The sequence below is a fragment of the Nocardioides caeni genome, assembly GCF_004912195.1.
GTDB lineage: Bacteria > Actinomycetota > Actinomycetes > Propionibacteriales > Nocardioidaceae > Nocardioides > Nocardioides caeni.
In genome coordinates this window covers 283,698-338,293 of sequence record NZ_STGW01000003.1, presented here as the reverse complement: position 1 = coordinate 338,293, position 54,596 = coordinate 283,698, and the positions used below count along the sequence as shown (strand labels likewise).

Below are 54,596 nucleotides of genomic sequence, written 5' to 3'. Positions count from 1 at the left end.
CAGCCGCCCCTCCAGGAAGGCCCGGGCGTAGATGCCGGGGGAGGCATGGCCCTGGATGAAGATCTGGTCGCCGCCGCCCGGATGCTCCTTGCCGCGGAAGAAGTGGTTGAAGCCCACCTCGTAGAGGCTTGCGCTGGACTGGTAGGTCGCGATGTGACCGCCGACCTCGAGTCCCTTGCGGTTGGCGCTCGACACCATCACGGCGGCGTTCCACCGGATGAACGCACGGATCCGGCGCTCGAGGTCCTCGTCGCCGGGGAACCACGGCTCGCGCTCCGGCGGGATCGTGTTGATGTAGTCGGTGCTGCGCAGCGCAGGGACCCCGACCTGCTGGCGGCGGGCCTGCTCGAGCAGCCGCAGCATCACGTAGCGGGCGCGCTCGCGTCCCCGCTCGTCGACCAGCGCAGTGAAGGAGTCGATCCAGTCCTGCGTCTCGTCGGGATCGATGTCGGGGAGCTGGGTCGGCAGGCCCTCATGGATGACCGAGGGGACCGACCCGCCGCGCGTGGCCGGGGTGGGGCCCTGTGCGCCGTTGTCTGCTGGGGTGTCAGAGGTCACGCTCGTCATCCTCGCACTCAAATCCAGGCCGGAAAATCTACCGAGGAGTACGGCTCGGCGCCCCGTCCGGGTCGCCAAGGGTTGCGCCGTGCCCGTCCCCTCCGGTGGACTACACCCCATACCCGCGCTGGCGGCGACCCCGTCGTACCCGCGCACAGCATCCTGACCCTTGCCTGACCCTTGGAGGATTTCACCGTGACTTCGACCGCCCCTGGCGGCACCACCCCCACCGGACCCGCCGAGCGGATGGGTCTCCGGACCGGGTTGGTGGTCCAGGAACTCGGCTGGGACAACGACACCGACGACGAGCTCCGGGTGGCGATCGAGGATGCCATCGACGGCGACATGGTCGATGGCGACTACGGCAATGTCGTGGACGCGGTCGTGCTCTGGTGGCGCGACGCGGACGGTGACCTCGTCGACGGGCTCGTCGACTCGCTGACCGATCTCGTCGGCGGCGGGGTGATCTGGCTGCTGACCCCCAAGATCGGACGCCCCGGTGCCGTCGACGCGGCCGACATCGCCGAGGCAGCGCCGATCGCCGGCCTGGCACAGACCTCCGCGGCCGCGGTGAGCAAGGACTGGGCGGCGACCCGCCTGGTCGCACCCAAGAGCGTCTCCTGACCGCCTCACCCGGCCGGTCGGGGCCCCGGGGCCGGGGCCCGCTCGCCACCATCACGCAGAACGGCGGACAATAGCCTCATGGGAACCATTCCGGCGCGCCTCAAGGACGCGGGTGCCAGTCTGAAGATCCTCACCGAGTCGGGGATCGTCCAGCCGTATTCGCCGGTCGTGCTCGGCGGGATGGTGAAGGCGCTGAAGCAGTGGAGCACCACGGCCAGGGGCGGCTTCAAGACCATCGCGCTCCGCGCTCCGCACCGCACCGCCATCATCGACGAGCGCGGTGCGGTGACCTTCGCCGAGCTGCAGGCGCGCACCAACGCGCTCGCCAACGGCCTGCGGGCCCGCGGCGTCAAGGCCGGTGACGGCGTCGCCGTCATGTGCCGCAACCACCGGGGCTTCATCGAGGCGTCCATCGCGATCAGCAAGCTCGGTGCCGACGTGCTCTACATGAACACGGCCTTCGCCGGACCTCAGCTCGCCGACGTCATCGCCCGTGAGCAGCCCCGCGTCGTGATCCACGACGAGGAGTTCACCGGCCTGCTCGCCGACGCCGACATCGCCGAGCGCGTGCTCGGCTGGACCGACGAGGAGACCCCCGACAGTCTCGAGGGCATCATCGCCTCCGCGACCGCAGGCGGGCAGACGGCCGACCTCGCGCCTCCCTCCCGCAAGGGCCGCACGATCATCCTGACCTCCGGCACGACCGGTACGCCGAAGGGCGCCCCGCGTCCCCAGGGCGGCCTGCCGGCGGCGATCTCGCTGCTCTCGCGCATGCCTCTCAAGAGCGGCTGGACCTGCCACGTCGCCGCGCCCCTCTTCCACACGTGGGGCTTCGCGCACTACCAGCTCTCGATGATGCTCGGCACCACCCTCGTGCTCACCCGGAAGTTCGACCCCGAGGACGCCCTGCGCCTCCTGCACGAGCAGAAGTGCGACTCCTTCGCGGTCATCCCCGTGATGCTCCAGCGCATCCTCGCCCTGCCCGAGGAGACCCGCGCCCGCTATCCGTTGCCGCACCTCAAGGCGGTGGCCTCCTCCGGCTCCGCGCTTCCCGGCGACCTGCCGACCCAGTGGATGGACGCCTACGGCGACAACCTCTACTCGATCTACGGCTCCACCGAGGTCGCCTGGGCCTCCATCGCGGACCCGGCCGACCTGCGGGCCGCGCCCGGCTGCGCCGGCCGCCTGCCCCACCAGACCGTCGTGCGGATCCTCGATGCCGACGGCCGGGACGTCCCTGCGGGCGAGTCGGGACGGATCTTCGTCGGCAACAGCCTCCAGATCGAGGGCTACACCGGTGGGGGTGGCAAGGAGATGGTCGACGGACTGATGTCCTCCGGCGACCTCGGCCGCTTCGACGCCGCCGGTCGCCTCTATGTCGAGGGACGCGACGACGAGATGATCGTCTCCGGCGGCGAGAACGTCTTCCCCAAGGAGGTCGAGGACTGCATCGCCGCGCTCGACAGCGTCCTCGAGGTCGCTGCCATCGGCGTCGACGACCCCGACTTCGGTCAGCGCCTGCGGGCCTTCGTCGTCTGCGTGCCCGGGACCGAGCTGTCGGCGGACGACGTCAAGGACGCCGTGAAGCGCAACCTCGCCCGCTACAAGGTGCCCCGCGAGATCGTCTTCCTCGGCGAGCTGCCCCGCAACGCGACCGGCAAGGTGCTGAAGCGCGAGCTCGCCACCCACGACTCTGCAGCCGACTCCGCAGCCGACTCTGCAGCCGACTCCGACTCCGAGTCGACCGAGTGAGACCCGACGCGAGCGATCCCCGGCCCGCCCGCGGCGCCACCGGCATCCCGATCGGCAGCACCGCCCCCGACTTCACCCTCCGTGACCAGTTCGGCCAGGACATCTCGCTGGCGTCGTACCGCGGGAAGAAGGCGGTCGCGCTGGTCTTCTATCCCTATGCCTTCAGCGGCGTCTGCACCGGCGAGATGGGCGCCATCCGCGCCCGGCTCGACGAGCTGTTGACCTTCGACACCGAGGTCCTCGCGCTCTCGTGCGACCCCGTCTATGCGTTGCGTGCCTTCAGTGACGCCGACGGCCTCAACTTCGAGCTGCTCAGCGACTTCTGGCCGCACGGCGAGGTCGCTCGGGCCTACGGCGTCCTCGACGAGCGCTCCGGCTGCCCCGAGCGCTCGTCCTACGTCATCGACAAGGAGGGGCGCATCAGCTGGGCGGTCCACCACCCCAAGGCCGACGCCCGCGACGTCGACGAGCTGGTCGTCGCCCTCCACGCCGCCGCTGACTGAACCGGGCACGCAGGGCACGGGACGAAAAAAGGCTGAACCGCTGGCGTCTCGGGTCACCAGCGGTTCAACGAGTAGAACCATAGCCGCCGAGCGACAGCGGTCCAAGCCATCTCGGGAAATAGTTGAAAAATGATCCATTCTGACCAGACCGCTTGGGAAGAACGGGCCATCCGCCGCGCGGGCGTCGCCGCGGGGTGGGCGCGCGGGGCCGAGGTGGGTGGGCGCAGAGGGGATCGAACCCCCGACCACCTCGTTGTAAGCGAGGGGCTCTACCGCTGAGCTATACGCCCTCAGAAGCCGGGTCAGCCTAGCGAAGCCCGGCGCGGGACGCCGAACCAGCACCGTCGTCCTCTTCCACACTGGGGCTGCCCTCGAGGAGCACCTGCGCGACCAGCGCCGGGTCGTCGGCCATCGGGACGTGCCCGCAGCCCGGGAGCCGGACGTGGCGGGCGTGCGGCATCCGACGCTCGGCGATCCGGGCCTGGTAGGGCAGCAGGATCAGGTCGCGCGCGGCCCAGGCGATGGTCACGGGGACCGAGGCGGCGATCGGGCGGTCGAAGACCTCGGCCGCGGGGAAGATCTGCCGCATGGCCGGGATCGCGCGACGCATCCCGTGGACGTCGGCGAGGAACTCCTCGGGCGGGATCCGCTCGGGGTGTGCCGAGACCATCGCGCCCATCACGCGTCGGGCGGCGCTGTGGCGGGCCAGGACCGGCGTCACCGGCTCCAGCAGGCGCGCGCTGGCCGTCAGCCACGTGAACAGCCCGCGGATGTAGGCGAAGTCGAGCCCGTTGTGCCAGAACGCGGCGGGGGACAGCGTGGTGGCGCTGGCGACCAGGCCGTCGGCCGCCGCCTCCAGCGCGATCCGCCCCCCGAGGGAGTTCCCGGCGATGTGCGGTCGGTCCAGGCCCAGGACGTCCATCGCCTCGACGAGCTCGGCGCGCAAGGTGGCCTGGACGTCGCCGTCGCGCACCACGAGGTCGTGCGACTCGCCGTGGCCGGGCAGGTCGAAGAGGACCACCGTGCGATGGTCGGTGAGGTGCTCCAGCACCGGGTACCACCCCTGGCGCCGGTGGGTCAGCCCGTGCACCAGCACGAGCGGCTCGCCGCTCCCGTGGACCTCGTGACTCAGCACGGGTGGGCTCCGCTCACTGCGCGTCCCGCGGGAGGCCGAGCATCCGCTCGCCGATCACGTTGAGCTGCACCTCGGTCGTGCCGCCGTAGATGGTGGTGGCGCGGCCGGCGATCAGCTGCTCGATGGCGTGGTCACTGCGCTCGCCGGGCACGGCCACGGATCCGGCGATGCCGAGCTCGGCGACGACGTACTCCGCGATCTTCTGGCTGATGCCCATCGCGAGCAGCTTGCCCGCGCTGGACGTGGTCGAGGTGTCGGCGCCCATCAACTGCTTGAGGACGACGCGAGCGCCGAGGACGTCGATCGCCTGGCTCTCCGCGATCAGCTCGCCGAGGTGGTGGCGCGCGACCGTCGACAGCTCGCGACCCCGGGCGAAGCGGAGCAGGTCGCCGTCGTTGGCGTAGGCCTCCATCTTCGCGCTGAGCGCGACCCGCTCGCTGGCCAGCGCGGTGCGGGTGACCTGCCAGCCGTGGTCGATCTCGCCGACGACGTATCTGTCGGGGATGAAGACGTCGTCGAAGAAGACCTCGTTGAACAGGGCCGAGCCGGTCATCTCCCGCAGCGGGCGGACGTCGATGCCCTCGCTGCTCATGTCGAGCAGGAAGTAGGTGATGCCCTCGTGCTTGGGCGCGGTGGGGTTGGTGCGGGCGATCAGGATGCCCCAGTCGGAGAACTGGGCCATGGTGGTCCAAATCTTCTGGCCGTTGATCCGCCAGCCTCCCTCGACCTTCGTCGCCCTGGTCTGCAGCGAGGCGAGGTCCGAGCCGGCGCCCGGCTCGGAGAACAGCTGGCACCACATGATGTCGCCGCGCAGCGTCGGCAGGGCGAGCTCGTCGGCCAGCTCGGCCGAACCGTGGCCCACGATCGAGGCCAGCGCCCAGACGCCCATCAGCAGGCTCGGCACCTGGATCCCCGCGGCCTTGAGCTCCTGGGCGATCACGATCTGCTCCAGCGGTCCGGCGGCGCGGCCGTAGGGCTTCGGGAAGTACGGCAGCACCCAGCCGCCGTCGCCGAGGGCGATCAGTCGCTCGTCCTCGTCCTCGATGACCTTGATGGCGTCGAGCTCGGCGCGGACCTCCGCCCGGATGGCGTCGGCCTCCGGCGGCAGCTCCAGCTCCATGGCCCGCCCCGCCCCGGAGAGAGCCGCGTCGGCGACCCGCAGGACACGCTCCTCACGCGATCCGACCAAGCCGCGGATCGCGAGCGCGCGTCGGTAGTAGAGGTGGGCGTCGTGCTCCCAGGTGAAGCCGATGCCGCCATGGGTCTGGATGCAGTCCTGGGTGACCTGGACCGCGAGGTCGGGGACCAGCGCGCCGGCGACGCTGCCCGCGAAGTCGGCGTTGTCGTCGCCCTTGTCGATTGCGGCAGCGGCGTCCCAGACGGCCGCGCGCGCCAGCTCGAGGTCGACACCCATCCGGGCGCACTTGTGCTTGATGGCCTGGAACTGCCCGATCGGGCGGCCGAACTGCACCCGGATCCTGGCGTACTCCGACGCGGCCGCCACCGCCCAGGCGATCACGCCGGTCGCCTCGGCGCCGAGCACGACGGCGGCGATCGAACGGGCCCTGTCGGCGTCCAGCGAGGACAGTAGGTGGTCGCCGTCGATGACGAGGCCGTCGGCGGTGACCCGCGCCGAGCGCCGGACGACGTCGATGCTGTCCTGGGCCTCGACCCTGACCGCGTCGGACGTCGTCACGATCCAGCGGATGGTGCCCCCACGCTCGACGGGCAGCACCAGGACGTCGGCCTGCTCGGCGCTCGTGACGCCCTCCCAGGTGCCGCTCACCGTCAGCGCGCCGCCGGACTCCTCGGCCGCCGGCACACCGGAGGCCTCCAGCGCGACGGCCGCGGTCGTCGTACCGTCGACGAGGCGGGGGAGAAGGTCGACCGCCGGCTTGCCGCCGTCGGCCTGGACCAGCGCGGAGGCGAGGACCGTGGGCACGAACGGGCCCGGAGCGGCGTGACGCCCCAGCGCCTCGAGCGCGACGGCCAGGGTGAGCAGGCCACCGCCGGCACCCCCGTGCTCCTCGTCGACGTGCAGCCCGAGCAGGTCGTAGTCGACCAGCGACGACCAGAACGCCGGCAGCCGATCGCCGACCACTGCGTCGACGTCCTTGCGGACGACGTCGGGCGTGATCATGCGCTGGGCGAGATCGGCGACCGCATTGGCGAGGTCGACGTGCTCCTCGGTGAGGCCGAGGCCGAGCTCGTAGGACTGGCGTGCCATCTCAGGCTCCCTTCCCGGCCAGGAGGCCCTTGGCGACGTGGGTCACCTGGATCTCGTTGCTGCCGGCGTAGATCATCAGCGACTTGGCGTCTCGTGCGAGCTGCTCGACGCGGTACTCGGCCATGTAGCCGTTGCCGCCGAAGAGCTGGACCGCCTCCATGGCGACGTCGGTGGCCGCCTCGGTCGAGTAGAGCTTCATCGCCGAGGCCTCGGCGAGCGTGGGCAGCCTGCCGGCCCTGATCGCGTCGAGCGCGACGAAGACCATGTTCTGCACGTTGAGGCGCGCGACCTCCATCTTCGCCAGCTTGAGCTGGATCAGCTGGAAGTCACCGATCGGCTGCCCCCACAGCTCGCGCTTGCGCGCGTAGTCGATCGAGCGACGCCGGCACTCCTCGATGATGCCGAGTGAGCCGATGGCACACGCGACGCGCTCCATCACGAAGCCGGAGCGGGCGCTCTCCCGGCCGTCGTTGGCCCGGTCGCTGCGGTCGAGCGCCTTCTCCCCGCCGAGGAGGCGGTCCATGCCGAGGCGTACGTCGTCGAAGAACAGCTCGCCGGTCCGCGAGGACATCAGGCCCATCTTCTTGAACGGCTTGCCCTGGGTGAAGCCCGGGTCGCCCTTCTCGAGGATGAAGGCGAGCACCTGCCGATCACGGATCGGCGTGCCGTCACCCTCGTCGAGCTTGGCGTAGACCACGGCCACGTCGGCGTCCGGACCGTTGGTCGCGAAGGTCTTGGAGCCGGTCAGGACGAATCCGTCACCGTCGCGGCGCACGGTCGTCTTCATGCCGCCGAAGGCGTCGGAGCCGGAGTCGGGCTCGGTGATCGACCACGCCGCGATGTGCTCGAGCGTGACGATCCGCTCGACGTACTTCTCCTTCTGCTCCAGCGTGCCCAACTGCTGGATGGTCGCCGCGCCCAGGCCGATCGACACCCCGAGCGACACCATCGTGCCGAGCGAGACACCGGCCAGCTCGGAGCCGACGACCGCGCCCATGCTCAGCATGTCGAGCATGGGGTCGGGCTCGTCGGAGCGCTCCTTCCTCGCCGGACGTGGCTCACCGGCCGCGCGCGCCTCGGCCTTGCGACGCTCGGAGGCGAGCAGCTTGCGGACCGCGTCGCGCGCCATGTCGGTGGCGCCGAAGTCGGCGAAGAACCGACGGGCCAGGTCGTAGGGCGCGACCTCGCCCGACTCGATCTCGTCCCGGACCGGCTCGAAGTGCTTCTCGATCCAGTCGCGGACGCCCTCGCGGATCGCCTCGTCCATGTCGGACCATGCGTGCATCGGACTCTCCCGGTCGGTGGGGCTCAGCCGAGCCGGTTGGCGAGGTCGGCGATCTCCCACGGACCCTCGGACTCGATGGCGGAGACGTCGTGCCAGCCGGCGAGCTCCTGGATGACACCGCCCTGGACCGCGAAGACCTTGCCAGTGAGCTTGCAGTCGCCAGCAGCGAGCCGGGCGATCAGCGGGGAGATGTTGGCCGGGCTGAAGGCGTCGAACTCTCCCTCGGGCACCTCGGCGGCGAAGATCGCGCCCATGCCGGGCGTGGCGAGGGTGAGCCGGGTGCGGGCGATCGGGGCGATCGCGTTGACCCGCACGCCGTAGCGCTCGAGCTCGTCGGCGGCGACCAGCGTCAGGGCGGCGATGCCGGCCTTCGCGGCGCCGTAGTTGGCCTGGCCGGCGTTGGGCATGAACGTGCCGGAGGCGGACGCGGTGTTGATCACGGAGGCGTTGACCTCCTCGCCGGCCTTCGTCTGCGCCTTCCAGTACGCCGAGGCGTGGTGCAGCGGAGCCGCGTGACCCTTGAGGTGGACGGTGATGACCGCGTCCCACTGGTCCTCGGTCATGTTCGGGAGGAAGACGTCGCGCAGGATGCCGGCGTTGTTCACGAGGATGTCGAGGCCCCCGAGCTGCTCGACGGCCTGCTGCACCATCCGCTCGGCACCCTCCCAGGAGGCCACGTCGTCGGTGTTCCAGACGGCCGTGCCGCCGGCAGCGACGATCTCCTCCACGACCTCCTGCGCCGGCCCGGCGTCGGAGCCGGAGCCGTCGTTGGCGCCGCCGAGGTCGTTGACGAGCACCTTCGCGCCCTCACGGGCGAGCAGCAGCGCGTGCTCGCGGCCGATGCCGCGGCCCGCTCCGGTGACGATGGCGACGCGTCCGTCGAGAGTTCCCATGATGCGTGTTTCCTTTCGGTGGTTGAGGTGCGAGCGCAGCGAGCCTCGAAACCCTCAGCTGCTGAAGACGGCGAGCCCGTCGCGGATGACGAGGTCGTCGCCGACCGAGGTCTCGAATCCGACAGCACGGCCCTCGGTGGTGGCATCGGCCAGGTCCCAGAAGCGGGTGGTGATGTCCTGGCCGGGCAGCACCGGCTTGGCGAAGCGGACGGCGAGCCGCTTCAGGCGCGTGACGTCGCCTTCGGCGTACTGCTCGAGGGCGGCCCACGAGGTGAACGCCATCGTGCACAGACCGTGGTTGATGATCCCGGGCAGTCCGGACATCCGCGCGATCTCCTCGTCGAGGTGGATCGGCATCGGGTCCCCGGAGGCGGGGGAGTAGCGGAAGGTCTGGTCCTCGTCGACGTGCTGGGTCACCTCGGCGACCGGGGCCGCCGCCGTGACGGCTGCGTCGAGGGCGTGCCCGGGGGCGAGATCGCCGACGCTCCTGCCGGCGTCGACCCCACGGAAGAACGCGGTGATCCACTGCTCGTTGACCAGCTCGCCGTGCTGGTCCCTGGTCTCGGCGTGGACCACCACGGTCGAGCCGGTGCTGAGCGCGGCGTAGCCGGTGGCGCGGGCGCGGCAGGTGAGCATGTCGCCCGGACGGATCGCCCGGTGGAAGTGGAAGTCCTGCTCGCCGTGGACGAGCTTCATCAGCAGGTCGACCGGCGCCACCTCGAGGGCCGCGGGGGCCATCGAGAAGAAGGTGGGAACGACCGCGAACACCGGCGGGGCGATCTCACCCTTGCGGTGCGCCTCGATCGGGTCGTTGGTCGCCTCGGCGTACGCCGCGATGCCCTCGGCGGTGACCTCGAAGACCTGATCCTCCGTCCACTGCCCGAGGCCCGCGTCCTCGAAGGTCACCGCCGTGCCCATCAGGCGGAGACCAGCTCGGACAGCTTGGCCAGCGAGGCCTTGAGGTCGGACTGGGTGTTCTTGGCGACGGCCTTGCCGATCGGGCCGACGATCATGGTGCCGTTGAACTCGGCGTCGATGGTCGCCACCGACGCGGTGTCGCTGCCGGTCACGCCCATCGAGAACTTCACCTTGACCCCGGCCATGCCGGTGCCCTCGATGGTCATCGAGGTGGGGGCGTTGGACTCGGTGACGGTCCACTCGATCTTGTTGGCCATCCCCATCACGGACACGACCTCCGTGATCTGGGTGCCGACCTTGATCTCCTCCGGCGTGGGGAGCTCGGACTTCCAGCTCTGGTGGATGGTCAGCCACTTCTCGTAGCCGGCCAGGTCCGCCAGCGCGGCGTAGGCGGCATCGGTGCCGACGGGGAGGGGCTGGGAGACGGAGACGCTTGCCATGGTGTGTGTTCTCTCTGTGATTGCGGTGGGTGGAGGTGAGTCAGGGCTTCTTGTACGCCGTCACGACGACGGCCCCGCCGAGACCGATGTTGTGCTGCAGGGCCACGCCGTTGCTGCCGGCGGCGGACTCGACCTGGCGGGCGTCGGCGGTGCCGCGCAGCTGCCAGGTGAGCTCACTGCACTGCGCGAGACCGGTGGCGCCGAGGGGGTGACCCTTGGAGATCAGGCCGCCGGAGGGGTTGACGACCCAGCGGCCGCCGTAGGTCGTGTCGTCGTTGTCGATGAGCTTGCCGGCCTCGCCCTCGCCGCACAGGCCGAGCGCCTCGTAGGTCAGCAGCTCGTTGGCGGAGAAGCAGTCGTGCAGCTCGATGACGTCGATGTCGTCGGGACCGATGCCGGCCTGCTCGTAGACGTCGCGAGCCGCCTTGCGCGTCATCTCCTTGCCGACCAGCGACTGCGCCGACTTGTCGTCGAAGGTGCTCTGCATGTCGGTGACCATCGACTGTCCGACGATCTCGACCGCCTGGTCGCCGAGGCCGTGCTGGTCGACGAACGCCTCGCTGGCGAGGATGACCGCGCCGGAGCCGTCTGAGGTGGGGGAGCACTGGAGCTTGGTCAGCGGTCCGTAGACCTGCCGCGACGCCAGCACCTCCTCCAGCGTGTAGACGTCCTGGAACTGCGCATAAGGGTTGTTGACCGAGTGCCGGTGGTTCTTCACGCCGACCTTGGCGAACTGCTCATTGGTCGTGCCGTAGCGCTCCTGGTGCTCCTTGCCCGCCGCGCCGAACATGTAGGGCGCCGGCGGCATCGCGAACTCCTGGAGCTCGGCCAGGGCCAGCAGGTGCTTCATCATCGGCTGCTCGCGGTCGTCGTACGTCGAGCCGAGCGAGCCGGGCTGCATCTTCTCGAAGCCGAGCGCGAGCGTGCACTCGGCGAGGCCGCCACGGATCGCCTGGGTGGCGAGGTAGAGGGCGGTGGAGCCGGTCGAGCAGTTGTTGTTGACGTTGACGACCGGCAGGCCGGTCATGCCCAGCTCGTAGACGGCACGCTGGCCGGCGGTCGACTCGCCGTAGACGTAGCCGACGTAGGCCTGCTGGATCTCGCGGTAGTCCAGGCCCGCGTCCTCCAGCGCCTTCGTGCCCGCCTCGCGAGCCATGTCGGGGTAGTCCCAATCGCGGGCGCCCGGCTTCTCGAACTTCGTCATGCCGACGCCGACGACGTACACCTTGTTGCTGCTCATTGAGCCAGCCCTTTCCTTGGACAGCGTGTCCGGAAAAAGTAGGCTGGACAGGCTGTCCAGTCAAGACCTTCTCCTCTAGAGTCGTCGTCCATGGGACAGGCAGCCATCGACGAATCGAAGGTCGACGGTCGCGACGCCCGCTGGGACGACCACCGGCAGGGACGGCACGAACGGATCCTGACGACGGCGATCGCGATGATCGATGCCGGCAACGGTGATGCCGGCGTGGCCGCGATCGCGGCAGAGGCCCAGGTGCCCCGCTCGGTCGTCTATCGCCTCTTCAAGGACCGGGAGGACCTCGACGAGCAGATCCGCCAGCGGATCGTCGCGGGGATGGTCGCCGAGCTGGCGCCGACACTGGAGCTGCGCGGCACGGTCCGCACGGGCGTGCGGCGGGTGGTCGCGACGTACGTCGCCTGGGTCCAGGCCCACGCCGAGCTGCACCGCTTCCTCGGCGCCGGCTCGTCCAGCCATCCCGAGCGCGGATCTGCCGCGATGATCGGCGGCAAGGCCGGGTTCGCGCGGCGGGCGATGGAGCTCATCGACGCCTACCTCGCTCCGCAGATGGCTCCCCGGAAGGTGCCGCGCGGCCTGGTCGCCGACCTCGCCAACGGTCTGGTTGGCATGATCGACAGCGCCGTCAACGGCTGGCTGGTCGCGGACCCGGCCGTCCGCAGCAGCCCGACGGCGCTCAGCCGATTCCTGGCCGAGGCAGCGTGCGGGCAGATCCTGGGCGCCGCCTCCGTCGCGGGCATCGAGATCGACCTGGATCGTCGGCTGTCGGCCTGACCGCCTCGACTCAACCGAGCCCGGTGACCCTGAGGCCGGCGATGCCGTGGCGGCGGCAGGCGAGGACGAAGACGACCAGCCAACCGACGACCGTCCACCCAAGCACCAGGTTGGCCAGTCCGAGGACATCGGCCCCGGCCTTGCCTCGTGTGGTGGCCACCGCCCACGGCAGCAGGTAGCCGCACGTGCCCGCAGCGGCCAGCCAGGTCAGCAGGATGCGGCGCCGACGACGCTGTCGGCGGTCGCTCACCAGCTCCAGGTACATGGCCGCACCCTATGCCCGGCCTCTTTCCCGGTCGCTCAGGTCGGACCGGGGCGCACGGCATGAGAGGGCTCTCATCGCCGCCTCATGGCAGCCTCACCGCGGTCCACGAACGTTCTCCGTGTCGGCGCACCAGCCGGCGATCGCAACGGAAGAAGGAGAACGACATGTCGAAGAAGCCGATCGTGGCGGCCGGCACCGGGGTGGTGGGCCTGCTCGGCGCCGGACTGGCCGTCAGCCTGCTCGCGTGGCCGACCAGCAGCACCGCCGCCAGCGACCTGGTCGTCAAGCGCGACGAGGACACCCCTGACATCGTGCTCGTCAGCGACGACGACGATGACGACGTCACCGACCGTGACGTCCGCGCGCGCGACACCGCGAGCCGCAACACCGACACCCGCAGCCGGGCGTCGCGGAACACCCGCGGTGACCGGTCCCGCACCGGCGCCCGGAGCGGTCGCGACAACAGCCGCTCGGGCCGCGCCGTCCGCGACTGGACCGACGACGGTCCGGGGCGTCACAACCGGGACTGGTCCGTCAACCGGACCAACGACCGCAGCCGGAACAACACCCGCCGCTGATGACCGCCGTGGATCCTCGCTCCGACGGCGCTGACGTGGTCCTGTCCACGTGGGGCTTCGCCGAGGGCGACGCGATCACCCCCGAGCTGACCGCGATGCGGCAGCTCGGGGGTGGGTCGGCGTACGAGGCGTGGCTGGCATTCGACGAGATCACCTACGGACCTGTCGTGGTCAAGGTGGTCCGCCCCGACGACGTCGACGACGAGCACACCGTGCGGAGCATGGAGCGCGAGGCGCGGGCGCTCGACGTCGCCCACCACCCGGTCACCATCCGTGGGCTGCGGCACGACGCCGCCGGACCGCGGCCGCACCTGGTGCTCGAGCACGTCGAGGGCCCCAGCCTGTCGCGACTCATTCGGCGCCACCGGCGCCTGGCGCCCGAGCAGTATCTGCCGCTCGCGATCGACGTCGCCTCGGCGCTCCACTTCTTCAGGCGGGTCGACGTCTGCCACCTCGACATCAAGCCGAGCAACGTCATCATGGGCTCGCCGGCCCGCCTGATCGACCTCTCGGTCGCGCGCCCCGAGGCCAAGGCCGCCGCGCTCACCGGGACGATCGGCACTGACGCCTACATGGCGCCCGAGCAGGCCTGTCCGGGTCCCTACGGCGTCCCGGGGTACGCCGCCGACGTCTGGGGCCTCGGCACGACTCTCTTCCACGCGATCGCCGGCCACCGGCCCTTCCGTGACGGCGACCCCTCTGCCGCCGAGCCGGCGCAGCGTTTCCCGCAGCTGCTGGAAGCGCCCGCGGAGCTGCCGGGCGACGTCCCACCCACGGTGCAGAAGCTCGTCCACGCGATGCTCGAGCCCGACCCGGCCGATCGGCCGCTGCCGCACGAGGTCGCCGACGCGCTGGAGCCGGAGGTCGCGGCACTGCCCGCGCCGAAGCTGACCTGGAAGTCCTGAGGGTCTCGTGACGCCCCGCTCGTTCCTCGCGGGGCTCCTCGACCACCAGGGCCCGCCGTTCCTCGCCGGAGCTCCTCGGCCACCGGGTCGGTCAGCGCTCGAGGCGGTAGCCCATCCCGCGGACGGTGGCGATCCGCTCCGCCCCGAGCTTGCGGCGCAGGTAGCCGACGTAGACGTCGACGACATTGGATCCCGGGTCGAAGTCCAGGCCCCAGACGTGGTCGAGCAGCTGCTCGCGCGAGAGCACCTGGCCGGCGTTGCGCAGGAAGATCTCGGTCAGCGCGAACTCGCGGGCCGACAGCTCGACCTCGCGGCCGGCCACCGTCGCGCGTCGCGTCCGCAGATCGAGGACGACGCCGCCGGCGTCGAGGCGGTCCAGCCGGTCCTGGCTCGCGTCGGCGCCGCTCGTCAGTTGGCGCAGGCGCAGCTTGACGCGGGCGTTGAGCTCGGCGAAGCGGAAGGGCTTGGCCATGTAGTCGTCGGCGCCGCCCTCGAGCGCAGCCACCGTGTCGGTGACCGAGTCACGTGCCGTCAGTACGATGACCGGCATCCGTGAGCCCTGCGCCCGCATCTGGTCGAGCACCTCGAAACCGTCCAGGCCGGGCAGGCCGATGTCGAGGACCAGCAGGTCGAACTCGCCCGACAGCGCGTGGTCGAGTCCAGACGGACCGTCCGACGCGACCGTGGTCTGGTGACCCTCGGCGCGCAGGCCCTTGGCGACGAAGGCGGCGATGCGGTCCTCGTCCTCGACGATCAGGATGCGGGCCATCGGTGGTCCTGTCGAGTCGGTGTCGGTGTCGGTGTCGGCGTGGGCTGGGGCTGCACGACGGGGATCTCGATCACGAAGCGGGCGCCCCCCTCGACCGGCCCGTCGACGTACGCCCGGCCGCCGTGGGCCTGGCTGATCGCGTCGACGATCGACAGCCCGAGGCCGAAGCCCTCGTCGTGCGCGCTGAGGTCGGCGCGCTCGAAGCGGCGGAAGATGCGGTCCCGGTCGGCCGGTGCCACTCCCGGCCCACTGTCGTGGACCCAGCAGCGCAGCGTGGTGCCGAGCACGCGGGCACCGACGGCGATCCGCTGGCCGTCGCGGGTGTGCTTCACCGCGTTGTCGGCGAGAGCGAGCAGCGCCTGCGTCAGCCGCTGCGCGTCGAGGACCAGCTCGTCGGGCAGGGTGTCGGCCGAGAGGTCGAGCACCCAGTCGCGGGCGCCGAGCGCCCGGGCCTTGGTCACGACCGACGCCAGTAGTGCGGACGGGTCCGCCTCGGTCGGGGCGAGGAAGTCGGGGCGGTCGCTCTTGGCGAGGAGGATCAGGTCGCCGACCAGGCGGGCCATCCGGTCGACCTCGTCGATCAGCAGCGTCCGGGTCTCGGCGACCTCGTCCGGCGCGGCGGTGTCGAGCAGCTCGAGGTGGCCGCGCAGGACGGTCAAGGGGGTCCGGAGCTCGTGGCCGGCGTCGTCGAGGAACTGGCGCTGGCCGGCGAAGGCGGCGTCGAGGCGGTCCAGCATCCCGTTGACGGTGCGGGTCAGCGCGGTGATGTCGTCGTTGCCGCGCTCGGGGAGCCGGCGGGACAGGTCGGTCGCGCTGATGTTCTCCGTCGTCAACCGCAGGGTGCGCAGCGGTCGCAGCAGGCGCCCGGACACCCAGGCCGAGACCGCCGTGACGAGCACGGCAGCCAGGACCGCGACCACGGTGTAGGTCCGCATCGTGCTGTGCAGCTCGCCGCGGTCCTCGTCCAGATAGCTGATGACGAGCAACGCGCCGGAGGTCGGTCCCTGCCTGACGGGTTGGCTCGTGATCCGGACCTCGCCACCCGCGGTGTGCAGGTACGTCGAGCCGCCGTCGCGGGCCAACGGCGCGGCCGCGGCCAGGAAGTCCGCGTCGTCCACGAGGGGATCCTCGGGGAACTGGGCGATCGGCTTGCCGTCGACCCAGCCGACGAGGAGCTCGTCGTCGTCGGGGACGTTGCGGAGCAGGAACCCTTCGAGGAGCGCGGGGATGGAGGTGAAGTCGCCCGACTCCTCGAGCCGGACGAACTCGTCGAGCTCCTGCTCCACCTCGCGCTGGACGGAGTCCAGGATCTTCTGTGACTCGACCAGGTGGACGATGGCGCCGGCGCCTGCGAGCGCGGCGGTCACGAGCAGCGCGACCGCGGCGGCGATGCGGGTCCGAACGGAGAAGCCCGAGCGGGGCGGGTGCCGCTGGGCCGACTCAGTCGTCATCGTCATCGTCGTCGTCGTCATCGTCGTCGTCATCGTCGTCGTCGTCGTCCACACGGGGCCGTGGTGGCACGACCGAGACGCTCCCGGAGGGCCGGGCGGGCGTCGTCCGCGGCGTCGCGGGCCCGGTCGGGGAGGCGGGTGGTGTCGTCGCGTCGGACGGTGACGTCGAGGCGGGCGAGAGCTCGATCGGGCGGCGCGAGGGCGGCTCGTCGGCGCCCGCGGTCACCAGGGCGATGGCGAGGACCGCGGCCAGGAGGACGAGCGCGGCCACCGGCGCGACCACCTTCCACAACGGTGTCACCAGCCCTCCTCTCGTCGTACGCGTCCGGTCATCGACCGCGATCATCCTGCCCCACGGTGGGCAGCGGATGAGAGGTCGATGAGAGAGCTCTCATCGACCGTCCGCCGCACCGATCGCCCCGTTCGCCGCCGGTGATCGCGTCGGGCAACCCTGCGGCAACGTCACGCGCCTACAGTGGCAGCCGTCACACCCCGAAGCGTCAGTGGAGGCTGCCCATGTTCGTGCCGTTCAGCGTCAACGACTTCCTCGACCGTGCCGTCGCGGTCTATGGCGACCGGGTCGGTGTGGTGGACGAGCCCGACCAGCCGGCGAGCGACCTGGGCGAGCTGAGCTATGCGCGGATGGGCGAGCTGGCCCGGCGCCAGGCGGCCCGGCTGGACGAGCTGGGGATCGGGGTCGGTGAGCGGGTGGCGGTCGTCAGCCACAACAGTGCCCGGCTGCTGACCTCGTTCTACGGGGTGAGCGGCTGGGGGCGGGTGCTCGTGCCGGTCAATTTCCGACTCAGCCCCGACGAGGTGCAATACATCGTCGACCACTCCGGCGCGCGCGTGCTCTACGTCGACCCGGAGCTCGAGGAGTCGCTCGCCGGGGTGACCTGCGAGCTGAAGTTCGTGCTCGGCGACGACGACGCGCTCTACGCCGCGCCGGGGACCGAGCCGCAGCCGTGGGAGCACGACGAGTCCGCGACCGCGACGATCAACTACACGTCGGGCACCACGGCCCGGCCCAAGGGCGTCCAGATCACGCACCGCAACATCTGGACCAACGCCGTCACGTTCGGCCTGCACGCCCAGATCGGCGACCGTGACGTCTACCTCCACACCCTGCCGCAGTTCCACGCCAACGGCTGGGGGATGCCCTTCGCGATGACCGGGGTCGGCGCCCGGCACGTGATCCTGCGCAAGGTCGACGGCGCCGAGATCCTGCGCCGCGTGCGCGACCACGGCGTGACCGTCATGTGTGCGGCGCCGGCGGTCGCGGCCGCGGTGCTCGAGGCCGCACAGACCTGGGAGGGCGAGATCCCCGGACGGGACCGGGTGCGGATCATCATGGCCGGCGCCCCGCCGCCGACGAAGACCGTCATCCGGGTGCAGGAGGAGCTCGGCTGGGAGTTCATCCAGATCTACGGCCTCACCGAGACCTCGCCCCTGCTGACCTTCAACCGCAGCCGCGCCGAGTGGGACGACCTGCCGGCCGAGGAGCGCGCCGCGAAGCTGACCCGCGCCGGCGCTCCCGCCCTCGGCGTCAGCCTGCGCATCGACGAGTCCGATGCTCAGGGCGAGGGCGCTGGTGAGGTGCTGGCCCGCTCCAACGTCGTCCTCGAGGGCTACTGGGAGCAGCCGGAGGAGTCGGCCGCGGCGCTCGCCGGCGACTGGTTCCACACCGGTGACGGCGGCTTCCTCGGCGATGACGGCTATCTGACGATCGCGGACCGCAAGAAGGACGTCATCATCACCGGCGGCGAGAACGTCACCTCGATCGAGGTCGAGGACACCCTGTTCTCCCACCCCGCGGTCGCGGAGGTCGCCGTGATCGGCGTCCCCAGTGAGAAGTGGGGCGAGACCATCAAGGCACTCGTGGTGCTGGCCGGGGACGCTCAGGCGGGCCCGGAGATGGAGGCGGAGCTGATCCGCTGGTGCAAGGACCGCCTCGCCGGCTACAAGTCGCCGACGTCCGTCGAGTTCCGCGACGAGCTGGCCCGCACGGCGACCGGCAAGCTGCAGAAGTTCAAGCTGCGCGCGCCCTACTGGGAGGGGAGATCGCGCCAGGTGAACTGAGCCGGGGGCTCCGGGGGATGCTCGGCGAGGTCGCGTAGCCGCGCGACCCGGACGTCGCTGTCGCCGACGATCGCAGAGACCCAGTGCGCGGCGTTCTCCAGGTCGAGACTGGGCGGGCCGTAGGACACCATCTCGCCGATGTCGACCCAGTCCTTGGGGCGGTCGAACAGTGCCTTGAACACGGTCAGGTCGGTGGCCGACAGGATCGGCACCTCGGCGTCCAGCATCGGCACCCACAGGGCGCGGTCGGTCGCGACCCGGTGGAACTGGTGCTCGGCGAAGAACAGGTCGAGGGGCATCCGCTGTTGCCCGGGGACTGGCCACCAGAGCCGGACCTGACCGTCTCGCTCGATCGCGGCCAGGTCCTCCTCGTCCCACTGTGGGCCCTCGGGAAGCGTCCGAAGAGCGGGGAGAGCCGCCGACTTGTCCAAGGCGACGTTGAGGTCGATGTCGCGGGTGGCTCGTGGCTCATGGACGTGATAACCCAAGGCCAGGGCTCCGCCGACGGTGGCGCGGATGCCCACGTCCTCCCAACCCAGCACCAGTGCGACACAGCGGCGGGGAACGACGAGTGGGTCTTCGGGGATCATCCGGTGCTCGCCGCCTCGGTGAGCGTCCGGAACGGCGGGAACAGCAGCGGTCCGCGATCGCGCTGGGGAAGCGCCTGGGCGGTGGCGCACACCAGCAGGAGGACCTGGGCCTTCTCCTGAGCGTTCGGCACCGTCCACAGCCGCGGCCGGTGCTGTGTCTTCGCGACGTAGTCGACGTGGAAGCCCGCGACCTCGACGGCCTTGAAGAAGATGTCGACCCGCGGCTCACGGCGGCCCTTCTCGTAGGCGCTGAGCACGCTCGCTGCGATCCCCAGACGGCCGGCCATCTCGGCCTGGGTCAGGCCCGCACGCTGGCGCAGCCCGCGCAGGTCGGTGCCGCGCGGCGGGCGGTCGTCCATCGTGGGCATGGGCGCAGGTTAGCGTTTTCGCTAAGAATGCGCGCGATCCTCACATCGACCCGGGCGTGCGATCAGGTGGTGTCGAGCCGCCAGGTGAACTGATCGGCCGGGATGAGGGACGCCGTCCACCCGGCCGTCGACCACGCCTCGACGGTTGCCGACGCCCACGCCGGATCGGCGGCCTCGACGACGTCGACCTCGGTCGGGACAGGGGTCGGGGTCGGGTCGTTCAGCGGCTGCCCGCTGATCGGGTCGGCGAGATCGGCCCCGCCGTCGACGCAGGTCACCCGGGTCAGGCCGATGCCGAGGCGACGCTGGTTGAGCGCGAGGCTGAGCGCGGCGATGCCGGCCTCGCCGTAGCCGACGACCGAGAGGGCGTCCGGCGGATGCACCGAGGACTCACGGGCGAAGCGCACCGAGCGCAGGAGGTCGCGGCCGTCGCTCCACCGGGGGAGGACGACGCGCAGGTTGCTGCGCCCGGCGATGCGACTGGCCAGCCGGGCGACGCCCTCCGGGTCGGTCCGGGCGTCGGGGTGCCACAGCAGCAGGGTGTCGGCGTTGGGGTGGCCGTGGACCGAGAACTCCAGACCCTCGGGCCCGTTGCTCGTGGCCGCCTGCTGCGCATCCATGACTCCACCGTAGAGTGGCGGCCACAAGGTCCGCGGATCAGGAACCCGGTGTGAGACCGGGGCGGTTCCGCCACTGTGATCTGCATCAGCCAGCTGATGCGGGAAGCCAGACACTGGCCGCGGACGACACCTGCCGTCGAGGGGCGAGAACCCCGAGGAGGAACCGTGCGCCTTGCACTGCTGTCCACGTCTGACACCGATCTGCTCTCGGCACGTGCCAGTGGCGCCGACTACCGATGGGCGAATCCCGCCCGCAGCGACACGGCGGCACTCGCGACGCTGGTGGAGACCTGTGACCTCGTCGTGGTCCGGCTCCTCGGCTCGCCGCAGCAGTACGACGCCGAGCTGGCCACGCTGCGCGGCGCCGGCCGCCCGCTCGTCGTGCTCGGCGGGGAGCTGACGCCGAGCGCGGAGCTGATGGAGGCCTCGACGGTCCCCGTCGGCATCGCCGCCGAGGCGCACCGCTACCTCGCCGAGGGTGGGCCGCGGAACCTCGCCCAGCTGCACGCCTTCCTCTCCGACACCGTCCTGCTGACCGGTGAGGGCTTCGAGGCGCCGGAGGTCATCCCGGCGTGGGGGATCCTCGAGCGCGACCCGTTGGTCGAGGTGGCCGCCCGCGGCCGTCACGAGACCTCTGGCCGGGGTGCTGGGACGCCGGCCGCACAGTCCCGGCAGCAGGTCGCCGCGTCTCGTGACGGTCGCGGGGCGACCTCCTCGACGACCGGACGGGCGCGTGTGGGGGTGCTCTTCTACCGCGCCCACCAGGCCAGCGGCAACACCGACTTCGTCCACGCGCTGTGCGACGCCATCGACGCGACGGGCGAGGCAGTCGGGGTGCCGGTCTTCGCGGGCTCGTTGCGCACGGCGCCCGACGAGCTGTTCGCCGCGCTCGCCGAGCTGGATGCGCTGGTGGTCACCGTGCTGGCTGCCGGGGGATCGACCCCGGCCGCCGTCAGCGCGGGCGGTGCCGACGAGACCTGGGACGTGGAGCGGATCGCGGCGCTCGACATCCCCGTCCTGCAGGGGCTCTGCCTCACCAGCACGCGCGCGGAGTGGGAGGAGTCCGACGACGGCGTCACGCCGCTGGACTACGCCAACCAGGTCGCGATCCCCGAGTTCGACGGGCGGATCAGCACCGCGCCCTTCTCCTTCAAGGAGATCGACCCGAGCGACCCGGCCGCGCTGCCGTCGTACGTCGCGGACGCGGAGCGCTGCGCCCGGGTCGCCGGTCTCGCGGTCAACTACGCCCGGCTGCGGCGGGTGCCGAACGCGGAGAAGAAGCTCGCGCTGATGCTGTCGGCCTATCCGACCAAGCACTCGCGGGTCGGCAACGCGGTCGGCCTCGACACCCCGGTCTCGACGATCCGGCTGCTGCGTCGGCTGCGGGACGCTGGCTACGACCTCGGGCAGGACAACGTGGTGACGCGGATCCTCGACGGCTCGGAGGTTTCGAGGCTCGCTGGCGCTCGCACCTCAACCAGCGAGGGCGACACCGAGGCTGGTGATGCGCTGATCCACGCGCTGATCGCGGCCGGCGGGCAGGACGAGGAGTGGCTGACCTCCGCTCAGCTCACCGACGCGCACGTTCGGATCACCAGGGCCGACTACGACGCGTGGACCGCCGACCTTCCCGCCGAGCTGCGCGAGGAGATGGTCGAGGCGTGGGGGGAGTCGCCGGGATCGCTGTTCGTCAACGACGCGGGCGAGATCGTGCTCGCCACGATCCAGGCGGGCAACGTGGTTCTGCTGATCCAGCCGCCGCGGGGCTTCGGGGAGAACCCGGTCGCGATCTACCACGACCCCGATCTCGCGCCGTCGCACCACTACCTGGCGGCCTATCGGTGGGTGGAGCACGCCTTTCGGGCCGACGCGGTGGTGCACCTCGGCAAGCACGGCTCGATGGAGTGGCTGCCGGGCAAGAACGCCGCCTTGTCGGCGTCCTGCGCCACCGACGCGGCGATCGGCAGCATGCCGCTGATCTATCCGTTCCTCGTCAACGATCCCGGCGAGGGCGCTCAGGCCAAGCGGCGCGCACACGCGACGATCATCGACCACCTCATCCCTCCGATGGCGCGGGCCGAGGCCTACGGGGACATCGCGCGGCTCGAGGGCCTGCTGGAGGACTACGACAAGATCTCCGCGATGGACCCGGCCAAGCTGGCCGCCATCCGCGGCGAGATCTGGCAGCTCATGCACGCCGCCGAGATGCACCGCGACCTCGGACTCGACGCGCGGCCGGAGGACGACGACTTCGACGACTTCCTGCTGCACGTCGACGGCTGGCTGTGCGAGATCAAGGACGCCCAGATCCGCGACGGGCTGCACGTGCTCGGTCAGGCCCCGGAGGGCGAGGCCCGGGTCAACCTGGTCCTCGCGATCCTGCGCGCCGCGCAGGTGTGGGGCGGTACGGCGCAGGCGGTGCCCGGCCTCCGCGCCGCGCTCGGCCTGGTCTCGACGAGCTCGACCGACGGTGGCCCGTCGACGACCGAGGTCGACCGGGTGGAGGCCGAGGCCCGCGGGCTGGTCGAGGCGATGGAGAAGTCCGGCTGGGACCTCGCCCGCATCGACGAGCTGCACGCCGACCCACAGGTTCGACAGGTGCTGGCCTTCGCCGCCACCGAGGTGGTCCCGCGGCTGGCCCGCACGACCGACGAGCTCGACCACACCCTGCACGCGCTGGCGGGCGGCTACGTGCCGGCCGGCCCGTCGGGCTCGCCGCTGCGCGGCCTGGTCAACGTGCTGCCGACCGGCCGCAACTTCTACACCGTCGACCCGCGTGCGGTCCCGTCGCGGCTGGCGTGGGAGACCGGACAGGCCATGGCGGACTCCCTGATCCAGCGCTACCTCGACGAGGAGGGCGCCTATCCCGAGTCGGTGGGCCTCTCCGTCTGGGGGACGTCGGCCATGCGGACCTCCGGCGACGACATCGCCGAGGTGCTGGCGCTGCTCGGGGTCCGACCCGAGTGGGACGAGGCCTCCAAGCGGGTGCATGCCCTGACCGTCGTGCCGCTGGAGGAGCTGGGACGCCCACGCATCGACGTCACGGTCCGGATCTCAGGCTTCTTCCGCGACGCCTTCCCGCACGTCGTCGCGATGCTCGACGACGCGGTGCGGATGGTCGTCGACCTCGACGAGCCGGCCGAGTCGAACTTCGTCCGCGCCCACGCACAGGCCGACCTCGCCGAGCACGGCGACGAGCGTCGCGCCCGGACCCGGGTGTTCGGCTCCAAGCCCGGCTCCTACGGCGCCGGCATCCTGCAGGCGGTCGAGTCGGGCAGCTGGCGCGATGACGCCGACCTGGCCGAGGTCTACACCGCGTGGGGCGGGTTCGCCTACGGCCGCGACCTCGACGGCGTCCCCGCCTCCGACGACATGCGCGCCAACTACCGGCGGATCAAGGTCGCGGCGAAGAACATCGACACCCGCGAGCACGACATCGCCGACAGCGACGACTACTTCCAGTACCACGGCGGCATGGTCGCCACGATCCGTGCGCTCACCGGCTCCGACCCGAAGGCCTACGTCGGCGACTCGACCACGCCCGACGCGGTCCGCACCCGGACCCTGCAGGAGGAGACCAACCGGGTCTTCCGGGCGCGCGTCGTGAACCCGCGCTGGATCGGCGCGATGCAGCGGCACGGCTACAAGGGCGCCTTCGAGCTCGCCGCGACCGTTGACTATCTCTTCGGCTTCGACGCGACTGCGGGGGTCGTGCACGACTGGATGTACGAGTCGCTCGCGAAGTCCTACGTGCTGGACGAGGAGAACCAGGAGTTCCTGCGGAGGTCGAACCCGTGGGCGCTGCGCAGCATCGTCGAGCGGCTCCACGAGGCGAAGGACCGCGGGCTGTGGGAGTCGCCCGACCCCGAGGTCCTCGCCGCGCTGCAGGCGGCCTACCTCGAGGTCGAGGGAGACCTCGAGGACTCCGCCGGTGGTTGAGGTGCGAGGCTCCCGCCCGGTGGTTGAGGTGCGAGGCGCGCCAGCGCCGAGCCTCGAAACCTCGAAGGTCCGCATCCTCGGCTTCGGGATGGGTCCGCAGCACGTCACGCCGGAGGTGGCCGCGGCGCTGGCCGGGTGCGACTACGCGATCGCCGTGGCCAAGAGCGAGCACGACCCCCTGCTGGCCGTCCGGCAGGCGGTGTGCGACGCGCACGGGGTGGAGTTGGTCGTCGTCCGCGATCCGGAGCGGGACCGCTCGGCGGGCCTCGACCGCGCGGGCTACGAGGGCGCTGTCGCCGACTGGTACGCCGCCCGCCTCGCCGCTTACCGGTCCGTGCTGTCGGCGCGGGGCGGGACGTGCGCCTTCCTGGTGTGGGGCGACCCGTCGCTCTACGACGGCACGATCCGGATCGTCCGAGAGCTCGGCGTGGACTTCGACGTGCTGCCGGGGATCAGCGCTCCGCAGGTGCTGGCCGCGCGGCACGGCATCGTGCTCCACGAGGTCGGACAACCGGTGCACGTGACCACCGCGCGCCGCCTGCGTGCCGACGTGGCCGCCGGTCAGCGGAACGTCGTGGTGATGCTGACCGCCGGGGTGGACCTCGACGGCTTCGAGGACTGGACGACCTGGTGGGGCGCGAACCTCGGCGGCACGGGGGAGCGGCTGGTCGGCGGACGGGTCGGCGACGTCGCGGGCGACATCGCCGCGGCCCGCGAGGCGGCGAAGGCCGAGGCCGGCTGGGTGATGGACCTCTTCCTCCTGCGGGGGCCGGACGATGGCGCTGCCTGAACGCGACGTGCTGCTCTGCCGCGACTGCTGCTGCGGCACGGCGAAGAAGCACCCCGACGCCGATCACCGGGGACAGCGTGACGAGATCGAGGCGCTCGACGATCCCGCGGGGAGACGTGGCCCGCGCGTCCGGGTGCGCGTGGTCGACTGCCTCGACGAGTGCGACCGCTCGAACGTCGTACTCGTGCGGGACTTCACCTGGTTTCCCGGAGGCAGGCGGCCGAAGGACTTCTGGCTCGGCGGGGTGCTCTCGACGGGTGTCACGGAGGCGGTCGTCGACTGGGTGCGCGAGGGTGGCCCCGTGCCCGAGACCCTGCAGCGCCATGTCTTCCGCGGGAAGCGCGGCTGATCAGGATGGGTGCGGCACTCCTCGTCGCGGGGATGACCTCCGACGCCGGCAAGAGCGTGGTGACGACCGGACTGTGCCGGGCGTTCGCGCGGCGCGGGATCCGGGTGGCGCCCTTCAAGGCGCAGAACATGTCCAACAACTCGATGGTCGTGCGCGGTCCCGACGGCGCGCCGGGGGAGATCGGGCGCGCGCAGTGGGTGCAGGCCGTCGCCGCCGGCGCGGAGCCGGAGGTCGCGATGAACCCGGTGCTGCTCAAGCCGGGCAGCGACCGGCGCAGCCATGTGGTGCTGATGGGGCAGCCGGACGGCGAGGTGTCCGCGCGCAATTGGCAGGACGGCCGCGCCCGCCTGGCCGAGACCGCGTTCACGGCGTTCGACGACCTGCGCTCGCGCTTCGACCTCGTCGTTGCCGAGGGTGCCGGGAGCCCGGCGGAGATCAACCTGCGCGCGACCGATTACGTGAACATGGGGCTGGCCCGGCACGGCGACATCCCGACGATCGTGGTCGGCGACATCGACCGCGGCGGCTGGTTCGCCTCCGCCTACGGCACGCTGATGCTGCTCGACGCGGCCGACCAGGCGCTGGTCAAGGGCTACGTCGTCAACAAGTTCCGTGGCGACGTCGGGCTCCTGCGGCCGGGGCTCGCCGACCTGGAGCAGCGCACCGGCCGCCCGACGTACGGCGTGCTGCCGTGGCACCCCGACCTCTGGCTGGACTCCGAGGATGCGCTCGACCTCGCCGGCCGGCGGGCTGCCCCGGGGGCGACCACCCGCAGGGTAGCCGTCGTCCGGCTGCCGCGGATCAGCAACTTCACCGACGTGGACGCCCTCGGGCTGGAGCCGGACCTCGACGTCGAGTTCGTCTCCGACCCGACGCGGCTGGCGGACGCCGACCTGGTCGTGCTGCCGGGAACCCGGGCCACCCTCGCCGACCTGGCCTGGCTGCGCTCCCGCGGCCTCGACCTCGCGATCCAGCGGCACGCACGGGCAGGGAGGCCGGTGCTCGGGATCTGCGGCGGCTGCCAGATGCTCGGCGCACGGATCGAGGACCCCGAGGGGATCGAGGGTGAGGCCGGCGCGGCGGCCGACGGGCTGGGCCTGCTCGACCTGACGACGCGCTTCGGCGCGGAGAAGCGGCTGGCGCTGCACGAGCCGGCCGGCTACGAGATCCATCACGGCCGGATCACTGGTCCCACGACCAACGGGACGGTGACGGGAACGATGGTGCACGGCAGCCTGGAGGACGACGCCGCCCGCGCGGCCTACCTGGCCGACGCGCTCGGCGTCGTGTCCGCTGCCTCCTTCCCGGCCGCCCGCGCGGCTCGGCTCGACCTGCTCGGCGACCTGGTCGAGGAGCACCTCGACCTCGATGCGCTGCTGGAGCTGACCCGATGAGGGTCCTGCTGCTCGGCGGCACCGGCGAGGCCCGCGCCCTCGCCGCCCGACTGGTGGCCGACGGCGTCCCTGTCGTCTCGTCGCTCGCCGGCCGGGTCGCGCGCCCGCGACTGCCGGTGGGGGAGGTCCGGATCGGAGGCTTCGGGGGAGTCCTCGGCCTGCGGGCTGTACTTGCCGATTTCGACGTCGTCGTCGACGCGACGCATCCGTTCGCCGCCGGGATCAGCCGCAACGCCGCCTCGGCGTGCTCGGAGGAGGGTGTGCCGCTGCTCCGCCTCCAGCGCCCGGGGTGGATCGACCGCACCACCCCGTCCTGGATCTGGGTCGACACCCATGAGCAGGCGGCGACCGTCGCCGGCGAGCTCGGCAGCCGCCCTTTCGTCACCGTCGGTCGCCAGGAGCTGGCGCGCTTCGTCCCGGCGCTGGAGGAGCGAGAGGTGCTGGCCCGCGTGGTCGACGTACCGGACATCGCGATCCCCGCCAGCTGGGAGATCCTCACCTCCCGAGGTCCCTACACGCTCGACGGCGAGCGCGCGCTACTCGCCGACCGCGACGTGCTGGTCACCAAGGACTCGGGCGGCGAGCTGACCTGGCCGAAGATGGAGGCCGCCGCCGAGCGCGGCCTGCCGGTCGTGGTCGTACGACGCCCGCCCGCCCCGCCGGGGATGGAGACCGTCGCCGACGTGGGAGCCGTCATGGAGTGGTTGGCAGGGCGGGCTGCGGGGGTCTCGAGACGGCCGTGACCGGCCTCCTCGACCAGCGGAGGGCCCCGTGACCGGCCTCCTCGACCAGCGGTGTCAGGGCGTGGGTTCGTGGCCGGACCGCCCGTGGGTGCGCCGGTCCTCCTTCATCTCCGCCTCGTAGAGGTGACGTTTGCCCTGCACCAGCTCCTCGCGAGCGGCCCGCTCGAGCTCGCGGAAGCAGGCGTAGTAGCCGTCGTCGTACTCCTCGACGACCTGGAAGGTCCACCGTCCGTTGAGCACGTTGCGCCCGACCAGATCCCGCTCGATGCGGTCGGCGAGCTCGGTGTGGCCGGCCTCGCGGAGCTGGTCGACGCCTTCGCCGAGGGTCAGGTCGGCCGTGCCGCTGAGCCGGTGGAACGTGTAGAGCGCGCCGCGGGCGACCTCGACCGCCTCGAGGGCCTCGGAGATCTTGCCGAGCGCCTCGACCGTCAGGTCGTCGACGCCGTCGGGTCGGGTGTGGTCCTCGTCGATCGTCATGGGTCACCGGTTCCCGGAAACGACGAGGACCACACGGGTCAGCGCATCGTCACACGGTGGAGCGCAGCGCGTCGGCGAGCGACGTGGCCGGACGGCCGAGCAGGGTCGCGAGATCGTCGGGCGCGACCTCGAGGTCGCCGCGGCCCAGGCCGAGGTCGGCGTCGGCGAGGATGGCGGCGAATTGCTCCGGCACCCCGGCGCCGGCGAGGACAGTGGTCAGCTGCTCCGCCGGGACGTCGGTGTAGCCCACCGTGGTGCCGGTCGCCTCGGTGACGGCGGCGGCGAGCTCGCTGAGGGTGAAGCCCTGGCCGCCCAGCTCGTAGACCTCCTGCGGCGCATCGAGCAGCAGAGCGGCGGCAGCAGCCTCGGCGAAGTCGGTCCGGACCGCGGCGCTGACCCGTCCGTCGCCCGCGGCGCCCAGCACGGTGCCGTGCTCGACGTAGGTCGGGACCTGGTCGAGGTAGAGGTCGAGGTACCAGCTGTTGCGCAGGAAGGTGTGGGCGAGCCCCGAGGCGATGATGGCCTGCTCGGTCGCGAGGTGCTCGCCGGCCAGGGTCAGGCCGCTGGTGTCGGCGTTGGCGATGCTCGTGTAGGCGAGCAACTGCACGCCCGCGGCCTTCGCGGCGTCGATGACGGCCTGGTGCTGGGGGAGGCGCTGGCCGACCTCGCTGCCGGAGATCAGCAGGACGCGCTCCGCGCCCTCGAGCGCGGTCGCGACCGAGGCGGGATCGTTGTAGTCGGCGCTGCGGGTCTGCACGCCGAGGCCCGCGAGATCGGCGAGGCGCTCCTCGTCACGGCCGACGGCCACGATCTTGCCGGCGGCCACGCCGCGGTCGAGCAGGGAGGAGACGACGTGTCGGCCGAGCTGGCCGGTGGCGCCGGTGACGACGAGGGACATGGTGGGACCTTTCGAGATGGGACTGGCTGGTTGTCCGGTGCAACGAGCGGTCCCGCGTCATACTTCCCATTGGTTAGTACGCACTTTGAAGTAAGGTACTTCCGTGACGGAGAGTACGACGACCCCGGACCTGCTGCCCGGGATGCTCGCGGGCGGGGTCTTCCCCGCGGCCTGCCCGAGCCGGGTGCTGCTGGACCACGTCACCAGCAAGTGGGGCGTGCTCGTCCTGGTCTCCCTCGTCGACGGGCCGCAGCGCTGGAGCGACCTGCGTCGCCGCGCCCAGGGCGTCAGCGAGAAGATGCTGGCGCAGACCCTGAAGACCCTCGAGGCCGACGGTCTCGTGCTGCGCGACCAGAAGCCGGTCATGCCGCCGCACGTCGACTACCGTCTGACCCCGCTGGGCGAGGAGCTGGCGGCCGTGCTGGTGCCGTTGCTGCGCTGGGTCGGTCAGAACGCCGACGCCGTCATCACCCCGACCGCGCCTACCGGGTCGCGCTGACCTTCTCGCCCCGCGCCGCGGCGGAGTCCGGGTTGCGCACGTGGGCGACGGCCATCGCGAAGTCGGCGAGCCGCGGCGCCAGCACGTTGAACGCCGCATAGAACGTCCCGAACGCGCCGTCGACCGTGATCGGCCGGTCCTCCAGGGCGCGCACCACGCGGTCGGCGCACTGCTCGGGCGTCTCGCCGCGGCCGGCGTACTCCTTGGTCGGGCCGATCATCGCCGTCTGCACGATCGCCACGCGCATGTTGGTGCACGTGACGTTGTCGAAGAACGCCTCCCGCCCGAGGATCCGGCCGAACACGTCGAGGGCGGTCTTGGCGGCGATGTAGGGCGCGAACTTCGGCGCCCGGATCTGGTTGCCCCACGTCACGATGTTGACCACGTGACCGAATCGCTGCTCGCGCATCGCCGGCAGGAGGCCCATCGTGAGCCGCACCGGCCCGAAGTAGTTGACGGCCATCATCCGCTCGAAGTCGTGGAAGCGGTCGTGGGTGAGCTCGAGCGAGCGCCGGATCGAGTGGCCGGCGTTGTTGACGACGTAGTCGACCACGCCGTGCTCCGCGAGCAACTGCTCGACGAGGGCGTCGACGGAGGCGCCGTCGGTCATGTCCACGACGTACGACGACGCGCGGCCGCCATCCTCGACGATCTCGCGCCGCACCCGCTCCAGCTCGGGCTCCCGCCGGGCAGCGAGCAGCACGTGCGCCCCTCGGGCCGCGGCGGCTCGGGAGGTGGCCTCGCCGATGCCGGAGCTGGCGCCGGTGACGAGGACGGTCCGTCCCGCGAGCGGGCTGGCGCCGCCGGTGACGGAGCGCAGGACGCGGGAGAACCCGGCGCGGGGACTCTGGAGCAGCGGGGTCTGGAGCAGCGGGGTCATCGCCGTGATCCTCGCACGGTCGCCACCGCGGCACAGGTCAGGACCGCTCCGAACCCGACCCGCCGGGCCAGGGTGCGTGCCCGCTCGAGGTCGGCCCGTCGGGGGAGCGGGCCGTCGCCCATCACGGCGCGATGCTCGACGCGACCGGCGTAGTCGTTGGTGCCGCCGAGCCGGATGCCGAGCGCTCCGGCGAAGGCGGCCTCGATGGGACCGGCGTTGGGACTGGGATGGCCGCCGGCGTCGCGCCGCCAGGCCCGTCGTGCCGAGCGGTGGTCGTCGCCGAGCAGGACGGCGAGGGTGGCGGTGAGGCGTGAGCCGGGCAGGTTGAGGAGGTCGTCGAGCCGCGCGGCTGCCCAACCGAAGCGCTCGTAGCGAGGACTGCGGTGACCGATCATCGCGTCGAGGGTATTGGCCGCGCGGTGGCCGAGCAGGCCCGGGACTCCGGCCACCGCTCCCCAGACCAGCGGCGCGACGACCGCGTCGGAGGTGTTCTCCGCGAGCGACTCCAGCGCAGCCCGGACGATCTCCTGCTCGTCGAGGACGGACGTGTCCCGGCCGACCAGGTGGGTCAACTGCTGTCGGGCCGCCGGGAGGTCGCCGGCGGCCAGCAGCCGGCCGATCGCGGCAGCCTCCCGGTCGAGCGAGGTGCCGCCGAGGACGGCCCACGTGACCCCGGCGGTGAGGGCCGTGTGGAGCGCGCGGTTCCGCACGGTCGAGCGGTCGGCGAGCACCCCGACCGCGACGGCGCCCCCGACCAGCACCGCCACGTGTGCCGCGCCGGCCAGACGGTCGTCGCGCCAGGTCCATCGTTCGACCGCGGCAGCGACCTGGCCGAAGCCGGCGACGGGATGGAGCCGCCGCGGATCGGCGAGGAGCCGATCCGCGGCGTACCCGAGCAGCAGGCCGAGGGCCGTGGTGCGCCGCCTGTGCTGGGGTGTCACAGGCTCGCGGCGAGCTCCCGGCGCTGCGCGTCGGCGGTGGCACGGTCGGTGAGCCGGCCGATCGCCGCGACGAGCACCACGCCGATCGTCGCCCACATCGCGGCGAGGACCAGGAGCGAGGAGCGGCGGAAGTACCACAGCGTGTCGGCCGGGAAGTCCCCCAGCTCGTTGACGGACGGCAGCAGCCACATCGCGACCCCGATGACCACCAGGTAGCCGCCGGCGACCAGTCCGGCGGCGCTCCACCCGTCCATCCGGTCCCGCAGCCGCTGGGCGACGACGACGGCCGCGATCACGGCCAGCACGGACACCAGCAGCAGGGCGAAGTAGGAGGCCGTGCGGCCGCCGATCGTGTCCCCGCTGCCGACGGCGGGCGGGGTGGCGGGGTACTTGGCGAAGGGGACCAACCCCACCGCCACGAACCCCAGCAGGGCCACCAGCGCCGTCGATCCCCGGGCGCTGAGCCCGAGACGGCCGACGACGGCCGCTGCGGCCAGTGCCGCGAGCCCGCCGAGGGCGGTGCCGATCGCCACGGTGCCGGTCAACAGGCCCCAGCTGCGCTGGTCGTCACGGGAGATCTCGACCATGCCGGAGTCGTCCTCCGCGGCGGCTGCGGCCTCCTCGGCGGCGACCTCCGCGGGCGTCATCTGCGCGGCGGCCGCCTCCTCGAGGGCGATCGCGTCGTCGACGTACGGCTCACCGAAGGCGAACGCGACGAGGAAGGCGATCAGGCCGGCGACCAGGCCGGCGGCGAGACCGCGGAGGAGGAAGGACCGAGGGGAGAGGACAGAGTTCTCCCCGGGAAGCGTGCTCATCGCTCGATCCCCGCTCAGTGGCAGGGGAAGCCGAGGAGGTGGCGCGCGTCGTGCACCCACTCGTGGACGCCGTTGCCGGCGAGGAGCGAGACCGCGCCCTGGTCGCTGCTGACGAAGAAGATCGCCAGCATCGCGAGCAGGCCGAAGAAGACGACCCAGGTGCCGAGCTGCAGCAGCGGGACGACGGGGACCTGAGCGGTCGGGGCCAGCGGGGTGGCAGAAGTGTGCGACATGATGCCTCCTCAGGGATTCTGCGTCCCTGTCAGTAGTGGTGAGGTGGCAGGCCGTCGGGTCTGACTCCACCGCTCACCGATCACTGGGATCGGAGGCGATGTCACAGTAGCGCGACTGTGCCGGACTCTCACCGGCTTCCTCAGGCCTGCGGAACGGACTCTAGAGCATCCCGACGGGTGTTAGCGTCGAGGACATGATCCGTCTCGGGTGGTGGAGTGTGGCCACGATCATGATCCTCGCGCTGGTGGCCCCGGCGAGCGCCTCGTCGGCCCCGTCGACCCTCGCCACAGCCGAGCGGGCCGCCGCGCCCGCCGTGCCGGCAACGTGGGTGAAGGCGTGGTCGACGAAGAGGTCGGCCACGGTCCGAGCAGGTGGGACGGCCGCGGTGACCGCCACCCAGCTGAGCGCGAAGGGTCGAGCGGCCAGGGCGAAGGTCTCCTACCGGTGGTACGTCGGGCGCACCGCGACCAAGGCGACCGGGCGCGCCTACCGCGTGCCCACGACGGCCTACGGACGGCTGGTGCGGGTCCGCGTCGCCGTCACGAAGCCCGGACGCACCGCCCGCGCGAAGGTGATCAGCTTCGGCGCGGCCACGGGGATCCCGCAGAACGCGAACGACCTGGCCGCCGCGCGGGCCCAGATCCTCGCCGACACCAACGCCGCGCGCGCCGCCGAGGGCAAGGCGCCGCTGGCCGCGATGCGCACCCTCGACACCGTCGCCCAGAACTGGACCCAGCGCATGGCGCTGAGCGGCACGCTCGCGCACAACCCGTCGTACTGGAAGCAGTACCCCGCCGGCTGGAGCTCCGCGGGCGAGAACGTCGCGATGGGCTACGTCCCCCGCAACGTGGTGAGCGGATGGATGGGGAGCGAGGGCCATCGTGCCAACATCCTCGGCGACTTCACCCACCTCGGCATCGGCGTCGTCCGCACCGGCAACGGCACCTACTGGTTCACGCAGAACTTCGCGAAGTACTGACCTCCACGCCGTAGAGCGCGGCGAGCGCGTCGAGCAGCAGGTCGGTCGTCGCGGGCGGCCGGACGGCAACCCGGACCCAGGAGCCGTCGAGCCCCGGGAACGTGTCGGCGCGACGGACCGCGATGCCCGCGGCGCGCAGCGCGTCGTGGACGCCCTCGCCGACGCGCGCGAGCACGAAGGACGCCGTCGCGGAGAGATGGGGGATGCCGAGGTCGGTGAGGCCCTTCTCGAGGTGGTCGCGCCAGTCCCGGATCTCCTCGGCCCGGCGGCGTGCCTCCCCGGCGGCCTCCGGAGTGGTGCAGGCGACGACCGCGGCGGCGGCGGTGGCGCCGACCGACCAGGGGGTCTGGTTGAGGGCGAGCCCGGCCACGACGACGGCGTCGCCCACCACGTAGCCGGCGCGGACGCCCGGGATGCCCCAGTGCTTCGTGAGCGAGCGGATCACGAGCAGCCCCGGAGCGCGGCTGCCCGCGAGGGACTCGACCTCGCCCGGCACGCAGTCCATGAACGCCTCGTCGACGACCACGACGCGTCCGGGCCGCAGCAGCGCACGGATCTCGTCCGCGGGGTGCAGCACGCCCGTCGGGTTCGTGGGGTTGCCGATCACGACCAGGTCGGCGTCGTCGGGCACGGCGGCAGGGTCGAGCGTGAACGGCTCGGGGAGGACGACCGAGGTCACGTGGTGCCCGGCCTGCTCCAGCGCGGCGTGCGGCTCCGTGAACTGCGGATGCACGACGACCGGCATCCGCCACGGCCGCAGCCGGGCGATCAGCGTGAACGCCTCGGCGGCGCCGGCGGTGACCAGCACACCCTCCACCGGACGACCGTGGTGGGTGGCGACGGCCTGCTGCGCCCGGGTCGGGTCGGGGTAGCGGCCGACCTGGTCGAGCGAGCCGCGCAGGGCGTCGTCGAGCCACGGCGGCCGCGGGCCGTCGTACACGTTGACGGCGAAGTCGAGCGCCGCGTCCCGCGCCTCGACGTCACCGTGGTGACGCAGCGGGTCACGCACGGTGCACCGCCTCGGCGAAGCGGGCGGCCAGCTGCGGGTGGCCGGCCCAGTGGGTGTGGAGGTACGACGCGTGCAGGGTCGCCGACGCGAAGCCCACGTCGTCGCCGTCGATCGCCCAGGCGGCCGTGCCGCGGGTGGTCGGGGTGACCGCGGTGCGATGGAACTCATGTCCGGTCACCTGCTCGCCACCCCGGGTCAGCAGGCTGTCCGCGGGTGCAGTGGCGACCGGGTAGCGCAGGGTGAGCCGGGTGGTCATCGCGGCATCGGCGTCGAGCACGCCGGCCATCGGGACGCCGTCGAGGGTGCGGCACAAGTAGAGCAGACCCGCGCACTCCGCGACCGTGGGCAGGCCGTCGCGCACCGCCTCCCGGACCTCGGCCAGCAGCGAGCGGTTCGCCGCCAGGTCGGTGGCGTGCACCTCGGGGAAGCCGCCGCCGAGGTAGAGGCCGGCCGTGCCGCTCGGGAGTGCGCTGTCGTGGGCGGGGTCGAAGGAGACGACGTCGCAGCCGTGGGCGGCGAGGAGCTCAGCGGTCTCGGCGTACTGGAACGTGAAGGCGCGGCCGGACGCGACTGCGACGCGCTTCCTCCCGGAGGTTTCGAGGCTCGGCGCCGGGGCGCCTCGCACCTCAACCACCGGAGCCGGGCTCCAGGGCTCGGCGTCCAGGTCCGGCGCGGTGCGGGCGATCGCCAGGATCGCGTCGAGGTCGACGTGCTCGGCGACCACGTCGGCCAGCCGGGCGACGACCTCCTCGGACTGCCCGCGCTCGGCCGCGGTGACCAGGCCGAGGTGGCGTGAGGGCGTGGCGATCGAGGCGTCCCGGGGGATCGCGCCCAGCACGGGCAGGGAGACCGACGAGCGGACCTCGGCGACGTGGCGCGGCGATCCCGCCTGGTTGAGGACCACGCCCGCGACCTCGACCGTCGGGTCCCAGGTCGCCATGCCGTGCACGACCGCGCCGATGGAGCGCGAGGAGCGGGAGATGTCGACGACGAGGATGACGGGGGTGCGGGTCAGTGCGGCCACGTGGGCGGTGGAGGAGTAGCCGTCGCAGCCGATGCGGCCGTCGTACAGGCCCATCACTCCTTCGATCACGGCGACGTCAGCGCCTCGGGCGCCATGCAGCAGCAGGGGAGCGACGAGGCTCTCGCCGACGAGGTGTGGGTCGAGGTTGCGGCCGGGCCGGCCGCAGGCGAGCGCGTGGTAGCCGGGGTCGATGTAGTCGGGGCCGACCTTGTGGCCGCTCACGGCGCTTCCGGCCGCCGCCAGTGCGGCCATCAGGCCGGTGGCGACGGTCGTCTTGCCCTGCCCGGTGGCCGGCGCCGCGACGACGACGCGGGGGATCTCGACGGGCTCGATCACCGGAAGGGTCACCACTCGATGCCTTTCTGGCCCTTCTGGCCGGCGTCCATCGGGTGCTTGACCTTGGTCATCTCGGTGACCAGGTCGGCGATCTCGACCAGCTTCGGGTCGGCGCGGCGGCCCGTGATCACTACGTGCTGGTGGCCCGGCCGATGGGCGAGGGTCTCCACGACGTCGTCGATGTCCACCCATCCCCAGTTGATCGGGTAGGTGAACTCGTCGAGCAGGTAGAGGTCGTGCTGCTCGGCCGCGATGCGGCGCTTGATCTCGGCCCAGCCCTCGGCGGCGTCGGCGGCGTGGTCCTCCTCCGACCCGGCCTTGCGTGACCAGGACCAGCCCGAGCCCATCTTGTGCCACTCGACGGTGCCATTTCCGGGGGGCAGCTTCTCGAAGGCGGTCTGCTCGCCCAGGCGCCACTTCGCCGACTTCACGAACTGGAACACCCCGATGTCCCAGCCCTGGTTCCAGCCGCGCAGCGCCAGCCCGAAGGCCGCGGTCGACTTCCCCTTGCCGTCACCGGTGTGCACCATCACCAGCGGCCGGTTGCGGCGCTGGCGGGTGGTCAGTCCGTCGTTCGGTACGACGAGCGGCTGGCCCTCAGGCACGGTTCCTCTCCTTCATCTGCCAGGTGTCGTGGTGGATGGCGTCGGCGAGTGGCCGGCGCGAGCGCCAGCCGTGGCGCTCCAGGTCGGGAACGGTCGCCAGGTGGCTGACAGTGCCGAGGCAGAGCCACGCGACCGGGCGCACGTCGTCGGGGATGCCGAGCAGGCCCTGCAGGAAGTCCTCGCGATAGAAGGACACCCAGCCCAGGCCGAGGCCCTCGGCGGTCGCGGCGAGCCAGAGGTTCTGGATCGCGAGCACGGTGGAGTAGAGCCCGGCGTCGGCGATCGCGTGGCGGCCGAGCACGTGCTGGCCTCCCCGCGACTGACTGTGCGTCACGACGATCCCCAGCGATGACTCGCAGATGCCCTCGACCTTGATCCGGTCGAAGGTGCTGCGGCGCTCGGGCGGCAGGCTCGCGGCGAAGGTGTCGCGCTCGTGCGCGACATGGTCGCGGAAGACACGACGGGTGGCGGTGTCGCGCACGACCACGAAGTCCCACGGCTGACTCAGCCCGACGCTCGGGGCGCGGTGGGCGGCGCCGAGGACCCGCATCAGCACGTCGTCGGCCACGGGGGATCCGGTGAACTCGGCCCGGACGTCGCGGCGGCGCTCGATGACGTCGTACAGGGCGGTGGTGAGGGCGCTCATGCTGCGCGCCGGGCGGCGTCGACGAGCGCCTCGGCGCTCACCTCGCCGATCGGGACGTGCTCGGCGCCGAGGTGCTCGGCCAGCGTCGCGGCCAGACCCATCCGCATCGGCCCCGCCTCACAGTCGACGACGACCGACGTGATGCCGGCGGCGGCGAGGAGGTCGGCTGCGGCCCGTGAGCGCGCGATCGCGTCGGCGCCCGACGTCGCCCGACCGTCGGTCACGACGACGAGCAGTGGACGGCGCTGCGGGTCGCGGGTCTGCTCCACGGACAGCAGGTGGGCGGCCTCCAGCAGCCCCTCGGCGAGCGGCGTGCGGCCGCCGGCGGGCAGCTCCTCGAGGCGCTGTGCGGCGGCGTCGACGGAGTGGGTCGGCGGCAGCGCGACCTCCGCGGAGGCGCCGCGGAAGGTGACCAGTCCGACCTTGTCGCGGCGCTGGTAGGCGTCCAGGAGCAGGCTCAGGACGGCGGTCTTCACCTGCTCCATCCGCTTGCGTGCGGCCATCGAGCCGGACGCGTCGACGCAGAAGAGCACGAGGTTGGACTCCCGGCCCTCACGGACGGCGACCCGCAGGTCGGTGGGGTGGAGCAGCAGCCGGCCCTCGGTCCGGCCCCGGGCGAGCTGGTGTCGCGCGGCGGCACGGATGGTCTCGGTGAGGTGGATCGCGCCTCCACGGCCGCCCTGTCGATCGGGGGTGGTGGCACCGATCCGCCGGCCGTTGCTGGTGCGGGCGCGGCTGCGTCGGCCGGCGGTGCCCGTCCCGATGCCGCGCACGGTCAGCAGCCGGGTCCGGTACGCCGACCCCGTGGCCGCGACCTGGCTCGGCGCGCTGCCCTCGCCGGATCCGCCCGAGGGTTGCGGGGCGTCCTGAGCGGTGGCGTCGGAGGCGGGCGCGTCGATCGGCTCCCCGTCAGCATCATGAGCAGCGTCGCCACCGTCGGGGGCGGTCCCCGGGGGCTCCGGCTCGGGTCCGTCGGGCTCGGGATCCGGGTCCGGCGGCAGGTCGTCGTCGCCGAGCACCTGGTCGAGCAGGTCGTCGTCGAGCCCGGGGGCGTCGAACGGCTTGCGTCGCCGCCGGTGCGGCAGGGCGAGCCGGGCCGCGACCCGGATGTCGGCGAGGGTGACCTGCGAGCGGCCGGACCAGGCGGCGTGGGCGACGGCGGTGCGTGCGGTGACGATGTCGGCCCGCAGGCCGTCGACGTCGAACGCCGCGCAGACCTCGGCGATCTTCAACAGTCCGGCGTCGGTGAGGTGGACCGCGCCCGCCAGGTCGCGGGCCGATGCGATCCGGGACCGGAGGGCTGCCTCCGCGGCGGTGTAGGTGGCGGCGAAGGCGGCCGGATCGGCGTCGTACGCCATCCGGCGGCGCACGACCTCGGCACGCAGCGCAGGGTCCCGCGGGGCCGCGACCTCGACGGTGAGCCCGAACCGGTCGAGCAGCTGCGGGCGGAGCTCGCCCTCCTCGGGGTTCATCGTGCCGACGAGCACGAACCGGGCCTCGTGGGTCATCGAGACGCCGTCGCGCTCGACGGTCGCGCGACCCATGGCGGCGGCGTCGAGCAGCAGGTCGACCAGGTGGTCGTGCAGCAGGTTGACCTCGTCGACGTAGAGGATCCCGCGGTGGGCCTTCGCGAGCAGCCCGGGCTCGTACTCCGCCTTGCCCTCGGCCAGCGCGCTCTCGAGGTTGATCGAGCCGGTGACCCGGTCCTCGGTCGCGCCGATCGGCAGCTCGACCAGCGGCACCGGGTGGTCGTCGACCGGCGGCAGCACGGCGGCGAGCGCGCGCACGATCGTCGACTTGGCCGTGCCCTTCTCGCCGCGCACCAGCACGCCGCCGACCTCGGGCGCGATCGTGGTGAGGATGAGGGCGAGGGCCATGGGGTCCGGTCCGTCCGGACCGTCGGCGCCCACCACGGCGCTGAACGGGAAGTGCTGGTTCTCGGCGGGCTGGGTCATCGGAGGCGCTCCTTCCGGGCGATGCGTTCGGGGGAGTAGAGGTAGGACTCGGCGTCCGACCGCTGGTGGTCAGGGGCGAGCGCCGCGCCGACGAGGATCACGGCGGCCTGGCGCAGACCGGCCTCCTCGACGAGCCCGGCGATGGTGGCGACGGTGCCGTGCAGCACCAACTCCTCGGCCTGACTCGCTCGGGAGACCACCGCGACGGGGCAGTCGTCGCCGTAGTGCGGCGCGAGCTCGTCCATCAGCTCACGGGTCCGGGTGATCGCGAGGTGCAGCACCAGCGTTGCGCCGGTCCCGGCGAAGGCCGCGAGCGACTCCCGATCGGGCATCGCTGTGGACCGGGCCTGGGTGCGGGTCAGCACGACCGACTGCGCCACTAGGGGCACGGTCAGCTCGCGGCCGACGATCGCGGCGGCGGCGGCATAGGCGGGTACGCCGGGGGTGACGTCCCACGTGACGCCGGCCGCGTCGAGCCGGCGGGTCTGCTCGTGCAGCGCGGAGTAGAGCGAGGGATCGCCGGACGTCAGCCGGACGACGTCGCGCCCGGCCGCGTCCGCCTCGACCATGACGGCGGTGATCCGGTCGAGGTCCAGCTCCTGGGTGTCGACCAGGTCGGCGCGCTCGCGGCAGTGCGACAGCACCTGCTCGTCGATGTAGGTGCCCGGATAGAGCACCACGTCGGCGGCGCTCAGCAGGGAGGCGGCGCGCAGCGTGATCAGGTCGGCGGCGCCGGGACCGGCGCCCACGAAGTGCACGGTCACGAGAGTTCCTTTCGCCAGGCCCACTGGGTGACCGCGCGCGCCGGCGTCCATCCGGTGAACCGGCCGCCCAGCGGGGTCACGTGCTCGACCGAGAGTCGGGTGAGCTCGCCGCCGTGCTCGCGGAAGGCGGTGAGGAGCAGCTGCTCGGTCTCCAGGGTCACGCCGTGCACGACCAGCCGGCCGCCGGGCGCGAGCCGATCGCGGCAGAGGTCCAGCAGCCCCGGAGCGGTGGCGCCGCCGCCGACGAAGACAGCGTGCGGCTGGGGCAGGTCGGCCAGCGCCTCGGGCGCTCGCCCCTCGACGACCCACAGCCGCGGGACACCGAGGGCGGCCGCATTGCGCTGGATCCGCGCGGCCCGCTCCGTATCGGCCTCGACCGCGACGGCGTTCGTACGACGGTGCGCGCGCAGCCACTCGATGCCCACCGATCCGGCGCCGGCGCCGACGTCCCACAGCAGCTGGCCGGGTCGCGGCTGCAGCCGGGACAGGGCGCTGGCACGGACGTCGCGCTTGGTGAGCTGGCCGTCGTGCTCGAACAGGTCGTCGTCGACGCCGGTCGCCCAGGTGTTGGTGTCCTCCTCCGTGGCGGGCACCTCGATGGCGATCACGTTGAGGCGGGGCAGCGGGCCGGACCACGCGCCGACGTCGGTCGGGATGCTCTCGTGGCGGAATTCGTCGGCCGAGCCGAGGTCGCCGAGCACGGTCATCCTCGTGTCGTCGAAGCCCTCGGAGTCGAGGAGCCCGGCGACCGTCATCGGGGTCGTCTCGTCCGAGGACAGCACCAGCAGGCGCGCCCCGGCCACCAGCTCGCGGCGCAGCGCCGCAGGATCCCTCCCGACCAGCGTGACGACCTCGGACTCCTCGGCCGACCAGCCCATCCTGGCCCGGGCGAGTGCTACCGATGACACCGCTGGGACGACGGTCACCGCGGCGTCCCCGAGGAGCCGGATCAGCGTCGTACCGATCCCGGAGACCAGCGGGTCGCCGGAGCCCAGCGCCACGATCCGACGTCCCTCGTGATCGCCGAGGAAGGTGGCGAGCGTGGACATCGGGCGTGGCCACGCGTGCCGCTCCTGGCCCGGGACCTCGGGGACCAGGGCGAGGTGGCGCTCGCCGCCGAGCAGCACCTCCGCCTCGGCGACCAGCGCGGCCGCGCCGGGAGGAAGGTGGCCGTCGGCGCCGATGCCGACGACGGTGATCGTCAGTCCACCCATCGTGGCGTCCAGACCGTGCCGTTCGGCTCCACCCGGGTGGAGGAGGCGCCGACGATCAGCAGGCACAACATGTCGATGCTGTCGGTGTCGAGCCCTCCGAGCGTCGTGACGGTCAGCGACTCCTCGGCACGGCCCACGTCGCGACCGACCACGACGACGGTGTCGGGGGAGCGGTGCTCCAGCAGGATCTTCTGGGTCTCGACCACCTGCTCGCGCCGCGATCGGGAGGCAGGGTTGTAGATCCCCAGCACCAGGTCGGCCTCGGCGATCGCCCGTAGACGTCGCTCCACGACCGACCACGGCTTGAGCCGGTCCGAGAGGCTCAGCACCGCGAAGTCCGCGCCGATCGGGGCGCCCGCGCGGGCGGCCACGGCCTGCACCGCGCTCACCCCGGGCAGCACGCGGACCGGCACCGTCGCGTGCTCGGGGTGTGCGGGGTCGGCGGCGGCCTCGAACACCGCGGCCGCCATGCCGAAGACCCCGGCGTCGCCGCCGGAGACGACCGCGACCCGCTCGCCGCGCAGGGCGAGATCGAGTGCCAGACGCGCCCGGTCGACCTCGACCGTGTTGCCCGACGCGTGCCGCTGGAGGCCGGGACGCTGCGGCACGCGGTTGACGTACGGCGCATAGCCGACCACGTGCTCGACCTCGGCCAGGGCCGTGGACGCCTCGGGGGTGAGCCAGCCGTCGGGGCCGGGGCCGAGGCCGACCACCAGCAGCTCCGCCACCGAGGTCGTCGAGGAGGTCGCCCCGCGACCGTCACGAGACGTGGCGGGACGGTCCCGGGACTGTGCCGGTCCGGTGGTTGCGTCGAGGCCAGAGGTCTCGAGACGGCCGCGGGCGGCCTCCTCGACCACCGAGCGGCGCGCGGAGTCGCCGGGGACCACGATCAGGGAGAAGTAGGGCACCGAGTCCGCCTCGACCTCGGCCACGGGCAGCCATCGCTCCTCGGGCTGGGAGGCGCGCTCGACGTACATCGCGCCCTCCAGCCGCCCGGCCTGCTCCAGGGCCGAGCGGACGGCGGGGAAGGTGCGGCCCAGCTTCATGATCACCGCACCGTCGGTGTCGGCGAGGCGGCGGGCGAGCTCCGGCTCGGGCAGCGTGCCGGGAAGGACGGTGAGCACGTCGGTCTGCCGCACGAGCGGGGCCGGGATCGTCGCGGTGGCAGCGGCGAAGGCCGGGACACCGGGGACGACCTCGACGCCGAAACGGTCACGGAAGCGGTCGAGGAGATACATCGAGGACCCGTAGAAGAGCGGGTCCCCCTCTGCCAGAAGTACGACGTCACGACCCGCGTCGAGGTGGGCGGCCAGCCGCGCCTCGCACTCGTCATAGAAGTCGGCCATGGCGCCGACGTAGCCGCCCGGGTGGTCGGTGGTCCCGGTGGTCACCGGATAGCGCAGCTCCTCCTCGACGGCATCGACCGGGATCAGGTGGGCGGCGATCCGGCGGGCGTGCGACTCCTTGCGGACGCCGGCGTGGAAGGCGACGACGGCCGCGGCGCCGATCAGCCGCTCGGCCTTGCGGGTGATCAGCTCGGGGTCGCCGGGCCCGATCCCGACGACGTGGAAGCGCCCAGTCACCGGCCTCACTCCTCTTCCTGGGCCAGCGCGTTGATCGCGGAGGAGGCCATCGCGGATCCGCCGCGGCGACCGCGCACGGTGACGAACGGAATGTCGATGCCGTGGTCGTTGGCGAAGGAGGCCAGCGCGTCCTTGGACTCGGCGGCGCCGATGAATCCGACCGGGCAGCCGACGATCGCGGCCGGTCGCGGGCCACCGTCGAGGATCGTCTCGAGGAGGTGGAAGAGCGCGGTCGGGGCGTTGCCGATCGCGACGACAGCGCCCTCCAACAGCGGCTCCCACAGCGACACCGCCGCGGCGGTGCGGGTCGTCGACCACGCCTTGGCCAGCGCCGGGACCCGCTCGTCGGTGAGGAAGCAGTGCACGGGGTTGTCGGCGGGCAGCCGGCCGGCGGTGATGCCCATCGCCACCATCCGGGCGTCGCAGAGGATCGGCGCTCCGGCAGCCAGCGCTCCGCGGGCGGCACGCACCAGGTCCGGGTGGACGACCAGGTCCTCGACGAGGTCGGTCTGCCCGCTGCCGTGGATCATCCGCACGGCGACCTTCTCGGCCTCGACGGGCACCCGCGCGAGGTCGGACTCCCGGCGGATGGTCGCGAAGGAGTCGACGTAGATGGCCGGCCCGTCGGCGACGTAGTCGTAGCGGCGTGGGGGAGCGGCTGGGACGGTGGGAGCAGTGGGGGTCATCGGTCCTCCGGACGGGTCGGGATGGAGTCGGGCAGCAGGACGCCGTGCCAGGGCGTGATGACGACGAAGCCGCTCCCATCGCGGCCGCCGAGCTGGTCCTCCCAGCGGTCGACGGCGGCGGTGTCGATGCCGGCCTCGCCGACCTCCACGTGCTCCCCGCCGTCGACCCGGCCGAAGGGCAGCGGGTCGCAACGGACCCGCGCGCCGGGGGCGACAGGGCTGGGCGGGACGAGGGGAGTGGTCAGCTCGGGGACGTGCCAGGCGGCGGTCGGACCCGTGCCCCGCGCGGCGAGGAAGGCGCGGGCGAGTCCGCCGATCGCGGCCGCCGCCCCGCCGAGGGCCACGACCGGGCCGAAGCCGGTCCCGACCAGCAGCTGGGCGGAGGACTCGTCCAGCACCACCAGGCCGAGGTCCCGGTGCCGGTCGGCGAGGTCACCGCGGCCGTCGTCGAGGGTGAAGAGGAAGCGCCCCGGCAGGGCCGCGAGCCGCGGGTCGGTCACCAGCAGCGTGTCCAGCGCCGTGACGACCGGGGTGAGGTCGGCACGACCGCCGGCGATCCCGGTCTGCGGCGAGGCGAGGACGTTGCGGACCCGGTCGTGGGCCCGCGACGGCAGCAGCCCGATGGCCTCGATGGCAGCCACCACGGGCGAGGCCAGCGTGCCGTCGACCATCGGCATGGCGCGGAGCTGGAGGTTGGCGCGGCCGGTGAGACGCACCCGCCCGTCGCCGTACTCCCGGGCGACGGTGGTCAGCGCCCGCAGCCGGCGCAGCGGCAGCCGTCCGCCGGGGACCCGCAGCCGGACCAGCCCGCCGTCCTCGGCCGGCCAGGGGCGCAGGACGCCCGGGCATCGGTCGGCGCGATCACGGATTCCGGGAGCGGTGCTCATCGGGGACGGTCCTTCGAGGCCGGGGCTCCTCGCGATCGCCCGTGGATGACCTCGCGGTGGACACCGCAAGGGCCAGCAGGTCTTCGGACTCGGGATCATCCGGTGCGGAGCGTCTTCCCAGGTCCCGGAGGACCCAGTGACATGCCCGATCTCTCGGAGCTCCGCCCGTCACCCACACCGCTGCGCGTCAGTCCCGGACTCTCACCGGGTTCCCTGACCACCCAGATGTTGCTCTGTGAGGTCGACTGGCACGGCGACCCTACCAATCGCTCCTCGGGGCCCGACGACCCCTCGGTAACCTGCAGCCATGCCCGCGCTGAAGGACGTCGTCGACCTGGTCCACGAGTGGTATCCCCCCGCGACCGCGGAGCCGTGGGACGCCGTCGGGCTGACCTACGGCGACCCGGCGGACCAGGTGAAGAGGGTGCTCCTCGCCGTCGACCCGTCCCCGGCGGTCGCCGAGGAGGCCGCCGACGTCAAGGCCGACCTGCTCATCACCCACCACCCGCTCTTCCTCAAGGGCGTGCACGGCTTCGCGGCGACCACGCCCAAGGGGCGCACGCTCCACACGCTCGCCCGGGCCGGATGTGCGCTGCTGACCGCCCACACCAACGCCGACCAGGCCGTCGGCGGCGTCTCGGAGTCGATGGCCCTCGCCCTCGGACTGACTGACCTCGCGCCGATCATCCCGGCCGCCGCCGAGCCCATGGACAAGCTGACGGTCTTCACGCCGGCCGACGCGGCCGCCCCGGTGCGGGCCGCGATCGCCGAGGCGGGTGCGGGGCGCATCGGCGACTACGAGTACGCGTCGTTCACCAGCGCCGTCGGCGAGGGTCGCTTCCGGCCGCTCGACGGAGCAGTCCCGATGATCGGCAGCGTCGGCGAGCTCACCACTGTCGAGGAGGTCCGCATCGAGGCCGTCCTCGCCCGCCGCCTCCGGAGCCAGGTCGTCGCGGCGATGCTCGCCGCACATCCCTACGAGGAGCCGGCGTACGACGTCAGCGAGCTCGCCGACCCCGGACTGGTCCACACCGGCACCGGCCGGATCGGCACCATCGCGCCCGTCACGCTGACGGAGTTCGCCGAGGCCGTCGCGAAGGCCCTGCCCGAGACCCGGCACGGAGTGCGGGTCGCGGGCGACCCCGAACGTCAGGTCAAGCGGGTCGCGGTCTGTGGCGGCGCCGGTGACTTCCTCCTCGACCGGGTCGCCGGGCTCGACGTCGACGTCTACGTGACCAGCGACCTGCGGCACCATCCGGCAGCCGAGTTCATCGAGAAGGCCGGGCCGGCACTCGTCGACGTCGCCCACTGGGCGGCGGAATGGACCTGGCTGCCGGCGCTCGCCGAGCGGCTCAGTGAGGCCCTCGGTGACGCCGTGGAGACCCGGGTGAGCACCGTGGTCACGGATCCTTGGACAATGCACCTGTGAACGCCGACCCCGCCGCCCAGCTCCGGCTCCTCGACCTGCAGGCCCTGGACTCCCAGGTCGACCAGCTGCGCCACCAGCGCAACAACCCGTCGGAGGCGGCCGGGATCAAGGAGCTCGTCGTCCAGCGCGTCGACGTCGACGGTCGGCTCAAGGACCAGCGCATCGTCGTCGACGACCTCTCCCTCGCACAGGCCAAGGCCGACGCGGACGTCGAGCAGGTCAAGACGCGCCGCCAGCGCGACCGCGACCGCATGGACTCCGGCGCGATCGCCAACCCGAAGGACCTCGAGCGGATGCAGCACGAGCTCGAGACCCTCGAGCGCCGGATCTCGACCCTGGAGGACGAGGAGCTCGAGATCATGGAGCAGCTCGAGGAGGCGCAGTCGGCGCTCGACGAGCTGACCTCCGCCCTCGAGGATCTCGACGGCCGGCTCGGTGAGCTCACCGGCGCCCGCGACGAGAAGGTCGACGCCCTCGACGCCGAGATCGCGAAGGTCTCCGTCGGCCGCGACGCGATCGTCGCCGACATCCCGGCCGACCTGCTCGGGCTCTACGACAAGCTGCGCGCCAGCAAGGGCGGCGTGGCCGTCGGTGCACTGCGCGCCCGTCAGTGCGGCGGTTGCCAGCTGACCCTCGACGCCAACGAGCTCGGTGAGATCCGCGACACCCCGGCCGACCGGGTGATCCGCCACGAGGAGTGCCAGCGCATCCTGGTCCGCACCGACGAGAGCGGTCTGTGACCGAGCCGACCGGCAGCGTCCCGGGTGATGGTCTGCCCGACGCCCCCGACTCCGCAGTCGAGGAGGCGACCTCCCCGGACAGCCTGCCGACACCGCCCACCACGCTGGTGCTCGTCCGGCACGGCGTCACCGCGCACACCACGGGCCGCCGCTTCTCCGGTGGGCTCGGCGGGGACAACCCGCCCCTGTCCGAGGAGGGCCGTGCGCAGGTCGCCGAGGTGGCCGCGTGGCTGCGTGAGCTGAGCGACAGCGTCGACGTCGTCGTCGCCTCTCCAGTACGACGGACCCGCGAGACGGCCGACATCATCGCCGCCGAGCTCGGCCTCGACGTCGTCGAGGAGCCCGGCTTCGCCGAGATGGAGTTCGGCGCGTGGGACGGGCTGACCTTCGCCGAGGTCGCCGAGAACGACAAGGCCGCGATGGACGCGTGGTTCGCCGACATGTCCGCCGCGCCGCCGGGCGGTGAGTCGTTCGTCGCCGTCCGGGAGCGGGTCCTCGAGGCGCTGGAGCGCGTGCTCGGCGAGCACGCCGGCCGCACCGTCGTCGTCACCAGCCACGTCACGCCCATCAAGACGCTCGTCGCCCATGCGGTCGCCGCGCCGCTCGAGTCGCTCTTCCGCCTCGAGCTCGCGCCCGCCGCGGTCTCCGTGATCGCCTTCCACACCGACCCGACCACGGGGGAGCGGCACCCGTCGCTGCGGTTCTTCAACGCGCTCGCGCCCGGCCGCCGTACCCTGCGCGACACCGGCCGCTGGTAGGTCGGCCTTCGACCGCTGGCGCTCGACCCTCGATGACCGGGCAGGGTCAGAGCTCGGCGACCACCACGTCGAGCTGGGTGCCGCTCTTGGTCGGCTCGCCGACCTCCACGCTCCAGCCGAGCCGCTCGAGGGTCGCGGCCAGGGCAGCCGGGGTGCGCGGGTCGGCGCCGTCCTCGAGCAGGGCGCGGACGATGCGGCCCTTGGTCGCCTTGTTGAAGTGGCTGACGACCTTGCGGACCCCGCCCTGCTCGTGGAGCACCCGCACCGTCGCCACGCGCTTCGCGAGGTCCGGGCCGGGGCGCCAGAAGCCGGCGTACATCCCCGACCGCAGGTCGACGAGCAGGCCGTTGCCGACGGCCGCGGTCATGGGCCGGTCGAGGTGGGTGCGCCAGTGGGCGGCGACGGGGCCGAGTCCCGGCAGGGAGGCATCCCCCGAGAGTCGGTAGGACGGGATGCGGTCACCCACGCGGACCACTCCGAAGAGGCTGGACGCGACGGCCAAGCGGGTCGCGGCGCGTCGCTTGGCAGCCGTGCTGAGGGTCGCGACGTCGAGGGCGTCGTAGACGACACCGGTGTAGATCCGGTCGGCCCGGGCGGTGGGGGCGGTCTCGAGGCCGGCGTTGCGGTCGACGAGGTCGAGCTGGCCCGCGGAGAGACCGAGGACGGCCGCTGCCTTGTCACGGTCGTCCTGGCACAGGGTGACCAGTGCGTCGAGCACCTCGCGGCGCGCGGGCTCGAGCTCGGGCAGCGAGAGGGACGACAGGTCGAGGGCGGCGCCGCGGCTCGGCGCGGCCTTCCCCTCGCTCGGGGGCAGCAGGATCAGCACGGCGACGAGGATAGGAGACCGGCTGGCCGAGCATGCAGCACGGCGTCGGTAGTGTCGCCTGCATGCCCTCCAACGTCGTGGTCCGGGTCAAGGCGAGCACCCCTGCGCTGGCGCAGGGTCTGGTGGCGATCGGGAAGGAGCTCGAGCTGCCCGGCGAGTTCACGCCCGAGGTGGTCGCCGCGGCCGAGCAGGCGGTCGCTGCAGTGACGCTGCCGGATCGCGATGCGACCGACCTCCCGTTTCTGACCATCGACCCCGAGGGGTCGATGGACCTCGACCAGGCCGTCCACATCGCCCGTGAGGGCGACGGCTTCGTCGTCCACTACGCGATCGCCGACGTGGCCGCCTTCGTCCGGCCGGGGGACCCGGTCGACCTGGAGGCCAACCGTCGCGGCGAGACCCTCTATGGCGCCGGCAGCCGGATCCCGCTGCACCCGCCGGTCCTGTCCGAGGGCGCTGCCTCGCTGCTTCCTGAGCAGGTGCGCCCCGCCCTGCTGTGGACCCTGCAGGTGGACGCGTCGGGGGCCTGCACCGGCGCGCACGTGGAGCGCGCCCGGGTCCGCTCGACCGCTCGGTGGTCCTACGCCGAGGCCCAGCAGGCCCTCGACGGAGCGGATGACACGGGTGGCGCGGGCGACACCCTTCCGGAGACGCTGGTCCTGCTGCGCGAGGTCGGACGTCTGCGGGAGCAGCAGGAGATCGACCGCGGCGGGGTGTCCCTGCCCCTGCCCGAGCAGGAGCTCGAGGCGTCCGACGGCTCCTGCCACCTGGTCTTCCGTGAGCAGCTGCCGGTGGAGGGCTGGAACGCCCAGATCTCGCTGATGACGGGCATCGGCGCCGCGACGCTGATGGTCGAGGGCCGGATCGGGCTGCTGCGCACGCTGCCGCCCGCCGACCCGCGCGATGTCGCCCGCCTGCGTCGGGTGGCCCGCGGTCTCGGGATCGACTGGCCGAAGGACGTCGACTACCCGGCCTTCATCCGCTCGCTCGACCCGTCGCGCTCCGAGCACCAGGCGATGGTCGTGGCCAGCACCCGGGTGCTGCGCGGCAGCGGCTACGCCGCCTTCGACGGCGAGCTGCCCGAGCAACGGGCGCACTCCGCGATCGCCGCCGACTATGCCCACGTCACCGCCCCGCTGCGCCGACTCGGCGACCGCTATGCCGGTGAGGTCTGTGTCGCGCTGTGCGCCGGCGAGCCGGTGCCCGACTGGGTGCGCGAGGCGCTGCCCGGGCTGCCCAAGACGCTGCAGGACTCCGCCCGGCGCGCCAGCACCTACGGCCGCGCCGTGCTCGACCTCGTCGAGGCGGTCGTCCTGGTCGACCGGGTCGGCGAGGAGTTCGACGGCGTCATCACCAGCGTCCGGGACGAGGAGCGCGACCGAGCCGACGGTCCCCACCGGGGCGTGGTCGTCGTGGGCGCGATCGGCGTGGAGGCGCCCGTCACCTCCCCGCAGCAGCTGCCGCTCGGCGAGGACGTCCGGGTCCGGCTCACCCGGGCCGACCCGGCGGACCGCGCCGTCGAGTTCACCCTCGAGGCGCCGGCGTGAAGGTCCTCGTCACCGGCGGCGTGCGGTCGGGGAAGTCCCGGCATGCCGAGGTGCTGCTCGCCGCCACCGATGCGGTGACCTATGTCGCCGCCGGCCCGACGTACGACGACGCCGACTGGGCTGCGCGCGTGAGCGCCCATCGGGAGCGGCGGCCGGCGGCATGGTCGACGGAGGAGACGCGCGACGTGGCCGGCGTGCTCGGCCGGGCCGGGACGGCCGGGGGTCCGGTGCTCGTCGACTGCCTCGGCACCTGGCTGACGGGTGTGATCGACGAGGCGGGGCTGTGGGAGGCGCCGGTGGAGGTCGTCGAGGCGCACGTCCTGGCGCTCCTCGACGAGCTGGTGACCGCGGTCGCGCGAGCGGCCGGCACGGTCGTGCTGGTGACCAACGAGGTCGGTCTGGGCGTGGTCCCGGAGCACCGATCCGCCCGCCTCTTCCGCGACCTGCTCGGCACGATCAACCAACGCCTCGGCGCCGTCTGCGACGAGGTGCACCTGGTGGTGGCGGGACGCGTCCTGCGCCTCTGACCCGTGCCCGCCGAAGTGCGCCGGTTTCTCGCCCGAAGTACGCCGGTTTCCCACCCGAGATGCGCAGGTCTCTCGGTCGAGGTGGGAGGTCAGGCGCCGGCCAGGCCGATCAGCAGTACGGCGAGCGCGAGCTCGATCCCGGCGCCGAACACGTCGCCCGTGACACCACCGAAGCGCCGGACGCAGTGCCACGTCAGGCCGGCGACGGCGAGGGCGGCGACGGCCACGGTCACCGGCCCGCGGACCGGGTCGACGGCAAGGGCCGCGAGGACGGCCAGCGCCGCCCAGCCGACAGCGGCGACCACGACCGGGACCCGTCGGGTGAAGGTCACGCCGAGCCCGTCGGGACGGGCCGGGGGAGCCAGGGTGCAGCCCGTGATCCAGAGCGCGGCGCGCGAGACGCAGACGGCCAGTCCGGCGAGCACGGGGCCGCGCCATGCGGTGTCCCAGGCGTCGCCTGCTCCGACGTACGACTGCAGGCCGGCGGCCTGCGCGCCCAGCACGAGCACCAGGGCCGCAACGCCTGCCGGGCCGGCCGTGCCGGACTTCATGACCTGCAGGGACCGCTCGCGGTCGTAGGACGCGGTCAGCCCGTCGGCGACGTCGGACAGGCCGTCGAGGTGCAGGGCCCGGCTGCCGACGGCCACGACGGCCAGGGCGAGGAGCGCCACGGCGAGCGGTGGGAGCTCCAGCTGTCCGCCGGCCCAGCACACCAGGGTGACGGCGGCTGCGAGCGGCAGCACCGCGACCGGCGCGAGCAGCAGGGCTCCGGTGGCGAGCGCCGGCGTCACCCGGGTGACGGCAGGGACCCGCAGTGCGGTGAGCATGCCGATCGCGAGCCGGAGGCTGCGACCGACGGTCGCGACGCTCACGCGTCGGGGGCGTCCGGTATGAGGTCCGCGAGCAGTGCCACGTCGCGCAGCAGTGCGACGGCCGAGCGCAGCAGCGGGACGGCCGCGACCGCGCCCGATCCTTCGCCCAGCCGCAGGCCGAGGTCGAGCACCGGCTCCAGCCCCAGCTTCTCCAGTGCGAGCGCCTGCGCGGGCTCGGTCGAGCGGTGCCCGCCGGCGAACCACGCGGCCGCGCCCGGTGCGATCCGGTCGGCGGTCAGCGCGCAGGCGACGGACATCAGGCCGTCGAGGAGGACGGGTACGCCGCTCTCGGCGGCCTCGAGCAGGAAGCCGACCGTGGCGGCCAGGTCGGCGCTGCTCACCGCGGCCAGCGTCTCGATCGGGTCGTCGAGCCGGTCGCCGGCCCGCAGCAGTGCCTGCTGGACGACGGCCTGCTTGTGGTTGAGGACCTTGTCGTCGATGCCGGTCCCGCGCCCGGTGACCTCCTCGGCCGGCACGCCCAGCGCTGCCGCCACCAGCGCGGCGGCCGGGGTGGTGTTGCCGATGCCCATGTCTCCGGACAGGAGCAGCTGCGCTCCGGCGGCGATCTCCTCGCGGGCGACCGCCCGGCCCGCGGCCAGGGCCTGGGTGGTCTCCTCGGCGGTCAACGCGTCCTCCAGGTGGATCGCGCCGCTGCTGCGGCGCACCTTGTGGGCCTGGACATCTGCGGGCACGCCCTCGAGGTCGTCGTCGACACCCAGGTCGAGCACCCGGACGTGGATGCCGTGGGCGGCTGCGAGCGCCGAGACGCCGGCCTTGCCGAGGACGAAGGTGCGCACCATGGCCGGCGTGATCGCCGGGGGATAGGCCGAGACGCCGTGCCGCGCGACGCCGTGGTCGCCGGCGAAGATCACGAGGCGGACGTTGTCCAGCGGAGCCGGCGGGCACTGGCCCTGCGCCGCCGCCAGCCAGACCCCGAGCTCGCCCAGGCGCCCCAGCGCGCCGGCCGGCGTGGCCAGACCGGCCAGTCGCTCGGCTGCGGCTGCGCGGACGGCGGGGGACGGGGGCGCGACGACGGTGCTCATGGGCGCCCAACCTATCCTCTCGCCGTGGGTCACTCCGTCCTGCTCGTCCCGGTCCCCGTGCTCGAGTCCTTCGTGCGCGATCGCTGGACGCACTACGAGCCGGGGTGGGTGTCCGCGGACCCGGCCTTCACCCATGCGCACGTGACCCTGCTGGCGCCGTACCTCCCGCGGCCGGAGGCCGACGACCTCGCCACCCTCGCCGACATCGCGACGACCACGCCCGCGTTCGCCTACCGGCTCGAGGCGGTGACTGCGTTCCCGAACGGCGTGATCCACGTGCCCCCGGTCCCCGCCTCGCCCTTCGCCGAGCTCACCCGGAGGCTGGTGCGGGCCTTCCCGCAGTGCCCGCCCTACGACGGCGCGTTCGGCGACCTCGACGACCTGGTCCCGCACGTCACCCTCGACCACCACCTCGGGGGCGTCACGACGGCCACGGTCGCGGCCGACGTCGGTGACGTGCTGCCGGTCGAGTCGGTCGCCGACCGCCTCGAGCTGCACTGGTACGACGAGGGCGACTGCCGCGCGCTCGCGAGCTGGCCGCTGGGGGTCAGTGCTGCTGCGCCGGCCGGACCGGCTGGCGCAGGATCGTCCGCAGCCGCTCCGGCGCCACCCGGCGTGGGTCGCTGAGATAGATCTCGTGGTGGCGGCCAGTCATCTCGAGCCCGTGAGCCGGGATGAAGTCGTCGTGCATCCGGGCCAGGACTCCAGCCTCGTCGTCGTACGGCCCGACGTGGAGGGTCTGCGCGCACGTGCCCTCTTCCAGCGACGCGTGGCGTACGCGCCAGAGCGCAGCGGCGGGCGCCTTCGTCCCCGCGGCCTCGACGGCCGCGACGACCTGCTCCTCGGTGATCCAGTCGGGCGTGAGCAGCAGGATGGTCCACGACCACTGCGCCTTGTCGCGCGCCGACGTGAAGGCCGTCATGTCCTCGGCCCACCACAACGCCTCGAGCGGCGGCACGACGTAGTCGCGCCCCTCCCGCTTGCTCGCGAACTTCAGCGCGTAGGCGACCGGATAGAGCGCGGCCAGTGCGTCGGCGTACTCCTGCGAGGTGTTGGGGTCGCCACGCCCATCGACCATCAGGTAGGTCAGCGGGGGAACCTCGACCACACGGAACTCACCCGCCCGGGCGCGGTAGGAGTCAAGCTCCTTCTTGAGGTCGACCTTGGTGGACGCCATCCCCGCATCCTGCCTCGTCGGTCCCTACGCTGGCGCCATGGCCACCTTCACGCTGACCTGCATCGCCGATGACCGCGCGGGCGTCGTGTCCGACCTCTCGGCGCCCATCCGTGCGCACGGCGCCAACTGGACGCGCAGCCAGATGGCGCGCCTGGGCGGCAAGTTCGCCGGCATCCTGCTCGTCGAGGTGCCGGACTCGGGCGCGGACGCCCTGGTCGCCGACCTGCTCGCCCTCGGGGCGCAGGGCCTGCAGGTGACGGTCGAGCGGACCGACGTCCCGGTCGCCGAGGAGCCGCAGCGGATCACCCTCGAGCTCCTCGGGGCGGACCGGCCCGGCATCGTCGCGGAGATCTCGGCCGCCCTCGCGGCGAAGGGCGTGAGCATCCAGGAGCTCGCCACCGACGTCCGGGAGGCGCCGATGGCCGGAGGTCGACTGTTCGAGGCGCAGGCGGTCCTTGTCGCGCCCACCGGGGCCAGCATCGAGGAGCTGCGGTCGCTGCTCGAGTCCCTCGCGGACGAGCTGATGGTGGAGATCAGTCTGTCCGACGCCTGAGGGTCCACGGCTGAGCGAGCGTCCTCGGTCGTGACGCACGGCACGCACTGGTGCCCCCGACGTGCTTGACAAAAGGGGGGTAAATGTATGCAACATGATGTTGCGCTAACAACCGCACCCGCCGCTTTCGACGATGAATCGGATCGAGGACCACCATGACTGCCACCGCTGACCGCCAGGCCGAGATGCTCCCGCACGCCACGTCGCCGGACTTCCAGGAGACCCTGCGGATCCTGTCCGAGGCGTCGGTGCACCAGCACTTCGACGCGTTCGTCGACATCGCGTGGGACAGCCCGGAGTTCGAGGTCGACCCGATGGACCCCCGCTGGGTGCTCCCCGAGGTCGACTCGCTCGGTGGCACCGACTGGTACAAGTCGCTTCCCTTCGAGCGCCAGGTCGAGATCGGTCGCTACCGCCAGGCCAACATCATGAAGGTCGGCCTGCAGTTCGAGCAGCTGCTGATCGCGGGCGTCATGAACCACCTCATCGGCATGGGCAACAACCGCGCCGAGTTCCGGTACTCCACCCACGAGGTGACCGAGGAGTGCCACCACACCCAGATGTTCCAGGAGGGAGTCAACCGCATCGGCTCGGACGTGCAGGGTGGCCCGACCTGGTTCGTGAAGATCGCGCCCCTGCTGTCGCTGGCCGGCCGCGGCCTGCCTAACATCTTCTTCATCGGCATCCTCGCCGGCGAGGAGCCGATCGACTACCTCCAGAAGTCGATCCTGCGCTCGGGCGACCAGATGCACCCGATGGTCACCCGGATCATGCAGATCCACGTCGCCGAGGAGGCGCGCCACATCGGCTTCGCCCACTCCTACCTCATCGAGCGCTCCAAGGACTACACGCCCGTCCAGCGCTTCGCGATCTCGCTCGCGTTCCCGGTGATCATGCGCGTGCTGTGCGACGTGATCATGAAGCCGAGCCGCAAGATGCAGAAGGACCTCGGCATCCCGAGGTCCGTCGTGCGCGAGGTCTACTGGAAGTCGGAGAAGTCGGAGAAGCTCCTGCGCGACACCTTCGGTGACGTGCGGATGCTCGCCGACGAGCTGGGCCTGATGAACCGCTTCTCGCGCCCCCTGTGGCGCATGCTGGGCATCGCCGGCAAGCCGTCGCGCTTCCGCAGCGAGCCGAAGTCCGCAGCGGTCTGACATCCTGAGCCTGGCCCGAGGAGGTCAGGTGTCCGACGTACGCATCACCCACATCGGTGGGCCGACCACGCTCATCGAGGTGGCTGGCTGGCGGATCCTGACGGACCCGACCTTCGACCCGCCGGGTCGCCGGTACTTCTTCGGCTGGGGTACGACGTCGCGCAAGCTCGTGGGTCCGTCGATGTCGCCCGCTGACCTCGACCCGATCGACGCCGTGCTGGTCAGTCACCACCACCACGGGGACAACCTCGATCCGTCGGCCCGCGAGCTGCTGCCGACCTGGGGCACGACGGTCACGACCGTCAAGGGCGCCGCGAAGCTCGATGGCGCCGTC

At 72.4% G+C, this 54,596-nt stretch carries 58 protein-coding genes, 1 tRNA gene and 2 riboswitches (2 of these 61 cut by a window edge); of the genes, 23 read left to right on the top strand and 36 right to left on the bottom strand.

What is annotated here, in order from left to right:
* On the bottom strand, positions 1-567 hold the start of the coding sequence (gene aceE, locus E9934_RS07530) for a pyruvate dehydrogenase (acetyl-transferring), homodimeric type (protein ID WP_136562258.1). 2,265 nt of this gene lie to the left of the window's left edge; 567 of the gene's 2,832 nt are visible here — the first part of the coding sequence; its start codon is at positions 565-567; the stop codon falls past the left edge of the window.
* 237 nt (positions 568-804) lie between these two features.
* Here aceE and E9934_RS07525 point away from each other — a divergent pair, with 237 nt between their 5' ends.
* The 3 genes from E9934_RS07525 to E9934_RS07515 all read left to right on the top strand — a co-directional run bounded on the left by E9934_RS07525 (position 805) and on the right by E9934_RS07515 (position 3,437).
* Positions 805-1,182 carry a DUF3052 domain-containing protein gene (locus E9934_RS07525; protein ID WP_136562292.1) on the top strand — a complete coding sequence of 126 codons (378 nt, stop codon included), beginning with the start codon at positions 805-807 and terminating at the stop codon, positions 1,180-1,182.
* A 78-nt stretch (positions 1,183-1,260) separates the two neighbouring features.
* The gene (locus E9934_RS07520; RefSeq protein ID WP_136562257.1) at positions 1,261-2,934 is read left to right on the top strand and encodes an AMP-binding protein; all 1,674 of its coding nucleotides are present in this window, start codon (positions 1,261-1,263) and stop codon (positions 2,932-2,934) included.
* Positions 2,931-3,437: a peroxiredoxin gene (locus E9934_RS07515; protein WP_202977227.1), complete on the top strand. Its 507-nt coding sequence runs from the start codon at positions 2,931-2,933 to the stop codon at positions 3,435-3,437. Before E9934_RS07520 ends, E9934_RS07515 begins: the two co-directional genes overlap by 4 nt.
* Positions 3,438-3,655: 218 nt before the next feature.
* Here E9934_RS07515 and E9934_RS07510 read toward each other — a convergent pair.
* The 8 genes from E9934_RS07510 to E9934_RS07475 form a co-directional block, all read right to left on the bottom strand.
* Positions 3,656-3,727: transfer RNA gene (locus E9934_RS07510), tRNA-Val, on the bottom strand.
* Positions 3,728-3,744: 17 nt separating this feature from the next.
* Positions 3,745-4,572 (bottom strand): alpha/beta fold hydrolase, encoded by an 828-nt coding sequence (locus E9934_RS07505; protein ID WP_136562256.1) that lies wholly within the window; start codon positions 4,570-4,572, stop codon positions 3,745-3,747.
* 13 nt (positions 4,573-4,585) lie between these two features.
* Positions 4,586-6,799, bottom strand: a complete 2,214-nt coding sequence (locus E9934_RS07500) for an acyl-CoA dehydrogenase family protein (protein ID WP_136562255.1) — start codon at positions 6,797-6,799, stop codon at positions 4,586-4,588.
* Between the two features lies 1 nt (position 6,800).
* Entirely contained in the window at positions 6,801-8,084 is a 1,284-nt protein-coding gene (locus E9934_RS07495) for an acyl-CoA dehydrogenase family protein (RefSeq protein ID WP_136562254.1), read from the bottom strand.
* 23 nt (positions 8,085-8,107) lie between these two features.
* The gene (locus E9934_RS07490; protein WP_136562253.1) at positions 8,108-8,977 is read right to left on the bottom strand and encodes an SDR family oxidoreductase; all 870 of its coding nucleotides are present in this window, start codon (positions 8,975-8,977) and stop codon (positions 8,108-8,110) included.
* Positions 8,978-9,031: 54 nt separating this feature from the next.
* A complete protein-coding gene (locus E9934_RS07485) occupies positions 9,032-9,895 on the bottom strand; it encodes a MaoC/PaaZ C-terminal domain-containing protein (RefSeq protein ID WP_136562252.1) in 864 nt (287 codons plus the stop codon).
* Positions 9,895-10,335, bottom strand: coding sequence for a type II toxin-antitoxin system Rv0910 family toxin (locus E9934_RS07480; RefSeq protein ID WP_136562251.1), 441 nt, complete (start codon positions 10,333-10,335; stop codon positions 9,895-9,897). The genes E9934_RS07485 and E9934_RS07480 overlap by 1 nt, the downstream gene beginning before the upstream one ends.
* 40 nt (positions 10,336-10,375) lie before the next feature.
* Positions 10,376-11,575: a lipid-transfer protein gene (locus tag E9934_RS07475; protein WP_136562250.1), complete on the bottom strand. Its 1,200-nt coding sequence runs from the start codon at positions 11,573-11,575 to the stop codon at positions 10,376-10,378.
* A 90-nt stretch (positions 11,576-11,665) separates the two neighbouring features.
* Here E9934_RS07475 and E9934_RS07470 point away from each other — a divergent pair, with 90 nt between their 5' ends.
* Complete coding sequence (locus E9934_RS07470; protein ID WP_136562249.1) at positions 11,666-12,364, top strand: TetR/AcrR family transcriptional regulator; 699 nt, start codon at positions 11,666-11,668, stop codon at positions 12,362-12,364.
* 10 nt (positions 12,365-12,374) lie between these two features.
* On the opposite strand, the gene E9934_RS07465 is transcribed toward E9934_RS07470, so the two are convergent.
* Positions 12,375-12,629, bottom strand: coding sequence for a superinfection immunity protein (locus E9934_RS07465; protein WP_136562248.1), 255 nt, complete (start codon positions 12,627-12,629; stop codon positions 12,375-12,377).
* Positions 12,630-12,793: 164 nt separating this feature from the next.
* Between E9934_RS07465 and E9934_RS07460 the strand changes: the two genes are divergently transcribed.
* Together E9934_RS07460 and E9934_RS07455 are read left to right on the top strand one after the other, a co-directional pair.
* Positions 12,794-13,207 carry a hypothetical protein gene (locus E9934_RS07460; protein WP_136562247.1) on the top strand — a complete coding sequence of 138 codons (414 nt, stop codon included), beginning with the start codon at positions 12,794-12,796 and terminating at the stop codon, positions 13,205-13,207.
* Positions 13,207-14,112 (top strand): serine/threonine-protein kinase, encoded by a 906-nt coding sequence (locus E9934_RS07455; RefSeq protein ID WP_136562246.1) that lies wholly within the window; start codon positions 13,207-13,209, stop codon positions 14,110-14,112. Before E9934_RS07460 ends, E9934_RS07455 begins: the two co-directional genes overlap by 1 nt.
* Before the next feature lie 91 nt (positions 14,113-14,203).
* On the opposite strand, the gene E9934_RS07450 is transcribed toward E9934_RS07455, so the two are convergent.
* Genes E9934_RS07450 through E9934_RS19560 form a run of 3 tightly spaced genes read right to left on the bottom strand, consistent with a single transcriptional unit; the run spans position 14,204 to position 16,633 of the window.
* Entirely contained in the window at positions 14,204-14,881 is a 678-nt protein-coding gene (locus E9934_RS07450) for a response regulator transcription factor (RefSeq protein WP_136562245.1), read from the bottom strand.
* On the bottom strand, positions 14,866-16,332 hold the full coding sequence (locus E9934_RS07445) for a sensor histidine kinase (protein ID WP_238694822.1): 1,467 nt from the start codon (positions 16,330-16,332) through the stop codon (positions 14,866-14,868). The genes E9934_RS07450 and E9934_RS07445 overlap by 16 nt, the downstream gene beginning before the upstream one ends.
* Positions 16,322-16,633, bottom strand: coding sequence for a hypothetical protein (locus E9934_RS19560; RefSeq protein ID WP_158294957.1), 312 nt, complete (start codon positions 16,631-16,633; stop codon positions 16,322-16,324). Before E9934_RS19560 ends, E9934_RS07445 begins: the two co-directional genes overlap by 11 nt.
* 215 nt (positions 16,634-16,848) lie before the next feature.
* On the opposite strand from E9934_RS19560, the gene E9934_RS07440 reads away from it, so the two are divergent.
* Positions 16,849-18,411 carry an AMP-binding protein gene (locus E9934_RS07440; RefSeq protein WP_136562243.1) on the top strand — a complete coding sequence of 521 codons (1,563 nt, stop codon included), beginning with the start codon at positions 16,849-16,851 and terminating at the stop codon, positions 18,409-18,411.
* Here E9934_RS07440 and E9934_RS07435 read toward each other — a convergent pair.
* The 3 genes from E9934_RS07435 to E9934_RS07425 all read right to left on the bottom strand — a co-directional run bounded on the left by E9934_RS07435 (position 18,378) and on the right by E9934_RS07425 (position 19,989).
* A complete protein-coding gene (locus E9934_RS07435) occupies positions 18,378-19,001 on the bottom strand; it encodes a nucleotidyl transferase AbiEii/AbiGii toxin family protein (RefSeq protein WP_136562242.1) in 624 nt (207 codons plus the stop codon). The genes E9934_RS07440 and E9934_RS07435 overlap by 34 nt on opposite strands.
* Positions 18,998-19,369, bottom strand: coding sequence for a helix-turn-helix domain-containing protein (locus E9934_RS07430; RefSeq protein WP_202977226.1), 372 nt, complete (start codon positions 19,367-19,369; stop codon positions 18,998-19,000). Before E9934_RS07430 ends, E9934_RS07435 begins: the two co-directional genes overlap by 4 nt.
* 62 nt (positions 19,370-19,431) lie before the next feature.
* A complete protein-coding gene (locus tag E9934_RS07425) occupies positions 19,432-19,989 on the bottom strand; it encodes a hypothetical protein (protein ID WP_136562241.1) in 558 nt (185 codons plus the stop codon).
* A riboswitch (cobalamin riboswitch) is annotated at positions 19,984-20,124 on the top strand. (Overlaps the previous gene by 6 nt.)
* A gap of 30 nt (positions 20,125-20,154) precedes the next feature.
* Between E9934_RS07425 and cobN the strand changes: the two genes are divergently transcribed.
* From cobN to E9934_RS07400, 5 genes are read left to right on the top strand one after another with little or no spacing between them, the layout of a single operon-like run.
* On the top strand, positions 20,155-23,928 hold the full coding sequence (cobN, locus tag E9934_RS07420; protein WP_136562240.1) for a cobaltochelatase subunit CobN: 3,774 nt from the start codon (positions 20,155-20,157) through the stop codon (positions 23,926-23,928).
* A gap of 19 nt (positions 23,929-23,947) precedes the next feature.
* Positions 23,948-24,718, top strand: a complete 771-nt coding sequence (locus E9934_RS07415) for an SAM-dependent methyltransferase (protein ID WP_238694821.1) — start codon at positions 23,948-23,950, stop codon at positions 24,716-24,718.
* Entirely contained in the window at positions 24,705-25,067 is a 363-nt protein-coding gene (locus tag E9934_RS07410) for a (2Fe-2S) ferredoxin domain-containing protein (protein ID WP_136562239.1), read from the top strand. Before E9934_RS07415 ends, E9934_RS07410 begins: the two co-directional genes overlap by 14 nt.
* A 5-nt stretch (positions 25,068-25,072) precedes the next feature.
* Positions 25,073-26,461 carry a cobyric acid synthase gene (locus E9934_RS07405; RefSeq protein ID WP_136562238.1) on the top strand — a complete coding sequence of 463 codons (1,389 nt, stop codon included), beginning with the start codon at positions 25,073-25,075 and terminating at the stop codon, positions 26,459-26,461.
* On the top strand, positions 26,458-27,204 hold the full coding sequence (locus E9934_RS07400) for a cobalt-precorrin-6A reductase (RefSeq protein WP_136562237.1): 747 nt from the start codon (positions 26,458-26,460) through the stop codon (positions 27,202-27,204). Before E9934_RS07405 ends, E9934_RS07400 begins: the two co-directional genes overlap by 4 nt.
* A gap of 54 nt (positions 27,205-27,258) precedes the next feature.
* Here E9934_RS07400 and E9934_RS07395 read toward each other — a convergent pair whose 3' ends face one another.
* Positions 27,259-27,681 carry a hypothetical protein gene (locus E9934_RS07395; RefSeq protein WP_136562236.1) on the bottom strand — a complete coding sequence of 141 codons (423 nt, stop codon included), beginning with the start codon at positions 27,679-27,681 and terminating at the stop codon, positions 27,259-27,261.
* 49 nt (positions 27,682-27,730) lie between these two features.
* Positions 27,731-28,579: an SDR family oxidoreductase gene (locus E9934_RS07390; RefSeq protein WP_136562235.1), complete on the bottom strand. Its 849-nt coding sequence runs from the start codon at positions 28,577-28,579 to the stop codon at positions 27,731-27,733.
* A 103-nt stretch (positions 28,580-28,682) separates the two neighbouring features.
* Here E9934_RS07390 and E9934_RS07385 point away from each other — a divergent pair, with 103 nt between their 5' ends.
* A complete protein-coding gene (locus E9934_RS07385) occupies positions 28,683-29,078 on the top strand; it encodes a winged helix-turn-helix transcriptional regulator (protein ID WP_275106620.1) in 396 nt (131 codons plus the stop codon).
* On the opposite strand, the gene E9934_RS07380 is transcribed toward E9934_RS07385, so the two are convergent.
* Genes E9934_RS07380 through E9934_RS07365 form a run of 4 tightly spaced genes read right to left on the bottom strand, consistent with a single transcriptional unit; the run spans position 29,062 to position 31,947 of the window.
* Positions 29,062-29,958: an SDR family NAD(P)-dependent oxidoreductase gene (locus E9934_RS07380; RefSeq protein WP_136562234.1), complete on the bottom strand. Its 897-nt coding sequence runs from the start codon at positions 29,956-29,958 to the stop codon at positions 29,062-29,064. The genes E9934_RS07385 and E9934_RS07380 overlap by 17 nt on opposite strands.
* On the bottom strand, positions 29,955-30,899 hold the full coding sequence (locus E9934_RS07375) for a cobalamin biosynthesis protein (protein WP_136562233.1): 945 nt from the start codon (positions 30,897-30,899) through the stop codon (positions 29,955-29,957). The genes E9934_RS07380 and E9934_RS07375 overlap by 4 nt, the downstream gene beginning before the upstream one ends.
* A complete protein-coding gene (locus tag E9934_RS07370; protein WP_136562232.1) occupies positions 30,896-31,714 on the bottom strand; it encodes a CbtA family protein in 819 nt (272 codons plus the stop codon). The genes E9934_RS07375 and E9934_RS07370 overlap by 4 nt, the downstream gene beginning before the upstream one ends.
* 14 nt (positions 31,715-31,728) lie before the next feature.
* The gene (locus E9934_RS07365) at positions 31,729-31,947 is read right to left on the bottom strand and encodes a CbtB domain-containing protein (protein ID WP_136562231.1); all 219 of its coding nucleotides are present in this window, start codon (positions 31,945-31,947) and stop codon (positions 31,729-31,731) included.
* A 194-nt stretch (positions 31,948-32,141) separates the two neighbouring features.
* Between E9934_RS07365 and E9934_RS07360 the strand changes: the two genes are divergently transcribed.
* Complete coding sequence (locus E9934_RS07360; protein WP_136562230.1) at positions 32,142-32,927, top strand: CAP domain-containing protein; 786 nt, start codon at positions 32,142-32,144, stop codon at positions 32,925-32,927.
* Here E9934_RS07360 and cobC read toward each other — a convergent pair.
* From cobC to E9934_RS07315, 10 genes are read right to left on the bottom strand one after another with little or no spacing between them, the layout of a single operon-like run.
* A complete protein-coding gene (cobC, locus tag E9934_RS20190; protein ID WP_162851534.1) occupies positions 32,902-33,936 on the bottom strand; it encodes an Rv2231c family histidinol phosphate aminotransferase CobC in 1,035 nt (344 codons plus the stop codon). The two genes, E9934_RS07360 and cobC, sit on opposite strands and share 26 nt — an antisense overlap.
* Entirely contained in the window at positions 33,929-35,308 is a 1,380-nt protein-coding gene (locus E9934_RS20185) for a cobyrinic acid a,c-diamide synthase CobB (protein ID WP_238694820.1), read from the bottom strand. The genes cobC and E9934_RS20185 overlap by 8 nt, the downstream gene beginning before the upstream one ends.
* Positions 35,305-35,901 (bottom strand): cob(I)yrinic acid a,c-diamide adenosyltransferase, encoded by a 597-nt coding sequence (gene cobO / locus E9934_RS19900; protein WP_136562229.1) that lies wholly within the window; start codon positions 35,899-35,901, stop codon positions 35,305-35,307. Before cobO ends, E9934_RS20185 begins: the two co-directional genes overlap by 4 nt.
* A complete protein-coding gene (gene bluB, locus E9934_RS07345; RefSeq protein WP_136562228.1) occupies positions 35,894-36,547 on the bottom strand; it encodes a 5,6-dimethylbenzimidazole synthase in 654 nt (217 codons plus the stop codon). The genes cobO and bluB overlap by 8 nt, the downstream gene beginning before the upstream one ends.
* On the bottom strand, positions 36,544-38,502 hold the full coding sequence (locus E9934_RS07340) for a VWA domain-containing protein (RefSeq protein ID WP_238694819.1): 1,959 nt from the start codon (positions 38,500-38,502) through the stop codon (positions 36,544-36,546). Before E9934_RS07340 ends, bluB begins: the two co-directional genes overlap by 4 nt.
* Positions 38,499-39,266, bottom strand: a complete 768-nt coding sequence (cobM, locus tag E9934_RS07335; RefSeq protein ID WP_238694818.1) for a precorrin-4 C(11)-methyltransferase — start codon at positions 39,264-39,266, stop codon at positions 38,499-38,501. Before cobM ends, E9934_RS07340 begins: the two co-directional genes overlap by 4 nt.
* The gene (gene cbiE, locus E9934_RS07330; protein ID WP_136562226.1) at positions 39,263-40,480 is read right to left on the bottom strand and encodes a precorrin-6y C5,15-methyltransferase (decarboxylating) subunit CbiE; all 1,218 of its coding nucleotides are present in this window, start codon (positions 40,478-40,480) and stop codon (positions 39,263-39,265) included. The genes cobM and cbiE overlap by 4 nt, the downstream gene beginning before the upstream one ends.
* Positions 40,468-42,063 carry a precorrin-3B C(17)-methyltransferase gene (cobJ, locus tag E9934_RS07325; RefSeq protein ID WP_136562225.1) on the bottom strand — a complete coding sequence of 532 codons (1,596 nt, stop codon included), beginning with the start codon at positions 42,061-42,063 and terminating at the stop codon, positions 40,468-40,470. Before cobJ ends, cbiE begins: the two co-directional genes overlap by 13 nt.
* A 5-nt stretch (positions 42,064-42,068) precedes the next feature.
* Complete coding sequence (locus tag E9934_RS07320; RefSeq protein ID WP_136562224.1) at positions 42,069-42,749, bottom strand: precorrin-8X methylmutase; 681 nt, start codon at positions 42,747-42,749, stop codon at positions 42,069-42,071.
* Positions 42,746-43,636 carry a nitrite reductase gene (locus tag E9934_RS07315; protein ID WP_136562223.1) on the bottom strand — a complete coding sequence of 297 codons (891 nt, stop codon included), beginning with the start codon at positions 43,634-43,636 and terminating at the stop codon, positions 42,746-42,748. The genes E9934_RS07320 and E9934_RS07315 overlap by 4 nt, the downstream gene beginning before the upstream one ends.
* Positions 43,637-43,692: 56 nt before the next feature.
* Positions 43,693-43,901, bottom strand: a riboswitch (cobalamin riboswitch).
* A 42-nt stretch (positions 43,902-43,943) separates the two neighbouring features.
* Here E9934_RS07315 and E9934_RS07310 point away from each other — a divergent pair.
* The 3 genes from E9934_RS07310 to E9934_RS07300 are packed head-to-tail and all read left to right on the top strand — an operon-like array spanning position 43,944 to position 46,563.
* Positions 43,944-45,065, top strand: coding sequence for a Nif3-like dinuclear metal center hexameric protein (locus tag E9934_RS07310; RefSeq protein ID WP_136562222.1), 1,122 nt, complete (start codon positions 43,944-43,946; stop codon positions 45,063-45,065).
* On the top strand, positions 45,062-45,805 hold the full coding sequence (locus E9934_RS07305) for a zinc ribbon domain-containing protein (RefSeq protein WP_238694817.1): 744 nt from the start codon (positions 45,062-45,064) through the stop codon (positions 45,803-45,805). The genes E9934_RS07310 and E9934_RS07305 overlap by 4 nt, the downstream gene beginning before the upstream one ends.
* Positions 45,802-46,563 (top strand): histidine phosphatase family protein, encoded by a 762-nt coding sequence (locus E9934_RS07300; RefSeq protein ID WP_238694816.1) that lies wholly within the window; start codon positions 45,802-45,804, stop codon positions 46,561-46,563. The genes E9934_RS07305 and E9934_RS07300 overlap by 4 nt, the downstream gene beginning before the upstream one ends.
* Before the next feature lie 46 nt (positions 46,564-46,609).
* On the opposite strand, the gene yaaA is transcribed toward E9934_RS07300, so the two are convergent.
* On the bottom strand, positions 46,610-47,389 hold the full coding sequence (gene yaaA / locus E9934_RS07295) for a peroxide stress protein YaaA (protein WP_136562220.1): 780 nt from the start codon (positions 47,387-47,389) through the stop codon (positions 46,610-46,612).
* Between the two features lie 62 nt (positions 47,390-47,451).
* Between yaaA and E9934_RS07290 the strand changes: the two genes are divergently transcribed.
* Entirely contained in the window at positions 47,452-48,936 is a 1,485-nt protein-coding gene (locus E9934_RS07290; RefSeq protein ID WP_136562219.1) for an RNB domain-containing ribonuclease, read from the top strand.
* Entirely contained in the window at positions 48,933-49,463 is a 531-nt protein-coding gene (cobU, locus tag E9934_RS07285; protein WP_136562218.1) for a bifunctional adenosylcobinamide kinase/adenosylcobinamide-phosphate guanylyltransferase, read from the top strand. Before E9934_RS07290 ends, cobU begins: the two co-directional genes overlap by 4 nt.
* An 89-nt stretch (positions 49,464-49,552) precedes the next feature.
* Here cobU and E9934_RS07280 read toward each other — a convergent pair whose 3' ends face one another.
* Positions 49,553-50,335, bottom strand: a complete 783-nt coding sequence (locus E9934_RS07280; protein ID WP_238694815.1) for an adenosylcobinamide-GDP ribazoletransferase — start codon at positions 50,333-50,335, stop codon at positions 49,553-49,555.
* Positions 50,332-51,378 carry a nicotinate-nucleotide--dimethylbenzimidazole phosphoribosyltransferase gene (cobT, locus tag E9934_RS07275; RefSeq protein WP_136562217.1) on the bottom strand — a complete coding sequence of 349 codons (1,047 nt, stop codon included), beginning with the start codon at positions 51,376-51,378 and terminating at the stop codon, positions 50,332-50,334. Before cobT ends, E9934_RS07280 begins: the two co-directional genes overlap by 4 nt.
* 24 nt (positions 51,379-51,402) lie before the next feature.
* On the opposite strand from cobT, the gene E9934_RS07270 reads away from it, so the two are divergent.
* Positions 51,403-52,005, top strand: a complete 603-nt coding sequence (locus tag E9934_RS07270) for a 2'-5' RNA ligase family protein (RefSeq protein ID WP_136562216.1) — start codon at positions 51,403-51,405, stop codon at positions 52,003-52,005.
* On the opposite strand, the gene E9934_RS07265 is transcribed toward E9934_RS07270, so the two are convergent.
* Positions 51,926-52,555, bottom strand: a complete 630-nt coding sequence (locus E9934_RS07265; RefSeq protein ID WP_136562215.1) for a GyrI-like domain-containing protein — start codon at positions 52,553-52,555, stop codon at positions 51,926-51,928. The genes E9934_RS07270 and E9934_RS07265 overlap by 80 nt on opposite strands.
* A 37-nt stretch (positions 52,556-52,592) precedes the next feature.
* Here E9934_RS07265 and E9934_RS07260 point away from each other — a divergent pair, with 37 nt between their 5' ends.
* The 3 genes from E9934_RS07260 to E9934_RS07250 form a co-directional block, all read left to right on the top strand.
* Complete coding sequence (locus tag E9934_RS07260; protein WP_136562214.1) at positions 52,593-53,108, top strand: glycine cleavage system transcriptional repressor; 516 nt, start codon at positions 52,593-52,595, stop codon at positions 53,106-53,108.
* Between the two features lie 155 nt (positions 53,109-53,263).
* Positions 53,264-54,262 (top strand): AurF N-oxygenase family protein, encoded by a 999-nt coding sequence (locus tag E9934_RS07255; protein WP_136562213.1) that lies wholly within the window; start codon positions 53,264-53,266, stop codon positions 54,260-54,262.
* 28 nt (positions 54,263-54,290) lie between these two features.
* Positions 54,291-54,596: the 5' end (the start) of an MBL fold metallo-hydrolase gene (locus E9934_RS07250; RefSeq protein WP_136562212.1), read on the top strand. The gene runs 483 nt beyond the window's last position; 306 of the gene's 789 nt are visible here — the first part of the coding sequence; it begins with the start codon at positions 54,291-54,293; the stop codon falls past the right edge of the window.

Bases quoted from the DNA above. Each gene is read 5' to 3' on its own strand.
- E9934_RS07525 (WP_136562292.1), top strand. From the start codon at position 805: ATGGGTCTCCGGACCGGGTTGGTGGTCCAGGAACTCGGCTGGGACAAC.
- E9934_RS07520 (WP_136562257.1), top strand. From the start codon at position 1,261: ATGGGAACCATTCCGGCGCGCCTCAAGGACGCGGGTGCCAGTCTGAAG.
- E9934_RS07500 (WP_136562255.1), bottom strand. From the start codon at position 6,799: ATGGCACGCCAGTCCTACGAGCTCGGCCTCGGCCTCACCGAGGAGCAC.
- E9934_RS07495 (WP_136562254.1), bottom strand. From the start codon at position 8,084: ATGCACGCATGGTCCGACATGGACGAGGCGATCCGCGAGGGCGTCCGC.
- E9934_RS07490 (WP_136562253.1), bottom strand. From the start codon at position 8,977: ATGGGAACTCTCGACGGACGCGTCGCCATCGTCACCGGAGCGGGCCGC.
- E9934_RS07485 (WP_136562252.1), bottom strand. From the start codon at position 9,895: ATGGGCACGGCGGTGACCTTCGAGGACGCGGGCCTCGGGCAGTGGACG.
- E9934_RS07480 (WP_136562251.1), bottom strand. From the start codon at position 10,335: ATGGCAAGCGTCTCCGTCTCCCAGCCCCTCCCCGTCGGCACCGATGCC.
- E9934_RS07475 (WP_136562250.1), bottom strand. From the start codon at position 11,575: ATGAGCAGCAACAAGGTGTACGTCGTCGGCGTCGGCATGACGAAGTTC.
- E9934_RS07470 (WP_136562249.1), top strand. From the start codon at position 11,666: ATGGGACAGGCAGCCATCGACGAATCGAAGGTCGACGGTCGCGACGCC.
- E9934_RS07465 (WP_136562248.1), bottom strand. From the start codon at position 12,629: ATGTACCTGGAGCTGGTGAGCGACCGCCGACAGCGTCGTCGGCGCCGC.
- E9934_RS07460 (WP_136562247.1), top strand. From the start codon at position 12,794: ATGTCGAAGAAGCCGATCGTGGCGGCCGGCACCGGGGTGGTGGGCCTG.
- E9934_RS07455 (WP_136562246.1), top strand. From the start codon at position 13,207: ATGACCGCCGTGGATCCTCGCTCCGACGGCGCTGACGTGGTCCTGTCC.
- E9934_RS07450 (WP_136562245.1), bottom strand. From the start codon at position 14,881: ATGGCCCGCATCCTGATCGTCGAGGACGAGGACCGCATCGCCGCCTTC.
- E9934_RS07445 (WP_238694822.1), bottom strand. From the start codon at position 16,332: ATGACGACTGAGTCGGCCCAGCGGCACCCGCCCCGCTCGGGCTTCTCC.
- E9934_RS07440 (WP_136562243.1), top strand. From the start codon at position 16,849: ATGTTCGTGCCGTTCAGCGTCAACGACTTCCTCGACCGTGCCGTCGCG.
- E9934_RS07435 (WP_136562242.1), bottom strand. From the start codon at position 19,001: ATGATCCCCGAAGACCCACTCGTCGTTCCCCGCCGCTGTGTCGCACTG.
- E9934_RS07430 (WP_202977226.1), bottom strand. From the start codon at position 19,369: ATGCCCACGATGGACGACCGCCCGCCGCGCGGCACCGACCTGCGCGGG.
- E9934_RS07425 (WP_136562241.1), bottom strand. From the start codon at position 19,989: ATGGATGCGCAGCAGGCGGCCACGAGCAACGGGCCCGAGGGTCTGGAG.
- E9934_RS07410 (WP_136562239.1), top strand. From the start codon at position 24,705: ATGGCGCTGCCTGAACGCGACGTGCTGCTCTGCCGCGACTGCTGCTGC.
- E9934_RS07405 (WP_136562238.1), top strand. From the start codon at position 25,073: ATGGGTGCGGCACTCCTCGTCGCGGGGATGACCTCCGACGCCGGCAAG.
- E9934_RS07400 (WP_136562237.1), top strand. From the start codon at position 26,458: ATGAGGGTCCTGCTGCTCGGCGGCACCGGCGAGGCCCGCGCCCTCGCC.
- E9934_RS07395 (WP_136562236.1), bottom strand. From the start codon at position 27,681: ATGACGATCGACGAGGACCACACCCGACCCGACGGCGTCGACGACCTG.
- E9934_RS07390 (WP_136562235.1), bottom strand. From the start codon at position 28,579: ATGTCCCTCGTCGTCACCGGCGCCACCGGCCAGCTCGGCCGACACGTC.
- E9934_RS07380 (WP_136562234.1), bottom strand. From the start codon at position 29,958: ATGACCCCGCTGCTCCAGACCCCGCTGCTCCAGAGTCCCCGCGCCGGG.
- E9934_RS07370 (WP_136562232.1), bottom strand. From the start codon at position 31,714: ATGAGCACGCTTCCCGGGGAGAACTCTGTCCTCTCCCCTCGGTCCTTC.
- E9934_RS07365 (WP_136562231.1), bottom strand. From the start codon at position 31,947: ATGTCGCACACTTCTGCCACCCCGCTGGCCCCGACCGCTCAGGTCCCC.
- E9934_RS07360 (WP_136562230.1), top strand. From the start codon at position 32,142: ATGATCCGTCTCGGGTGGTGGAGTGTGGCCACGATCATGATCCTCGCG.
- bluB (WP_136562228.1), bottom strand. From the start codon at position 36,547: ATGAGCGCCCTCACCACCGCCCTGTACGACGTCATCGAGCGCCGCCGC.
- E9934_RS07340 (WP_238694819.1), bottom strand. From the start codon at position 38,502: ATGACCCAGCCCGCCGAGAACCAGCACTTCCCGTTCAGCGCCGTGGTG.
- cbiE (WP_136562226.1), bottom strand. From the start codon at position 40,480: ATGGGTGGACTGACGATCACCGTCGTCGGCATCGGCGCCGACGGCCAC.
- E9934_RS07320 (WP_136562224.1), bottom strand. From the start codon at position 42,749: ATGACCCCCACTGCTCCCACCGTCCCAGCCGCTCCCCCACGCCGCTAC.
- E9934_RS07315 (WP_136562223.1), bottom strand. From the start codon at position 43,636: ATGAGCACCGCTCCCGGAATCCGTGATCGCGCCGACCGATGCCCGGGC.
- E9934_RS07310 (WP_136562222.1), top strand. From the start codon at position 43,944: ATGCCCGCGCTGAAGGACGTCGTCGACCTGGTCCACGAGTGGTATCCC.
- E9934_RS07290 (WP_136562219.1), top strand. From the start codon at position 47,452: ATGCCCTCCAACGTCGTGGTCCGGGTCAAGGCGAGCACCCCTGCGCTG.
- cobT (WP_136562217.1), bottom strand. From the start codon at position 51,378: ATGAGCACCGTCGTCGCGCCCCCGTCCCCCGCCGTCCGCGCAGCCGCA.
- E9934_RS07265 (WP_136562215.1), bottom strand. From the start codon at position 52,555: ATGGCGTCCACCAAGGTCGACCTCAAGAAGGAGCTTGACTCCTACCGC.
- E9934_RS07260 (WP_136562214.1), top strand. From the start codon at position 52,593: ATGGCCACCTTCACGCTGACCTGCATCGCCGATGACCGCGCGGGCGTC.
- E9934_RS07255 (WP_136562213.1), top strand. From the start codon at position 53,264: ATGACTGCCACCGCTGACCGCCAGGCCGAGATGCTCCCGCACGCCACG.